We start from the raw sequence: 56,321 nt of genomic DNA, 5'->3' as shown, positions 1-56,321 counted from the left end.
CGCAGGGCTCGCCTCGGGTCGATGTTCCTGTTGAGCGGTATACCCGTGAGTCATATTTATGACTCACGGGTATACCGCTCAACGCGGCCGTGCCGCTCGCGGCTCGGCCGGGCGTCGACCGGGTGGCCGGCGGATCGTGATTCGTCCGGCGGGTGGGCGCTCGCGCAGCGACGGCCGTGGAGTTGCCTGCGGCGAGGCGCGACGGAGGACGGGAGGCAGCCGAAGGTCGTCGTGGGCGGCGGTCGAGCCCACCAGTGCGACAGCGGGCGGAGCGGCGTGGGCGGGCGTGGGAGTGGGGCGGGGCGTGGCCGGAGGTTCCTGGCGGGGCCGCTAGGCTGGCTTACCGTGCTCGTACTCGTGGTGGACAGCTCGACTCCTGCGGTGACCGCGGCGCTCGTGGAGGTGTCGGCGGACGGTGTCACGTCCCGCGCGCACCGGTGCACTGTCGATGCCCGCGCGCACGGTGAACTCCTGGCGCCCCAGGTCGACGCGGTCCTCGCCGACGCCGGTGCGCGTCCTCGTGACCTGACCGCAATCGTCGCCGGGCTCGGCCCGGGGCCGTTCACCGGGCTGCGGGTCGGCCTGGTCACAGCCGCCACGATGGGCCAGGTGCTCGGCATCCCCACGTACGGTGTCTGCTCGCTTGACGCCATCGGCTACCCGGCGGCGGCCGGCGAGCCGGTGCTGGCCGCCAGCGACGCCCGCCGCAAGGAGCTCTACTGGGCCGTCTACGACGGTGCCGGCCAGCGCGTCGTCGGACCCGAGGTCTCCACGCCCGCCGTGGCCGCCGCCCGGGCCCGCGAGCTGGGTGCGCTTGTCGCGGTCGGCGACGGCGCGCACCGGTACGCCGAGGTTCTGGATCTTCCGGTCCGGGTCGAGCCGCGCTACCCGGACGCCACAGTCCTGGCGTCGCTCGCCGCCGAGCGGATCCGGGCCGGCGCCCCCGGCGAGCGGCTCACCCCGCTCTACCTGCGCCGCCCGGACGCCGTGGCGGCCACCGGCCGCAAACCGGTACTCCCGTGACGGCGGTGCGGCTCGAACCGTTCCGCTGGTGGCACATCGACGAGGTGATGCCGACCGAGGCGGACCTGTTCGGGCCCGGGAAGTGGTCCCCGGCCATGTTCTGGAACGAGCTGGCCAACGGGCACCACTACCGGGTCGCCACCGACGACGACGGCACTGTCCTCGGTTACGCCGGGCTGGCCGGAGCCCCACCGGACGAGGTGTGGGTACAGGTCATCGCCGTCCGGCGGGACGTCCAGCGGCGCGGCATCGGGCGCGTCCTGCTGGAGGACCTGCTCGCCGAGGCGGACCGACGCGGCGCCCGCAGGACCCTGCTGGAGGTCGCCGTGGACAACGTCGCCGCCCAACGGCTCTACGCGACCTACGGGTTCGAGCCGATCGGGGTACGACGCGGCTACTACCAAGCGACAAACACCGACGCGCTCGTCATGCAGCGCGACGCCGAGCCGACCGGGGACGGACCACACGACCATGGCTGACGAACCGCTGATCCTGGGCATCGAGACCTCCTGCGACGAGACCGGCGTCGGCATCGTGCGGGGGCACACCCTGCTGGCCGACGCGCTCGCCTCCAGCGTCGAGGAGCACGCCCGGTTCGGGGGCGTGGTGCCCGAGGTGGCCAGCCGCGCACACCTGGAAGCCATCGTGCCGACCATGCAGCGGGCGCTTACCGAGGCAGGCGTCACCCTGGCCGACATCGACGCGATCGCGGTCACCTCCGGGCCGGGGTTGGCCGGCGCGCTGCTGGTAGGCGTCGCCGCCGCCAAGGGGTACGCGCTCGCCGCCGAGAAGCCCGTGTACGGCGTCAACCACCTGGCCGCCCACGTCGCCGTGGACACCCTGGAACACGGCCCGCTGCCGGAGCCCGCCATCGCGTTGCTGGTCTCCGGCGGGCACTCCTCGCTCCTGCTCGTCGACGACCTGGCCCGGGGCGTCACCCCGCTGGGCGCCACCATCGACGACGCGGCCGGTGAGGCGTTCGACAAGGTCGCCCGGCTGCTCGGGCTGCCGTTCCCCGGTGGCCCGCCCATCGACCGGGAGGCCCGCGCCGGCGACGCCGCCTCGATCGCCTTCCCGCGCGGTCTGACCGCCGCCAAGGACCTCGCGGCGCACCGGTACGACTTCTCCTTCTCCGGGCTCAAGACGGCGGTGGCCCGCTGGGTCGAGGCGCGACAGCGCGCCGGCGAGCCGGTCCCGGTGGCCGACGTGGCCGCGTCCTTCCAGGAGGCGGTCTGTGACGTGCTGACCAGCAAGGCGCTCGCCGCCTGCCGTGCGCAGGGCATCGAAACCCTGGTGATCGGCGGGGGAGTGGCCGCGAACTCACGGCTGCGGGCGCTTGCGGAGCAGCGGGCCGAGAAGTACGGCATCCGGGTCCGGGTGCCCCGGCCGAAGCTGTGCACCGACAACGGGGCGATGGTCGCCGCGCTCGGTTCGCACCTGGTCGCCGCGGGCGTCGCGCCGAGCCGGCTGGACCTGCCGGCCGACTCGGCGCTGCCGCTGACAACGGTAAGCGTGTGACGGGGGCGACGGACATGATCGTGCGGATGTGGGAGGCGCGGGCCGAGGCGTACGGGGTTGCCGACCTGATCACCTGGGTGTGCGACACCGCGCTGCCCGAGGTGGAACACGACCCGCTGCACGTGTCCAGTGAGGTCTTCTCCTCCACCGACCACCGGGTCGTGGTCATCTCCAAGTGGCGCAGCAACCCGCGCCCGCTGCCCGATCCGCCCGCCCTGCTGGTGGCCCGCGCCCCGCACTCCTGGGACTTCACCCAGGTCGACCGTTGACCCGGGCCACCGACACCGCCGACGGTCAGCGGCGGCGCAGCATCCGGTAGGTGGCGATCCCGCCGGTGCCCAGCGCGGCGAGGAACACCAGCCAGACGACCGTGCTGCTGACCCCGACCTGAGGGCCGGTGTTCGCCGCCGCGGCGGCCAGCAGCCCGTCGTTACCGGGGGCGGGCAGCGCCGCCGGCGGCAGTTCCGGCCAGCGGACCAGCCCGGTGCTCTCCAGCATCTGCATGTGGTGCATCACGAAGCCGTTGGCGTCGTCGCACAGCTTGCGGACTGTCGCGTCCCGGGTGCTGGCCCGCACCGCGCCGATCACCGGGAAGATCTTGCCGTGGGCCACCCGCAGCCGGGTCACGAAGATCTGGTCGAACCGGGCGCCGGAGGCCTTCTGCATCTCCGCCAGCCAGCCCTTCTGCTCGGCCGTCGGCTCGGAGGGAATCGTCGCGCCGAGTTTGTTGGCCGCCTCGACGACGAGCTCGTCGAGCTTCTGGTGCTCGCTGGCGATGCCGGCACCGATCTCCCGGACCTTCGCCGACTGCCCCTTCTCGGCGGCCATCTGCCCGGCCGGCATCTCCCACAGCCCGGCCAGCCGCACACCGTTGAGCAGGGTCATGTCGGCGGCGTTGAGCTGCTGCCGGGCGGGGGCGGCGACAGCCACGCCGGGCAGGACGCCGACCCCGGCGATGATCGCGATGAGCAGCATCGCCGTCCGGTGGGTCCGGTTGCCCAGCCAGCGACGGGCGGATCTGAGCGGTGCCATGTCTGCGGTGCCTCCTCGGTCCGGACCGAAACGCGTCGGATCGGGGCAGCCGTACGTGCCGGCCGCCCGTCCGGCAAGTGGTACGGACCGATCGCGTGATCAGTTCACCGTCGGCGACGCGGATCAGCGGGTGACGGCGAGGAATCCGCCGAGCAGCAGCAGCGTGAGCGCGGCGACGGCGAAGAGCACCAGCAGCTCCCGGCGACCCTGCCCGGCGGCTGGAGCGCCGGTTGCCCGGTCGTCGGGCAGGGCCGGCAGGTCACGCGTCAGCGCCGCCAGGTCACCGAGGGTACGGGCCGTCCACACCGCACCGACGCGCTCGGAGAACTCGTCGAGGGTGAGCCGGCCGGCGGTGGTGTGCCGGTGCAGATCGGCGACCACCCGGTGACGGTCGTCGTCGGAGGCGCGCAGCTCGACATCCACGCCGGACAGGGTACGCGGATCAGCCCACGTCGAGGGGGTCGGCGAGGAGCCGTTCGAAGGCCAGTTCGGCGGCGCCGATCAGGGGCGCGTCCCCACCCAGTTGGGGGGTACGCAGCCGGACGTGTTCCAGGCAGGCGCCGAGCGCGTTGGAGTTGAGCCGGCTACGGATCTGGGCGGCGGCCGCCAGGTAGAGGTCGCGCATGGTGCCGCCGAAGATGACCATCTCCGGGTTGAAGACGTTCACCAGGTTGGCCACCCCGAAACCGAGCCAGTCACCGGCCTGACGCACCGCCGTCTGGGCTCGGGCGTCACCCCGGTCGGCGGCGTCGAAGACGGCAAGCAGCGCGTCACGTCCCCGCGCGTCGGAGCGCCCCGCCGCGCGGAGCAGCCCGTGCTCGCCGATCTCGGTCTCCCAGCAGCCCCGTGCGCCGCACTCGCAGGGCATACCGTCGCGGACCACCTTCATGTGGCCGACCTCGCCGCCGTACCCGCCGTGCCCGGTGAGCCGGCGGCCACCGGCGATGATGCCGGCACCGACACCGACATCGCCGTACAGGTAGATGACGTTGTCGCAGCCGGCGGCCACCCCTCGGGCGTGTTCGGCGAAAGCGGCCATGTCGGCCACGTTGCCGACCGTGACCGGCACGTCGAGGCCGAGTTCGGCGCCGAGGGCCGCGCCGATCGGTTCGTCCACCCAGCCGGTGGTGGGGCCGAGCCGGACGAGGCCGTCCTCGCGGCGGACCATGCCGCAGACCGCTACGCCGGCGCCCACGCAGATCGCGTCGGCGGGTACCGCCTGCTGCATCTCCTTGACCGCGCCGGCCAGCAGCGGCGCGGCCTCGGCGGCCACCAGACCACGCGGCCGGTCCAGGTCCCGGCGGTCCAGGACCGCTCCACCCAGCCCGATCCGGGCCGCGCGCAGCCGGTCCACCTCGACGGAGTACGCGTACGCGTAGACCCGGGCGGACTCGGGCCGGACGACGAGTGACGGTCGTCCGGCCCGCCCGGTCTCCTTCGGTGCCCCCTCGCTGACCAGTCCCACCGCGGACAGGTCGGCGGTGAGCGCTCCGATGGTGCTGCGGTTGAGGCCCAGCGTGGTGGTCAGTTCGGCACGTGTGGTCGCACCGTGGACGTGTACGTGCCGTAGCAGGGCACCGAGGTTCTGTCGTCGGACGTCGTCCTGGCTCGGTCCTGCGCGCATGGTGGTGCTACCTCCCGCGCGGTCAACGGGTGCCGGTTGCTGCCGCGCGGCGGCGGGACAGGGCGTCGACGCTGGCGGCGAGCAGCAGTACGACGCCGGTGACCACGTACTTGACTCCCGCGCTGTACCCCATGAGGCCCATTCCGTTTTCGATGACCGCGACCACCGCGCCGCCGAGCACGGCGTCGAGGACGCGGCCCTTTCCTCCGAAGAGGCTGGTGCCGCCGATGACTGCCGCGCCGACCGCGTAGAGCAGTACGTTACTGCCCCCCGTGTTCGGGTCGACCGAGTTGGCCCGGCTGGCCGCCACGATGCCGCCGACGGCGGCCATGGACGAGCAGATCATGAAGACCGAGATCCGGATCCTGTCGACTCCGATGCCGGCCCGGCGGGCGGCCTCCCGGTTGCCGCCCACGGCGTAGATGTGCCGGCCGTAGCTGGTGCGCTGGAGCACGAAGGTCCAGATGACCAGCAGCACCGCGATGATCGGTACCACGATCGGCACGCCCTTGAGCGAGCTGATCAGGACGTTGCGGCTGCGTTCCAGGTTGAGGACGTACACGGCCGTGCCGAGGATGACGGCGAGCCCGATGATCCGGAGCGCGACCACGGCGATCGGGTCGGAGATGAGACCGCGGGCCACCCGCTTGCGGTGGCGCAGCAGTTGCACAGCCGCGTAGCCGACGACCGCGAGGGCGGCGAGCGCCCAGCCCAGGGCGGGGCTGAGGTTGCGGTTGGAGATGGCGACAAGCATGTCGTCGCGGACGGAGATGTTGGTGCCCTCCTTCACCAGCAGCAGCACGATGCCCTGGAAGGCGAGGAAGCCGGCGAGGGTGACCACGAAGGACGGGATGCCGATCTTCGCGACGAGCAGCCCGAGGGTGGTGCCGATGACCAGGCCGGTGGCGATCGCGGCGAGCACGGCGACCCACCAGGGGTAGCCGAGCACGGTGACCACATTGGCCAGTACCGCGGCGCAGACGCCGCTGGCGAAGCCGGCGGAGAGGTCGATCTCGCCGAGCAGCAGCACGAAGACCAGGCCCATCGCGATGAGCGTGACCGCCGCGCCCTGGGTGAAGAGGTTGGCGAAGTTGCCTGCCGACAGGAACGACGACGGCCGCATGACCGCGAAGACGGTGCAGAGCACGATCAGACCGAGCACGGCCGGTAGCGCGCCGACGTCGCCACCGCGTACCCGGCTCAGGTAGGTGCGGGCATGGCTTCCGACGGTCGGTGGCGGTGTGACGGCCGCCGGGCCGTCCTTGCGCACGGCGGTGGTGGTCATCGGAGGCCTCCTGGGATCGAGTCGGCCGGCTGCGTGCCGTCGCCGTTGCTGCCAGTCTCGGTCGCGAGGCCGAGCGCGCCCGAGCGCCCGGCGGTGATCAGCTCGACCACCTGGGCGTGGGTGATGTCGGTGGTCTTCACCTGGGCGACCATCTGGCCGAGGTACAGGGCGGCGATCCGGTCGGAGACGGCGAAGACGTCGTTCATGTTGTGCGAGATGAGCACCACTGCCAGACCGTTGTCGGCGAGGCGGCGGACCAGTTCGAGCACCTGCGCGGTCTGTGCCACGCCGAGCGCCGCGGTCGGCTCGTCGAGGATGACCAGCTTGCTGTTCCACAGCACCGCCTTGGCGATGGCCACGGTCTGGCGCTGGCCGCCGGAGAGGCTGGACACGTGCTGGCGCAGCGAGGTGACGGTACGGATGGAGAGCCCGGCCAGCGTCTCGGCGGCGAGTTGTTCCATTGTGGGCTCGTCGAGGACGATGCCGCTGCGCTTCTCCCGACCGAGGAACATGTTCTGCACGATGTCCAGGTTGTCGCAGAGCGCGAGGTCCTGGTAGACGACCTCGATGCCGAGCGTGGCGGCGTCGCGGGGGCTGCCGATGTGCACCTGTTCACCGTTGAACAGGAACTCGCCGGCGTCGGTGGGGTGGATGCCGCTGATGCACTTCACCAGGGTCGACTTGCCGGCGCCGTTGTCGCCGACCAGTGCGGTCACTTCACCCGGGTGCACGGTCAGGGCGACGTCGCGGAGCACCTGGACGGGACCGAAGCTCTTGTCGATCCCGCGGAGCTCCAGCAGGGGGGTCGCGGACACGGGGTTCTCCTTCTCAAGGGAGTGTCGGGGCCCGTCCGGCGGGCGCCGCCCGGCACGGGAGGTGTCCTCCCGTGCCGGGCGGCGATGGTCGTCCCGGCGGGTACTGCGGCGTCGGTCAGCTGATGCCGGCGTCGGCGCAGGCCTTGGCGAACGCCGCGGTGCAGACCTTGTCCTTGGTCACGTAGCCGTCCGCGATGACGTCCTTGATGTTGTCCTTGTAGATGGCCTTCGGGGTGAGCAGCACCGAGGGGACGTCGCGACCGCCCTCGGGGTCCTTCACCGTCTGGCCGGTGTCCTTCCGCTCGCCCTTGGCCAGAGCGACGGCCAGGTCGGAGGCGGCCTTCGCCTCTTCCCGCACGGCCTTGTAGACGGTCATGCACTGGTCGCCCGCGAGGATGTTCTGCAGTCCCTCGGTGCTGGCGTCCTGCCCGGTCACCGGCACCTTGCCGTTGAGGTTGTTCTTCTTCAGGATCGAGATGGCCGCGTTGCCGAGGCCGTCGTTGGCGGCCAGCACGCCGTCGATCTTGCCCTTGGCCGTGGTGAGCTGCTGCTCGAAGATCGTCGTGGCCTGCGCGTTGTCCCACGCGGGCACGGAGTCCTCAGGGCCCTTGGTGTATTCCTTGCTCTCAAACTTCGGCTTGAGCACCGAGTCGTAGCCGGCCTTGAACAGGGTGGCGTTGTTGTCGGTGGGGGAACCGTTCAGGTACGCCACGACGGGGTTCTTGACGCCCTTCTCGGTCAGGCACTTCGACAGACCCTCGCCCTGGAGCTTGCCGACGGTCTCGTTGTCGAAGCTGACGTAGTACTGGGCCGAGCCGCCCAGCGTGAGGCGGTCGTAGTCGATGGTCGCGACGCCCTGCGACTTGGCCTTGTCGAGCACGGCCTTGCCGGTGCCGGAGTCCAGGTTGACGATCATGAGAGCGGTGACGCCGCTGGTGATCATCTGGTCGGCGATGGTCTGGAAGGCGGTCTTGTCGTTCTGGGCGTTCTGGATGTCGTACTGCACACCGGCGGACTTGAACGCCTCCTCCAGAAAGCGTCGGTCCGCGGTCTCCCAGCGGGCCGAGGACTTGCTGTCCGGAAGGATCACGCCGATCTTGGGGGTCTTGGCGGAGCTGCCCGCTTCCGGGCTGGAGTCGTCGTTGCAAGCAGTCAGGCCGCCGGTCGCGAGCAGGCCCACGGCGGCGATGGTGAGGATCCCCTTACGCATGTGCAGGGTCCTTTCGGAGGTGGGGGAGGTGTTGTTTTGTTGTGTCCGGCAACGTATTTCGCGTCACACCGGATCCACAAGACCGCGTAGGTGCCAAGTTTGTTGGGAGCGATAACAATTCAGCAACGCAACTGTTACTCCCCGAACATCCCGCGGAAGGCCGATGTAACGGCAGCCGTCAGCGGGCCTGCAACGGCGCGGTACGGGCGTCGGTCAGCGCCACCAGATCGGCCGCCGACAGTTCGAGTTGAAGACCGCGCCGGCCTGCGGAGACGTAGATCGTCGGCAGGTCCAGTGCGGAGTCGTCGAGCACAGTGGGCAGTCGCCGCCGCTGCCCGAGCGGGCTGATCCCGCCCCGTACATAGCCGGTGGCCCGCTCGGCGACCGTCCGGTCGGCCAGCGCCGCGCGCTTGCCGCCGACCGCCGCGGCGAGCGCCTTGAGGTCCAGTTCGCCGCTGACCGGTACGACCGCCACGGTGAGCGCGCCGTCCACGTCCGTCACCAGCGACTTGAACACCCGCTCCGGGGCCACGTCGAGCGCCGCCGCCACCAGCGCGCCGTAGTTCGGCGCGTCAGGGGCCACCCGGTAGGGGTGGGTGCGATGCGTGATCCCACGCTTGACCAGTAGTGCCGTTGCCGGAGTGCCAGGTCCCGCCACACCCCGAACCTAACCGACAGGTCGGCCGATCAGCACCGTCGGTGCCCCGGCGATCCGGGTGAGCACCAGACTCGCCGCCTGGTCGCCGGCCAGCCGCAGGTCCCGCCGCAGCTGCTCCGGGGTGAGTGCCGAACCCCGCTTGAGGATCTCCACCCGACCCACCCGGCGATCCCGCAGCAGTGCGCGCAGTCGCTTGAGCGAGAACGGCAGCACGTCGGTGATCTCCAGGCAGCGGGCGTACGGGGTGCGGATCGGGTGGTCGGCGTAGAGGTAGGCGATGCTCGGGTCGGCCAGGGTGGCGTCCAGCTCGCCGGCCAGCTCGGCGACGAGGTGCGCGCGGACCACGGCCGGGTCCGGGTCGTACAGGTACCGGCGCGGCGGCCCGACCGGCGCCTCGCTGGCGCCCGAGCCGGTGAGCTGGTGACGGCGGATCTCGTCACCCTCCCGGCGGTACAGGGTGGCGCGGCGCGGCACCTCGGCCAGTTCACCGCACCAGAGCGCGGCCTCGACCAGGTCGCCGTCCACGCCTACCCACTCCGCCTCCGCGCCGGCGGGGATGAGCGCGTGGTCCAGGCCCGGAGCCACCTTCACCACGGTGCGCGGCACCCGCTGCGCCAGCCCCGTGACGAAGTCCCACGGCGGCGAGTAGGCGCGCGGGTCGAAGATCCGACGGCCGGTCCCGGTGGCGCGCCGGGCCGGGTCGCAGAAGACGCCGTCGACCCGGGAGACGTCGAACGCGGTGGCGTCGCCGCACTCGACTGTGAACAGGTCGGCCAGTCCGGCCGCCTCGGCGTTCGCGGCGGCCATCGCGGCGGTCACCGGGTCGGCCTCCACCCCGTACACCCGGATGCCGGCGCGGGCGGCGGCAAGCGCGTCCGCGCCGAGGCCGCAGCCGAGGTCGGCCAGGGCGTGGACGCCGCCGGCGGCCAGCCGGGCGGCCCGGCGGTCGGCGACCACCAGGCGGGTGGCCTGCTCCAGCCCGGCGCGGGTGAGGAACATCCCCGCGGCGGCGGGACCGAACTTGCCTACCGCCCGGTGGCGCAGCTCGGCCTGGGTGAGCGCCGCCGCGGCCAGCGCCGGAGGCACCCCGGCCGCGCGCAGCGCCGACGCCGCGGCCAGCGGGTCGCCGCCGGCCAGCCTGGCCGCCGCCGTGAGCGCGGCCGACCCCTCGGGGGTACGCAGCGCCGCCAGCTGGTCGAGATCCACCTCGACATTCTCCCGGTCGAGGGGAAAATCCGGGCTGGCGGGGCGCGACTCGCTGGCACTCTCCTTGACGGAGTGCTAGCCACGGAATAACCTGCGATTAGCACTCTCACCCTGAGGGTGCCAGCTTCCGGGTCTCGCGACCCGGGTGCGCACGCCAGGCGGACCGGCACCCGCGACGACGGCCCCGCCCGGTGGCATGAGGCAGATTGACGCTGGTCAGCCCCGCTGGCCAGCAACGAAACCAGTACCCCAGGAGGGTATGCCCGTGACTACCGCGACCAAGGTTGCGATCAAGCCGCTCGAGGACCGCATCGTGGTCCAGGCGAACGAGGCTGAGACCACCACGGCGTCGGGCATCGTGATCCCCGACACCGCCAAGGAGAAGCCGCAGGAGGGCACCGTCCTCGCTGTGGGCCCGGGGCGCGTCGACGACAACGGCAACCGGGTTCCGGTTGACGTCCAGGTCGGCGACACCGTCCTCTACTCGAAGTACGGCGGCACCGAGGTCAAGTACGCCGGCGAGGAGTACCTGGTGCTCTCCGCCCGCGACGTCCTCGCGGTCATCGAGAAGTAAGCAACCGATCAGTGCCACTGCCCCGGTCCGGCTCGCCGGGCCGGGGCAATGGCGCTTCGAAGGGACATTCATGGCGAAGATCCTGAGCTTCTCGGACGACGCCCGGCACCTGCTGGAGCACGGTGTCAACGCCCTCGCGGACGCGGTCAAGGTCACCCTCGGCCCGCGCGGGCGCAACGTCGTCCTGGACAAGAAATTCGGTGCGCCGACGATCACCAACGATGGTGTGACCATCGCCAAGGAGATCGAGCTCACCAACCCCTACGAGAACCTCGGCGCGCAGCTGGTCAAGGAGGTGGCGACCAAGACCAACGACGTCGCCGGCGACGGGACCACCACCGCCACCGTGCTGGCCCAGGCGATGGTTCGCGAGGGTCTGCGCAACGTGACCGCCGGGACCAACCCGGCCGGCCTCAAGCGGGGCATCGACGCGGCGGCCGCCAAGGTCTCCGAGGCGCTGCTCGGCCGGGCTGTGGAGGTCGCCGACAAGGACTCGATCTCGAACGTGGCGACGATCTCCGCGCAGGACGCCACCATCGGCGACCTGATCGCCGAGGCGATGGAGCGGGTCGGCCGCGACGGTGTCATCACCGTCGAGGAGGGCTCGATGCTCACCACCGAACTGGACGTGACCGAGGGTCTCCAGTTCGACAAGGGCTTCATCTCGCCGAACTTCGTCACCGACCTGGAGGGTCAGGAGTCCGTCCTGGAGGACGCGTACATCCTGGTCACCACCCAGAAGATCTCGGCGATCGAGGAGCTGCTGCCGCTGCTGGAGAAGGTCCTGCAGAACAGCAAGCCGCTGCTGATCATCGCCGAGGACGTGGACGGCCAGGCGCTGTCCACCCTGGTGGTCAACTCGCTGCGCAAGACCCTCAAGGTCTGCGCGGTCAAGGCCCCGGGCTTCGGTGACCGCCGCAAGGCCATGCTCCAGGACATCGCGATCTCCACGGGTGCCGAGCTGGTCGCCCCGGAGCTGGGCTACAAGCTCGACCAGGTCGGCCTGGAGGTGCTCGGCACCGCCCGGCGCGTCGTGGTCGACAAGGAGAACACCACGATCGTCGACGGCGGTGGCCAGAAGGCCGACGTCGCCGACCGGGTGGCCCAGATCCGCAAGGAGATCGAGGCCTCCGACTCCGACTGGGACCGGGAGAAGCTGGCCGAGCGGCTGGCGAAGCTCTCCGGCGGCATCGCCGTGATCAAGGTGGGTGCGGCGACCGAGGTCGAGATGAAGGAGCGCAAGCACCGCATCGAGGACGCCATCGCGGCGACCAAGGCCGCGGTCGAGGAGGGCACCGTGCCCGGCGGTGGCGCCGCCCTGGTGCAGATCCTCCCGGTGCTCGACGACGACCTGGGCTTCACCGGTGACGAGAAGGTCGGTGTCTCGATCGTGCGCAAGTCGCTCGTCGAGCCGCTGCGCTGGATCGCGCAGAACGCCGGTCACGACGGGTACGTCGTGACCCAGAAGGTCGCCGACATGCAGTGGGGCAACGGCCTCGACGCCGCCACCGGCGAGTACGTCGACCTGGTCAAGGCCGGCATCATCGACCCGGTGAAGGTGACCCGCAACGCGGTCACCAACGCCGCCTCGATCGCCGGCCTGCTGCTCACCACGGAGAGCCTCGTGGTGGAGAAGCCGGAGCAGGCCGAACCGGCCGCCGCCGGCGGGCACGGCCACGGTCACGGCCACCAGCACGGCCCGGGCTTCTGACCCGGTAGCGACACCCGTCCCGGGGCACACCGTCGTACGACGGTGTGCCCCGGTTCGTCGTACGAGGTCATTACCGAGCGCTGACGTGGTTGGCGACGCGGCGGAATGATCGCGCACACTGGGCCGATGAGCACCACGTCACGGCGGTACGCCGCGCTGGCCGGAGTGACCGCTGCCGCCGTCGCGATCGGGATCGCCGAGCCGGTGGCGGTGCTGACCGGCCCCCGGTCGGCGCCGCTCGTCGCGGTCGGCGGGGTGGTCGTCGACGCCGTCCCCGAGTCGGTGAAGCAGTTCGCCATCGACCTCTTCGGCACCGCCGACAAGATCGCCCTGCTGGTCGGTACGGCGGTGCTGCTCGGCGCGTTCGCCGCGCTGTTCGGGATGCTTGCGGTACGCCGGTTGGCTCTCGGCCTGGCCGGGATCGCGGCGTTCGCCGCCGTCGGCGTGGCCGCCGCGGTGACCCGTCCCGGCGCGGACGTCTTCGACGCGCTGCCGTCGCTTGTCGGCGGTGGTCTGGGTGCCGTGGTGCTCTGGCTGTTCATCGCCGGCCCGCTGGAGCTGAACCCCTGGCCCTGGTCCCCGCCGGCACCGACCACGTCGCAGGCGCCGGTGTCGGAGGCCGGCCCGGCGACGTCCGACGACCTGCCGGTGCCGGTTACCCCGGCCGCGCCTTTGGAGCCGGACGTGTCGAGCGGGCGGGCGCCGGGCGAGGTAGCCGACCCGGAGTCGCGTCGGCGGTTCCTCACCGGCGCAGGGGTGCTTCTCGGCACCGCTACGGTGGCCGGTCTCGGCGGTCGTTGGCTGGCCGGGCGGCGCGGCGTGTCGGCCGCCCGGGACGCGATCCGGCTGCCCGCTCCGGTCGCCCCCGCACCTGCCGTTCCGGCGGGCGCGGACCTCTCGCTGGCCCAGCTCGCGCCGTACGTCACCCCGAACTTCGGGTTCTACCGGATCGACACCGCCCTGGTGGTGCCGCAGGTGGACCCGGACACCTGGCGGTTGCGGATCCACGGGCGGGTCCGTACCGAGCGCACCTACAGCTACGCCGACCTGCTGGCCCGGCCGCTGGTCGAGCGGTACGTCACGCTGGCCTGCGTCTCCAACGAGGTGGGTGGGGACCTGATCGGAAACGCCCGCTGGCTCGGCGTACCCCTGCGGGAGCTGCTCGACGAGGTCGGCCCGGAGGACGACGCCGACCAGGTCGTCGGCCGGTCGGTCGACGGCTGGACCTGCGGCACTCCCACGGCCGCCCTGCGCGACGGCCGGGACGCCCTGCTGGCGATCGGCATGAACGGCGAGCCGCTGCCGGTCGAGCACGGCTTCCCGGTCCGGATGGTGGTGCCCGGCCTCTACGGCTACGTGTCGGCCTGCAAGTGGGTCACCGAGCTGGAGCTGACCCGGTTCGCCGACTTCGACGCGTACTGGGTGCCGCGGGGCTGGTCCGTCGAGGGGCCGATCAAGACCCAGTCGCGGATCGACGCTCCCCGGGCGCGCAACCGGCTGACCACCGGCCCGGTCACCGTGGCCGGGGTGGCGTGGGCGCAGCACCGGGGCATCCGCCGGGTCGAGGTACGCGTCGACGGCGGGCCCTGGCAGGAGGCGGAACTGGCCCCGACGGTGTCGGTGGACACCTGGGTGCAGTGGTCGTGGCGCTGGGACGCCACGCCGGGCGAGCACCGCCTCCAGGTCCGGGCGACCGACGCGACTGGTGAGACGCAGACCGAGCGGAGGCAGGGCGTCGTCCCGGACGGCGCCACCGGCTGGCACACGGTCACGGTCACGGTTCGCTGACCCCCACGTCCCGGGTGGCAGGGGACGCGAAACCGCGCCCCGAGATCGGGGCGCGGTTTCGTGGGTGTTGCGGGAGTGCCGGTCAGGCGACGTTGCGCTGGGCCGGGACCGTGGACTTGTGCGGGCGGCCGAGTCGGGCCTCAAGCCGGGCCACGTCCACCCGGGCCTGCCGGCGGTCGGCGAGGTCCTCCCAGCCGACGGCGAGCAGCCGCAGCCGCTCCGACTCGCTGAAACCGCCCCACACGCCGTACGGCTCGCGCACCGACAGCGCGTGCGCGGCGCACTCGGCGCGGACCGGGCAGGCCCGGCAGACGGCCTTGGCGGAGGATTCGCGACGGAGTCGGGAGGAGCCTCGCTCACCGTCGGGGTGGAAGAACTGGGCGCTGTCGCGCCCTCGACAGGCACCGAGCCGCTGCCAGTCCCAGAGATCGACGATGGGTCCGGGCAGTCTACGTACGTTCGACATCAGCACCCCTCCTCCCGCGCGGCACCGCGAGGTCCTTGTGGCCGGCTTCCGGGCGGCGGGCCGCGCAGGCGCACCGTTCCCGGCCTGGACTTCCCGGTACCCGGGCCGCCACCGACTCACACGTGTGTGATCGAGAACGTCCCGGAACTTGCGGCTTTTGCCCTATCTGTCGGAAAAGTTCGAAGGATTGCCGGGAACCCCCTCCCCAGCCGACCTCGTCATGGTCTGCTCGTGGGCGGAGAGGAGACCACAGTGCGTACCGTTCTTGTGTGCGTTCGGACACCGCTCGCGGCCCAGCATCTGACATCTGCTGCCGCGCGGCTGGGGTTGTCCGCGATTGTCCGTACCGCCGTCTCCGATCCCGAGGTGATGCTGCGGCTCGCCGAGCGACCGGCCGACGTGGTGCTCGCCGACACGGCCCTCACCCGGCCGGACAGCGCGGGGTTCGTCCGTCGGGTGCTGGCCCGCGCGCCGCAGGCCGCGGTGGTGCTGCTCGGGACCGAGGAGTCGGAGGCCGCGGCGGCCACCATCAGCGCGGGCGCCCGGGGCCTGATCCAGAACGCCGACCACGATCTGACAAGCGCGGTGGCCAAGGCCCTGCTGCTGCTCACCGCCCCCGGTCGGGCGAACCGGCAACGGATCACCGATCCGGCCCGGGACACCGCGGCGGTCGGCGGCCCGGGCCGTTCCACGCCGTCGCTGCGCGGCTCGGGCGAACCCGGCCGGCCCTCCACGGCGACCGGCGAAGGGTCGGCGGGTGTGCCGTCGGTACCCGTGCAGCGCGGTGACGACGAAGCCGAGCCGGCGAACGGCGAGACGCCGACCGAGCAGGCCGACCCGGCCCGCCCCGCACCGGGCGCCCGCCCCGCGCGGGCGTCGATCGGGCTCACCGAACGGGAACTTCAGGTGCTGCTGGGGATGGCCGAGGGCAAGAGCAACGCGGAGATCGGCCGGGAGCTGTTCGTGTCGGAGGACACCGTCAAGACGCACGCCCGCAGGCTGTTCCGCAAGCTCGGTGCCAGGGACCGCGCGCACGCGGTAGCCGCCGGGTTCCGCGCCGGCCTGGTCGCCTGACACCGCCCGCGCCCGGAGCCGTCAGAGAGCGGCGACCACACAGGGTCGCGGAGAGCGCCGGCGGTGCTCAGTCCGTCGCGGTGGGGGTGCCCGACTCGTCCTCGGTGCCCTCGGTCAGGGTGTCGTGCACCCCGTCGGCGTACCCGCGTGCGTAGTCCCACGTCACGTAGTGGTCCGGGTCCGGGTCGTACGCGGGCTCGTGCACGCGCGGCCGGCCCGAGTTGAGCAGGTGGCGCAGGTTGCCCCGCAGCAGGTCCCAGTCGAAGTAGTGCGGCTCCCGGCAGTCCTCGCATTCGATCACCAGCCCGCGCACCCCGATCGGCGCCAGCAGGGCCTGGTAGATCTCCAGGTCGGCGAGGTCCTCCAGCACATCCTGCCGCTCGACGTCGGTCAGCGGATCCGGCGTCGCGTCGTCGCCCGGGTCGTCCAGCCCCGCAGTCGGGTCGGCCGGGTCGCCGTTGAACGGGTCGATGGGCTCGTCGTGCACCCCCTCACCGTAGACCCAACGCGGCGGGGACGTCCGCCCCCGGGCGCGCGACGGGCCGGCCCGCCACCGGAGGAGTCGCCCAGCTCACTGGGTACGATGGGACGACGTGCCGGCACCGTGGCGTGCTCCGGTGCCCGCCCGCGCCACCTCGCTGAAGCCCATCCGAGCAGCTCAGGGGAGCAATCGTGGAAAATTCGCCCAGCACTGATCTTCCGGCCGGCGCCGAGCGCGCCGACCTGGGCGGCCACCTGCCCGAGCTGCCGGCCGGCTCGGCCCGGGTCGTTCCGCTCGGGCTCACCTTCGACGACGTGCTGTTGCAGCCGGGCGAGTCGGACGTGGTGCCCAGCCGGGTCAACACCCGTACGAAGCTCACCCGCAACATCGAACTGACCATCCCGCTGCTGTCCAGCGCGATGGACACCGTCACCGAGGCGCGGATGGCGATCGCCATGGCCCGTCAGGGTGGCATCGGCGTGCTGCACCGAAACCTCTCGGTGGATGATCAGGCGCTCCAGGTCGACCTGGTCAAGCGCTCCGAGTCCGGCATGATCACCAATCCGGTGACGGCCAGCCCCGACGACACGCTGCGCGAGGTCGACGAGCTGTGCGGCAGGTACCGGATCTCCGGTGTGCCGGTGGTGGACGGCGACGGCCAACTGGTCGGCATCGTCACCAACCGGGACATGCGGTTCGTCTCCGAGCCGGACACTCCGGTCCGCGAGATCATGACCCGTACCCCGCTGATCACCGCCCGGGTCGGGGTGAGCAAGGACGACGCGCTCGCGCTGCTGCGCCAGCACAAGGTCGAGAAGCTGCCGATCGTTGACGACTCGGGTCGGCTGCGTGGGCTGATCACCGTCAAGGACTTCACCAAGAGCGAGCAGTACCCGGAGGCCACCAAGGACGGCGCCGGTCGGCTCCGGGTGGCCGCCGCGATCGGCGTCGGCGAGGACTCGTACAAGCGGGCCCGCACGCTCGTCGACGCGGGCGTGGACGTGCTGATCGTGGACACCGCGCACGGCCACCAGCGGGCCGTGCTGGACATGGTCCGCCGGCTCAAGAAGGACGTGAGCATCGACATCGTGGGCGGCAACGTGGCCACGTACGCCGGTGCGAAGGCGCTTGTCGACGCCGGCGCCGACGGGGTCAAGGTGGGTGTCGGCCCGGGCGCGATCTGCACCACCCGGATCGTCGCAGGGGTCGGCGTCCCGCAGATCACCGCGATCATGGAGGCCGCCCGGGCCGCCCGTCCGGCCGGCGTGCCGGTGATCGGCGACGGCGGCATCCAGTATTCCGGCGACATCGCCAAGGCGCTTGTCGCCGGCGCCGACACGGTGATGCTCGGCAGCCTGCTGGCCGGCTGCGAGGAGAGCCCCGGCGAGCTGATCTTCGTCAACGGCAAGCAGTTCAAGGCGTACCGGGGCATGGGGTCGCTCGGCGCGATGCAGTCCCGGGGCCAGGCCAAGTCGTACTCGAAGGACCGCTACTTCCAGCAGGACGTGCTCAGCGACGACAAGCTGGTCCCCGAGGGCGTCGAGGGTCAGGTGCCCTACCGGGGGCCGCTGTCCCGGGTGGCCCACCAGCTGGTCGGCGGGCTGCGGCTGGCGATGGGGTACGCCGGTGCGGAGAACATCCCCGACCTGCACGACAGGGGCCAGCTCATCCGGATCACGGCGGCCGGTCTCAAGGAGAGCCACCCGCACGACATCCAGATGACAGTCGAGGCGCCCAACTACCACACCCGCTGACCCCACCACCCCCAACCACCTGGAGTCCCCCATGCGTGACGTGGTCGAGATCGGGCTGGGCAAGACCGCGCAGCGCGGCTACCACCTGGACGACATCGCCATCGTGCCGAGCCGCCGGACCCGGGACGTCGACGACGTCTCCACCGCCTGGCAGCTCGACGCGTACCCGTTCGGCATCCCCTGCGTCGGGCACCCCTCGGACGCCACGATGAGCCCGTCGTCGGCGGTGCGGCTCGGTCAGCTCGGCGGCCTCGGCGTGCTCAACGTCGAGGGGCTGTGGACCCGCTACGAGAACCCGGCGAAGGTGCTGGAGGAGTTGGCCGGCCTCGACGAGGACGCCCGCGCCACCAAGCGGCTCCAGGAGGTGTACGCGGAGCCGATCCGCCCCGACCTGATCGCCGAGCGGGTGAGTGAGCTGCGCGCCGGTGGCGGCACGGTGGCGGTGCGGGTCTCCCCGCAGCACACCCTCGCGCTGGCGCCGGTGATCCTGGACGCCGGGGTGGACATCCTGGTCATCCAGGGCACCATCGTGTCGGCCGAGCACGTGTCGACGACCGACGAGCCGTTGAACCTCAAGGAGTTCATCGCCGACCTGGACCTGCCGGTGATCGTGGGCGGCTGCACCGACTACAAGACGGCGCTGCACCTGATGCGTACCGGCGCGGCAGGTGTGATCGTGGGCATCGGCGGCGACGGGTGGTCGACCACCGAGTCGGTGCTGGGGATCCGGGTGCCGATGGCCACCGCGATCGCCGACGCTGCGGCGGCCCGTCGGGACTACCTGGACGAGACCGGCGGCCGGTACGTGCACCTGATCGCCGACGGTGACATCCAGACCTCCGGTGACATCGCCAAGGCGCTCGGCTGCGGCGCGGACGCGGTGATGCTCGGCGAGCCGTTGTCGCTCTGCGACGAGGCGCCCGCCGGTGGCGCGTGGTGGCACTCGGCGGCGAGTCACCCGTCGCTGCCCCGGGGCACGTTCGAGGTGGCCGGTGAGCCGCTCGGGTCGATGGAGGAGTTGCTCTTCGGGCCGGCCGACGAGGCCGACGGCCAGCTCAACCTGTTCGGTGGGCTGCGCCGGGCGATGGCCAAGTGCGGCTACCGCGACCTCAAGGAGTTCCAGAAGGTGGGCCTGGTCCTGGACCGCTGACCTGCCCGATCAGACGCCGGAAGGCCGGCCCCGCCCCCGTGGCGGGGCCGGCCTTCCCGCTTACTTCTTGAGGTAGATGGTCAGGTCGGACATGTTGCGGTAGCTGAGCGCCGCGAAGTCCAGCGACTGTGCCCGGTTGGCGGTGCCGCCGGGCGCTGTGTCCATCTCCCAGTTGGCGTGGTGGAAGTCCCGCTCGCCGATGGTCTGGAAGAACTGCTGGAAGTTGATGTCGCCCTCGCCGAGCGGCGTCATCTGGTGGCCGTTGGGCACGCTGGGGTCCCGGTCGCCGTCCTTGGCGTGGAAGAGCGGGAACCTGGTGGTCCGGTCGGCCACGTTGAGGATCGGGTCGAACAGGTCGGTCTGTTCCCGGCCGGCCGGGTCGACGTACTTCTGGTGCTTGTACCGCGCGACGTAACCCCAGTAGATGTCGAACTCGAAGAAGACGTACCGGGGGTCGGTCCTGCCGAAGAAGTACTCAAGCCGGCGGATGCCCGACGAACGGGTGGGGCGGCCCTGGGCGTCGAGGGGCCCGGAGTCGAGCAGGAAGCTGTACGCGACGTCGTGGTTGTGCGTGTAGAGGCGCATGCCCCGGGCCCGGGCCTGCCGGCCCAGTTCGTTCCAGGTGTCGGCGGCGGCGTCCCAGTCGGCCTTGTACGCGCTGTTGGTCGGGTCGCTGCCGGTGCCGATGTTCTTCATGCCGAGTTCCTCGGCGATGTCGAGCTGCTCCTGGAAGGTGGCCGCCTGGATCGAGGCGTGCGTGCCGTTTGCGACCAGTCCGTTGTCGTCGAGGATCTTGCGGATCTCGCGAGGGGTGATCTGCCGGCCCAGGATCTCGGTGCTCTGGGTGTAGCCGGCGAACTCGATCTCCTTGTAGCCGATCTCGGCGAGCCGGGCGAGGACGCGTTCGAAGCCGTACGGCACGCCGCTGTCGTCGGGTGCGGCGGTGATCCGGTCCCGGACGCTGTAGAGGATGATGCCGCGGTTCTTCGCCGGGATCAGCGGCTCGACCCGCAGCCTGCTGCCGCCCTTGTCCTTGGGGTGGGCGAGTGCGGGGGTGCCGGTGGCGAGGACGGGGAGCCCGGCCGCGCCGATCGCGGCGGCGGCGCCGGCGGAGGCGGCGAGCAGGGACCGGCGGCTGAGCCGGCCGGCGGGGGAGGCGTCGGGTGCGGTCTGGTCTGGCATCGTTCCACCTTTCGCGACGGTGGTTGCCGTCGATGACGATCAGCAGAGGTGCGACGAGAGTCCGGTCGCGGGGCGCCGCCGAGCGCCCGTCCGCGTCCGATTGTTCCGAACGCGTTACATCTTGGAGTCAGACACTAACGACGGTCGAAGCCAAAAGAAAGTATTGATCAGCACCAACTTTTGTTTGATTCAACGAAAGTAACTGATGATCGTCGATACGGGCCGCACGCCGCATGGCGCTGACTACGCTCGTCCTGACCGTGGTTCACGGCAGGAGGAGTGCGCATGGTCCGCACCGGACGGATACCTACCGGCCGCCGCCTGGCCGCCGGCGTCATCGCGTTGACAGGTGCAGTGGCACTTCTGGCGTCCGGCTGCACGGGCGCCGGCACCGACGGGTTCCGGCCGGGCGCCGCCGATGCCGGCGACCCGTACGTGCCCGGGCGCGGCAACGGCGGCTACGACGTCACGCACTACGGCCTCGACGTCCGCTACGACCCGGCGAGCGACAGGCTGACCGGCCGCGCCGTCATCACCGCCACCGCCACCCAGGACCTGTCCCGGTTCAACCTGGACCTGCACGGCCTGACCGTCGACGCGGTCACCGTCGCCGACGCATCCGCCGACCACCGCCGGAGAGACGACGAACTGGTGGTGACCCCACGCGACGGGCTGCCCCGCGGCCGGCAGTTCACGGTGACCGTCGACTACGCGGGCGTTCCCGACGCCATCGCCGACGGTGAACTCGGCAGCGGCGGTTTCCTGCACACCGCCGACGGGGCGATCGCGCTCGGCCAACCCGACTCCGCCGCGACCTGGTTCCCGGTCAACGACCACCCGTCCGACAAGGCCACCTACGACGTCGCGGTGACCGTCCCGGACGGACTGTCGGCGCTGAGCAACGGGGTGCCCGGCCCGACGAACAGCGCCGACGGCTGGACCACCTGGCGCTGGGCCGAGCGCGCCCCGATGGCCAGCTACCTGAGCACCCTGGTGATCGGGAACTACCGGGTGACGACAGGCACCCACGCCGGTCGGCCGATGGTCACCGCCGTGGCGGCGAGCCTGCCGGCGACCGGCGGCGCCGCCAGCTCGGTGGCCCGCACTGGGGAGATCGTCGACTTCCTGGCCAGCCGCTTCGGCCCGTACCCCTTCGACTCGTACGGCGGGATCGTCGTCGCCGACGACCGGATCGGCTACGCCCTGGAGACCCAGTCCCGGCCGGTCTACGGACCCGCCTTCTTCACCGGCGACCGACCCCACCCGGGAGTCGTCGCGCACGAGCTGGCCCACCAGTGGTTCGGCGACAGCGTGTCGCTGACCCGCTGGGGTGACATCTGGCTGAACGAGGGCTTCGCCAGCTACGCCGAGTGGCTGTGGGAGGAGCACGACGGCGGGCGTACCGCGCAGCGCAACTTCGAGATCCAGTACGCGGCGACGGACTGGACGCAGCCGTCGGTCGAGCCGGGCCGGGAGCGCATGTTCGGCACCGCCGTCTACAAGCGCGGCGCGCTGACCGTGCACGCGCTGCGCCGCACCGTCGGCGACGACGTGTTCTTCCGCATCCTGCGTACCTGGACCGCCGAGCGGGCGGGCGGCAACGCCACCACGTCCGACTTCGTCGCACTCGCCGAGCGGGTGTCGGGTCGGCAGCTGCGACCGCTTCTCGACGCCTGGCTGGTGGGCGGTTCGGCCCCCACCCTGCCGTGACGGTGACGTGATCACCTGTCGATAGGCTGCCGCCTGCGATCGGTGGGAGACGCCCGTCGCGCGGGGCGGCCCGGCCGCCACCGCATCCGTACGGGAGGACTCGTGATGACTGTGACGCGGCGCAGGCTGCGGGTCGGTGCCGGTCTGCTGGTGACCGGGGCGCTCCTGCTGTCCGGATGTGACTCGACCACACCAACGGCGGAGCCGTCGCCGAGCGCGTCCCCCACGCAGGGGCGGACGTTCACCCCCGGCGCCGCGGGGGTCGGCGACGACTACTTCCCGAGCTACGGCAACGGCGGGTACGACGTCGGTCGGTACACAGTCAAGGTGCGTTACGACCCGGCGAAGGACCGGCTGGACGGCACGGTCACGGTGCAGGCCACCGCGACGGCCGACCTGTCGTCGTTCAACCTCGACCTCGCCGGCCTGACCGTCGAGCGGGTGACAGTGGACGGCGTCCCGGCCACCCACCGCAGGGACAAGAACGAACTGGTCATCAAGCCGGCGACCGGCCTGATCAACGGCAACGGGTTCGTCGCGGAGATCACCTACGCGGGGGTGCCGAAGCCGCTGCGCAACGAGGTGCTCGGCGACGGCGGATTCCTGCACACCTCCGACGGCGCCATCGCGCTGGGGCAGCCCGAGTCGGCGAGCACCTGGTTCCCGGTCAACGACCACCCCTCCGACAAGGCCTCGTACGACTTCGAGATCACCGTCCCGGACGGGCTCACCGCGGTCAGCAACGGCGTACCCGGCGGCCGGACCAACAAGGACGGGTGGACCACCTGGAAGTGGTCCGAGAAGTCGCCGATGGCCAGCTACCTGAGCACGCTTGTGATCGGCAAGTTCCGGGTCACCACAGGTGAGCACAAGGGCCGACCGGTGTACAGCGCGGTCACCACCAAACTGCCAAAGGGTGCCGCGGACGCGTCGATCGCCCAGACCGTCACGGTCGCCGACTACCTGGAGAGCGTGTTCGGGCCGTACCCGTTCGACGCGTACGGCGGTGTGGTCGTCTCCGACAGCCGCATCGGGTACGCGCTGGAGACGCAGAGCCGCCCGGTCTACTCCGGCGGGTTCTTCCGCCAGGGCGAGAACACCGAGGTGGTGGCGCACGAGCTGGCCCACCAGTGGTTCGGCGACAGCGTGGCGCTTGCCAGGTGGGAGGACATCTGGCTCAACGAGGGCTTCGCGACGTACGCGGAGTGGCTGTGGGCCGAGCACACCGGGGAGTACACCGCCAAGGAGGCGTTCGACAACAGGTACGCCCAGATGTCCGCCTCGGTGTGGAAGACGCCACCGGGCCGGCCGGGTGTGGAGAAGCTGTTCAGCGAGTCGGTTTACCAGCGCGGCGGGATGACCCTGCACGCGTTGCGGGTGGCCGTCGGCGACAAGGCGTTCTTCGAGATCGTCAAGGCCTGGGCGGCGGACAAGCGCAACGGCACCGCCACGACTGCCGAGTTCGTGGCCCTGGCCGAACGGGTCTCCGGAAAGCAGCTCGACCCACTCTTCGACGCGTGGCTCTACGGCACCAAAAGACCCGTCCAGCCCAAGCGGCTCTGACCGGGGTCAGTTCCTGACCACCAGCTTGGGGTGGGCGGCCAGGTACTGGTCGGCGCGGCCGGCGCGCAGCTCGGTGATGAACGTGCGGCCCTCGGTGGTGAGCTGTTCGCCGCGGTAGGCGCTGCCCTTGCCGACCCCGGAGCCGGGCAACCCGACAAGCACGAAGCGGTCCTCGGGCACCCCGCTCAGCGCGTACGCCAGGTCGACGATCCGGTTGCCGCCCACGTACACGAGGGTGTCGCCGAGCGCCGCGACCACCTGGTCGACCCGCTCGGGTTGCCGGGCCAGACCCTCGTCGAGGATCTTGCGGGTCAGCGCGCGGATGAGCTGCTGCTGGTGGCGCTGCCGGGCGTAGTCGCCGCCGGTGATGTAGCGCTGCCGCGCGTAGTCCAGCGCCTGCCAGCCGTTGAGGTGCCGCTCACCCTTCTCGTAGACCTGCTGCGGCCCGGTGTACCCGCCGGGTGCGCTCTCCCGGTACTTGCCGTCCGGCCGGCGGTGCAGGGAGGCGACCCGCTGGTCGACGTAGATGTCCACGCCGCCGAGGGCGTTCACGAGCCTGTCGAACCCGGTGAAGGTGAGCACCGCGCCCGCGTCGATGCGCAGCCCGGTGTAGCCGCTTACCGTGCTGCGCAGCAGCTCGTACCCCTGGGCGGTGCTCGGCTGTTTGGGTTTGCCCGGCACCCGGCTGCCGTAGCTCATCGCGTGGGTGAGCTTGGTCTTGGCGCCCTTGTAACCGGCCTTGGGGAACGCCGGGATGTCCACCAGCAGGTCGCGGGGGAGCGAGAAGAGGTACGCCCGGCCCAACCCCTTTGGCACGTGCAGCACCAGCACGGCGTCGGAGTGCGGCTCCCAGCCGGGCACGCTGACCCGGGTGTCCACGCCTACCAGCAGCAGGGTCAGCGGGCCGGTGATGTTCGCGCCCGGCGGAGGGCCGCTGGGGCTGGGGGTGGGCGTGTCGATGGGCGACGGGCTCGGCGAGCCGGCCACCGGAGCGCCACCCGGCCTGCTGTCGCCGGTCAGCCGGGTGACCACCACCGTCCCGGCGACGATCAGCGCGACGGCGGCGAGGGCCGCCAGGCCCAGCAGTAACCACCGTCGGCGCGGTGCCATCGACCCGAGGACCATGTTGGAATCCTTCCACCCGTCTGCTGAACAACGCTCCGACAGGTGCCCCGGGTTGCGGCCGGGCGCCGTCGGGTCGGTCGGCCGGTGCATGATCGCGCGAAAACGGGCGCTGGCGCGAGCGCTACTGACGAGTAATGATGCGTCCATGCGGTATGACGTGGTCGTCATCGGGTCCGGCTTCGGCGGCAGCGTCACCGCGCTGCGACTCGCGGAGAAGGGATGGTCGGTCGGCGTCCTGGAGGCCGGCCGGCGGTTCGCCGACGACGAGTTCCCGCAGACGTCCTGGCGGGCGCGGCGGTTCCTGTGGGCGCCGAAGCTGGGGTGCTACGGCATCCAGCGGCTCACCCTCCTGCGCCCGGCCGACCGGGGATCCGGCAGCGGGGTGCTCGTGCTGTCCGGGGCCGGGGTGGGCGGCGGTTCGCTGGTCTACGCGAACACGCTCTACGAACCGCTTCCGGCCTTCTACGCCGACCCGCAGTGGCGGGACATCACCGACTGGCGTGACGAGTTGGCCCGCCACTACGACCAGGCGAAGCGGATGCTCGGCGTCACCACGTACCCGATGGACACCGGCGCGGACCGGGCCATGCGGGCGGTGGCCGAGCGGATGGGGGTGGGCCACACCTTCCACGCCACCCCGGTGGGCGTGCACATCGGTCGGCCCGGTCAGCGCGTCGCCGACCCGTACTTCGGCGGCGCCGGCCCGGAGCGCACCGGCTGCCTGCACTGCGGCTCGTGCATGACGGGCTGCCGGCACGGGGCCAAGAACACGCTTGTCAAGAACTACCTCTGGCTCGCCGAGCGGCAGGGCGCGGAGGTGCACCCGTTGACCACTGTGACCGCCGTCCGGCCCGCCTCCGAGGGCGGGTACGAGGTGCACACCGTCCGCACCGGCGCGTGGATGCGGGGGCGCCGGCAGGTGATCCACGCCGACCAGGTCGTCTTCGCCGCCGGCGCGCTCGGCACCCAGCGACTGCTGCACGCGATGAAGGCCGACGGGGCGTTGCCGGCGCTGTCGCCCCGCCTCGGCGAGCTGACCCGCACCAACTCGGAGGCCATCCTGGGCGCCTCGGTGGAGCGCCAGCGGGCCCGGGCCGAGCGACTGGACTTCAGCGAGGGTGTGGCGATCACCAGTTCGTTCCACCCCGACGCGCAGACCCACATCGAGCCGGTCCGCTACGGGCGCGGCTCCAACGCGATGGGGCTGCTCCAGTCGCTGCTCGTCGACGGCGGTCCGCGCCGGGTGCGGCGCTGGCTGGGCAGCATCGTGCGGCAGCCGGGGCTCGCCGCCCGGATGCTCTCGGTCCGTGGCTGGTCCGAGCGGACGGTCATCGCCCTGGTGATGCAGTCGGTGGACAACTCGCTGACCACCCGGTGGCGGCGCGGCGTGTTCGGTCGCCGACTGGTCACCGGCCCGGGGCACGGCACGCCGAGCCCTACCTGGATCCCGGCCGGCAACGCCGCGGCCCGGCTGCTCGCCGAGGAGATCGGCGGCACCCCCGGTGGCTCGGTCACCGAGCCGTTCGACATCCCGATGACCGCGCACATCCTGGGCGGGGCGGTGATCGGCGCCACCCCGGCCGACGGGGTGATCGACCCCTGGCACCGGGTGTACGGCCATCCGGGGCTGCACGTGGTGGACGGCGCGGCGGTCTCGGCCAACCTCGGGGTCAACCCGTCGCTGACGATCACCGCGCAGGCGGAGCGGGCGATGTCGTTCTGGCCCAACCGGGGCGAGGAGGACCCGCGCCCACCCCTGGGCGCCCCGTACCGCCGTGTGTCACCCGTCCCCCCGCAAAACCCCACGGTCCCGCCAGGCGCCCCCGGCGCCCTGCGCCCCTAACCCCGCCGATCTTGCAGTTTTAGTCGTCGTTACGCGGGATTTGTGAACTTTTGTCGCCGCAGGAAGTGCAAGATCGCCGGGAAGGTGGACGGGAGACGGGGCGGGACAGGGGGCGTGCCGGTGGCGGGGGTGCCGGTGACTGTCGGTAGGCTTTGTGCACATGAGCCTGCCTCGCCCCGTCCTCGTGGTGGACTTCGGAGCCCAGTACGCCCAGCTCATCGCGCGCCGGGTCCGCGAGGCGAAGGTCTACTCCGAGATCGTGCCCCACTCGATGCCTGTCGCCGAGATGCTTGCGAAGAACCCGGCCGCGATCATCCTCTCCGGCGGCCCGGCCAGCGTCTACGCGCCGAACGCCCCGCAGATCGACGCCGACGTGTTCACGTCGGATGTGCCGGTCTTCGGCATCTGCTACGGCTTCCAGGCGATGGCCCAGGCGCTCGGTGGCACCGTCGCGAAGACGGGCAACCGCGAGTACGGCGGCACGCCACTGCGCCCCCGTCTGACCGAGCCGGGCGTGCTGCTGCGCGACCTGCCGGCCGACCTGCCGGTCTGGATGAGCCACGGCGACTGCGTCACCGAGGCGCCCGAGGGCTTCACTGTGACCGCCGAGTCGGCGGGCGCACCGGTGGCGGCGTTCGAGGACGTGGCCGGGCGTCGTGCCGGCGTGCAGTTCCACCCGGAGGTCGGGCACACCGCGCACGGTCAGGAGATGCTGACCCGCTTCCTGTACGACATCGCAGGCATCGAGCCCACCTGGACGCCCGCGAACATCATCGACGAACAGGTGGCCCGGATCCGCGCCCAGGTCGGCGACAAGGAGGTCATCTGCGGCCTGTCCGGCGGGGTGGACTCGGCGGTCGCCGCCGCGCTCGTGCACAAGGCGGTAGGTGACCAGCTCACCTGCGTCTTCGTCGACCACGGCCTGCTGCGCGCCGGTGAGGCCGAGCAGGTGGAGAAGGACTACGTGGCGGCCACCGGCATCAAGCTCAAGGTCGTCGACGCCGAGGAGCGGTTCCTCGGCGCGCTGGCCGGGGTGACCGACCCGGAGCAGAAGCGCAAGATCATTGGCCGGGAGTTCATCCGGGTCTTCGAGGCCGCCGCGCGTGAGGTCGCCGCACACGGCGACGTGGAGTACCTGGTGCAGGGCACCCTCTACCCGGACGTGGTGGAGTCCGGCGGCGGCACCGGCACCGCCAACATCAAGAGCCACCACAACGTCGGCGGCCTACCGGAGGACCTGAAGTTCGCCCTTGTCGAGCCGCTGCGCACCCTGTTCAAGGACGAGGTCCGGGCGCTCGGCCTGGAGCTTGGCCTGCCCGAGGCGATGGTCTGGCGGCACCCGTTCCCCGGCCCCGGCCTGGCCATCCGGATCATCGGCGCGGTCGACCGGGAGCGGCTCGACCTGCTGCGCCGGGCCGACCTGATCGCCCGCGAGGAGTTGACCGCCGCCGGCCTGGACCGGGGCGTCTGGCAGTTCCCGGTGGTGCTGCTTGCCGACGTGCGCAGCGTCGGAGTGCAGGGCGACGGGCGCAGCTACGGGCATCCCGTGGTGCTGCGCCCGGTCTCCAGCGAGGACGCCATGACCGCCGACTGGTCGCGGCTGCCCTACGAGGTGGTGGCCCGGATCTCCACCCGGATCACCAACGAGGTGGCCGAGGTCAACCGGGTGGTGCTTGACGTCACCAGCAAGCCCCCGGGCACCATCGAGTGGGAGTGAGCGCCGCTCAGGCTGCCGGCGGCGTGCTGGACGGGGTCGTCGGCGGGTAGGGCGGCGTCGGGGCGTACCCAGGCGTCTGTTGGCCGGGCGCGGGCCCGGCGGTGGGCTGCGGCGCGGCGCCCGCCGGGTGCGGCCAGGCCGGCGCGCCGGTGGGCTCCTCGGGCATCAGGAACCACATGATCGGGTACGCGAACAGCGCGAGCCCGCCGGTGAGCAGGCCGGTGACCGCGAAGACCACCCGGACCAGTGTGGGGTCTACGTCGAAGTAGCGGCCGAGGCCGCTGGCGACCCCCGCCACCATGCGGTCGGTGGTCGGTCGGCGGAGCTGCTTGTACGGGGCGCGGGGAGCGGTGGTTGATGTCATGCCTCCACGGTCCGCGCTGGTGCCGGGCCCGCCCTCGGTGACCGCCCGGATCCTTACCCTGACCGATCCCTGATTGGGGCCAGACAGTCAGGAATCCGACTCTTTTCCGTTCCGGTAACCCGGCCCGGGGAGAATTTGGACCCGTGACCACCATGTTGGAGCCGCTCCGCAGGATCGCGGCATACGCAGTTTGTGCTGATTCAGACGGCCGAGTGTTGCTGGTCCGCGCATCGGAGCGCTCCGGCACCCCCGGCACCTGGTCGTTGCCCGGCGGGGCGGTCGACCACGGCGAGGACCCGAACCACACGGTGGTCCGGGAGACCGCCGCCGAGACGGGCCTCTCCGTCGCGGTCTCGGGGCTGGACGACGTGCTCGCCGACATGCGGGCACTTCCCGAACGCGGCATCACCATCCACACCGACCGGCTGATCTACCGGGTGGCGGTGCGCGGCGGCACCCTCGCCGACCGGGCCGGCGAGCGCCCCACCGACCTGGCCCGGTGGTACACGCTCGACGAGGCGCGCCAGTTGCCGCTGCGCTCGTTCACCGCGCGTGCCCTCGGTCTGCCCGCCTCCTCGGCCGACGTGGTGCCCGACGAGGTGCCCGAGTTCCCCTCCTTCTACGCGGTGCCCGGCCCGGACGGGCTGCACCGGGCGCAGCGCTTCGCCGCGTACGCGGTGTGCACCGATCCGGCCGGTCGGGTGCTGCTCACCCGGGTCTCGGACGGCTACCCGGGCGCCGGCTGCTGGCACCTGCCGGGCGGCGGCACCGACTACGGCGAGCAGCCCGGCGCGGCGCTGATCCGGGAGCTGGTCGAGGAGACCGGGCAGACCGGCCGCCTCGTCGAGCTGCTCGGGGTGGCGAGCCACCGCGACGCCGCGTCGCTGGGCCCGGAGGGTTACCCGATCGACTGGCACGGCGTACGCGCCTTCTACCGGGTGGTGGTCGACCAGCCCAACCCGCTGACGATCGCCGACGTCGGCGGCTCGACGTGCGAGGCCCGCTGGTTCGCCCGCGAGGAGCTGGGCGCCCTCCCCACCGACCGCCTCACCGAGGTGACCGCCGAAGCAGTCCAAGCCGCCCAACTAACCTGACCCACCCCCGGCTCCCTCCCTCCCACCTCCCCTCGCCGCGTCGATCATGAAGTTATTGTCAGGACACGCCGGGATGGACGGCGACAACTTCATGATCGACGAGCGCTGTGGGCGGTAGGCGGGGGAGCGGGGCGGGATGGAACTGGCGCGACGGGTTGGGGTCTACGGGGTTCTGCGGGATGCCGGGCGGGTTCTGGTTGTCCGGGAGGGCCGGGAGCCGGAGGTGTGGTCGCTGCCCGGAGGGTTGGTGGCGCACGCCGAGCACCCCGAGCGGGCCGTCGTCCGCGCCGTTTCCGGGCAGACCGGTTCGACGGTGGCGGTGGGCCGGCTGCTCGCCGTCGTGGCCGACGTGACAGTCCTCGCGCAGGAGGACATCTCGCTGCACACCGATCGGCTGCTCTTCGAGGTGGCCGCCCGGGGCGGCGCGTCGGGCAGCGCCGGAGGTGGCGAGGTGGAGACCCTTTGGGTCACCCCCGAAGAGGCAGCCCGGCTGCCGCTGACGCCGTTCAGCGCCGAACTGCTCGGCCTCCCGGTCACCCCGCTCCCGGCCGGTACGCACCGGTCCGCCGAGCCGATCCCGCCGCCGCACCCCGATCGCCGGCTGCGCTTCGGGGCGTACGGGCTGGTCACCGATCCGGCCGGGCGGATCCTGCTCACCCAGATCGCGGACGGCTACCCGGGTGCCGGCAAGTGGCACCTGCCCGGTGGTGGCACCGACCACGGCGAACAGCCGACCACCGGGCTGCTGCGGGAGCTGGTCGAGGAGGGTGGGCAACTGGGTCGGGTGGTGGAGCTGCTCGGCGTGGACAACCTGCACAACCCCGCCGCGCTGGGCCCCGAGGGCCGTCCGCTGGACTGGCACGGCGTACGGGTGATCTATCGGGTGCTGGTGGACGTACCGACGGATGCGGTGGTCACCGAGTCCGCGGGCGGTTCCACGGCCCGGGCCGGCTGGTTCACCCGGGCGCAGGCCGCTGACCTGCCGTTGACGGGCATCGCTGCCTCGGCAATCGGACAACGGGGTCGATAACACCCCGCTCACTGAGCCGCGATGGTGACCCTCCGGTACAGTCAGGAGAGGGATGACGGAGGAAACGGGCGTTGATGCCCGGGATGGGAATAAGAGAGCGGTTCGCGCGGTTTAAGCCAGATGGAAGTACCGCCGGCAGCTATCGCCAAGTCCTGTTCCCCTATGCGATGGTGTACTCCGCAAAACGGCTGCCGGGCCATGAAGGTCCGGCACGAGACAGCCGGACACCCCGCCCACGGCGGGCCAGCCGATCCGGTGATGGAGGAAACGTGCCGAGAGCCCCATGGCGCCGGCGTCGTACGACTGACAGTCCGCGCCCCGCAGGGCGTCGCTGGGCGGGCCCGTTGCGCCGCAGCAGCACGTTCGCCCGCCAGGTGCTGCTGGTCCGAGTGGGTCGCCGTGACGACGACCTGCGGACCACCGACCTGGCGCTGCCCGAGCACCGGTACGTCGACAGGCAGCGCCGCCGCTACGGTCTGGACCGGCTCAGCCGGCCGCCGATCGACGCCACCCGCGCGGAGATCGAGGCGGTCATGCCGGTCAGCCCGGCGTTGCCGATGATGCACACCGACGAGGCCACGGCCGGGTCGATCCCTCTGCTCCCCGGTGAGCGCACGATGGCCCGCCGGATGAAGTTCGGCGTCGTCAACGCCTGCACGCTGGCGAGCCTCATGCTCGGCATGCTCGCCATCTTCCTGGCCATGCAGGGTGAGGTGCGCATCGCCGCCCTGTGCCTGATCGCCTGCGTCATCTTCGACGGGCTCGACGGCGCTCTGGCCCGGCGGCTCGGCGTTGCCAGCCCGTTCGGCGCACAGATGGACTCGCTGGCCGACATGTGCTCGTTCGGCCTCGCCGCGCCCGTCGTGGTGTACGCCTCGCTCGCCGGCTCCGTGTCGACGGCCGCCGCCGCGGTGGCGTGTGCGCTTGTCGCGGCGTGTGCCGCGATCCGCCTGGCCCGCTTCAACGTCTCACCGAAGGACGGCCGCTTCTTCTGCGGTGTGCCCACCACCATGGCCGCCGCGGTGCTCGCGGTGACTGTGGCGATCGGCCTGCCGGTGCCCGGTCCGATGCTTGTCGCAGGGGTGGCGCTGCTCGCCTTCGCGATGGTCTCCAGCTTCCCGTACGCCAAGCTCGCCCGCCTGGTCAAGATGCCGCCGTGGCTGTGGCTGGCCCCGGTGATCGGTGCCCTCGTCGACGTCCGGCTCACGTTCGCCCTGATCGTGGTCGGCTACCTGGTCAGTGGGCCGGTGCTCTGGCTGCGGCAGCGTCGTACCGCCTGATCGAGCCACGCAGAACGGGGCGCCGCGAACAGCGGCGCCCCGTTTCTCGTTCTGTCCGGTCAGCGCCAGCGGGCGATGACGCTGGCGCCCCCGACGACCTTGTCGCCCGGACCGACAAGCGGGTCGGCGGCGTCGGCCGGCAGGTAGACATCGGTACGCGAGCCGAACCGGATGAGACCGAAACGCTCACCCTTCGCCAGCAACGCGCCGATCGGCGCGCGCTGCACGATCCGGCGGGCGATCAGCCCGGTCCGCTGTGCGACAACCACGGTGCCGCGCGCGGTGTCCAGCACCGTGTACGCCGCCACGTTGTGCTCGGCGTCCGGCTTCATGGCGTTGACGAAGCCACCGTCGGCGACGAAGTAGTCCACCACCTTGCCGGCGACGGGCGCCCGGTTGACGTGCACGTCCAACACCGACAGGAAGACGGCGATCCGCAGCCACTCGCCGTCGCCGAAGCGCTCGTCGTGCAGCCGCTGCACCGACAGGACCTGCCCGTCGGCGCTGGCGACCACGGCGCTCGGGTCCTCCGGCACGTCCCGCTCCGGGTCCCGGAAGAACGCGGCGACCGGGCCGGCGGCCAGCGCGGGCAGCAGCCACAGCTTCGACGACGGGCGCGCCACCCGGGCCAACGCGGCCAGGCCCAGCGTGATGCCCGCAGCCGCCACACCGTTGGAGTCGATGTGCATCCCGCGGGTCAGCGGCACGCTCGACGGCCGGTACGCCGGGGTCAGCCGGGCCGCCGTGGCCGGGTCGGCCGGGGTGAACCGCAGCCGGTAGATCCGCAGCGGAGGTGAGTTGCGCAGCACCAGGTCGGCGCCGACCCCGTGCAGGGCGTCCTGCCGGGCCAGCTCGGCGGCGGCGCCGGCCGTGCGGCCGGGAGTGGCGGTCGTCGCCACGCTCAGCACCGCACCGTCGGCGAGGTACTTGGCCAGCCCTTCGACGCCGCCGCGGGTCTCCTCCACGGTGCCGGCGAAAGCCTCGCCGGCGATGACCACCGCAGCGGCCTCCGCCTCGGCGAGCGAGTCGACAACGCGCACCCGCTCGGACACCCAACGGCCCTGCGCGGTGACGTGCTCGCGGAGCAGGCTGGCGTCGGACGACTCGGCGGGCACCACGGTGAGCCGGTCGCCGGGGAGCAGCGCCTCGATCGCGGCGGCCAGCACCGCGGACTCCGGGCTCGCCCCGACCAGCAGGGCGGCCTTGGGATCGTTGATCCGGGCCAGCTCGGTGACGAGCGTTCGGGCGGCTCGCTCGCCGATACGGACCGGACCGGACCGACCGGTGGTACGCACGGCGGGGGACTGGGTCATGTCGGACGGGCTCCTGACGGGGTAGCGACGGGAATCGCGGCGGGACCGCCATGGCGGGTCGGGCCGGCCGGCGGAGGCGGGATCTCCATTGGTCAGCATATGCGCCCGTCCGCGCCGGCCACACCGCCGAGGCGGTCGAGCGGCCGGCGCGGACGCCCCCGTCGCGTCACGGCTCGGTGCGCCGTGCCCCCCGCTCGTCCACCGGCCGGTCGTCGGCGGCCGGCACCTGATGGTCGACCCGGGTCGGCTCGTCACCCGTCGGGCCGGCCTGATCGGGAACGGGTGTGGTGTCCGGCTCCGGCGGCGAATGGGCCAGCCACGCCGGGTGGATCACGTCGCCGGGCGGTGCCTCCGCTGTACGGAACTCCGCCGTCGGCGCCTCCGGTGTGCGGAACTCCGCGGTCGGCGCCTCCGGTGCCGGGGGAGCGTCCCAGGTGGAGCGTTCGGCTTCCCAACTGGGCAGGGGCGCACCGGAGGTCGGAACGTCGACCGCGGTGAGCGGCGTGGTCGCCCCGGAGACGGGCGCGTTCGCTTCGGAGACCGGCTGCGTGGCGGCGGTCTCGACTGTCGACTCCGGCTGGGCCGGCCGGCCGGAGCGCAGCGCGCCGACCAACCCGAAGACGCCGATCAGGATCAGCGCGCCGGCCAGGAACCAGCCGACAGGCGGTAGCGCGAGCCCGAGCAGTTGGGCGAGCAGCCACCAGGCGGACAGCGCCAGGAACACCAGCCCGAAGGCGAACGACACCAGGTCGGTGCGGTGAGCCTTCATCGGGTCACCTCCAGGTTTCCGGCATTGACGTGGATGTACAGGCGTAGCGTCCCGCCACCGGCACCGTCCGCGCCGAGGTCGGTGGATTCCCGCAGGCGGCCGTCCAGCCCGCCGGAGTGGTTGCCGAAGATGGTGGCGTCGCCCGCGTTGACGTCGGCCACCGTGGTGACGTCCACGTTCGGCGGGACGACCACAGTCGCCTGGCCGAAGTTGATCGCCACGGTCACCTGGGTGTCCCGTTTCGCGAAGTCGATTCCGCGCAGGTCGAGCACGGCGTCACCGAAGCTGTTCTCGTACCTGTCGGCGAGGTCGCGGTAGTCGGTGGGCGCCCAGGTGACAGCGCCGTCGACACCCCGGATCCGGTCGTACGACTCGGCGACGGTAGCCGTGCCCAGCGCGGCGGCCGTCACCAGACCGAGCGCGATCAGCCAGCGGGCCCTACCGAACCAGGTGCCGACCAGCAGACCCAGCCCGATGGTGGCGAGCGCGGCCGCGAAGTACGCCGACGCGCCGATGTTGAAGACGTCGAGCAGGTCGAGCAGGGCGACCAGACCGAGGGCCAGGAAGATCAGGGAGAAGGTCACCGCGCCGAGCGGCGAGCGCTCCTTGGGCCGCTTCGGCGGCTTCGGCGGCTTGCGCGGGGGGTACGCGGGCGGTGCCGGCGACGCGTACGGGCCGTGCGGGGCGAACGGGGGCCGGTAGCCGCCAGGTGCCGTCGGGGTGCCGGGGGCGGGTGCCCCGGTCACCGGTGCCGCAGGCCAGCCGGAGCTGGGAGCCCCGGTGGTCGGCCAGGCGGGCGGGGGCGCCGGCCAGCCCGCCTGCGGCGAGGACGTCGTGCCGGACGGCTGCCCGGCTGTCGCTCCCACCCCGGAGACCGGTTGCGTGGCGGCCACCGGCGGGGCGTCGTACGCCTGGGTGGGGGTGGTGGCTGGCGGCGTCGCGTACGCCGGGTCGGCGCCGGCCAGGGGCACCGTGGCCGACGGGCCGGTGGGAGGCGCCGCGCTGTACGCCGGAGCCGGCCAGCTGACCGGCGGGACCGGGCCGGGTGGCGTGCCGACAGGTGACGGTCCGACAGGCGCGCCCGGCTGTGGCCCCCGGCTGTCCCGGTTGAGCAGCAGCGCCCCGCCGATCAGGATGGCCGCGCCGAGCAGCACGGCACGGAAGGCGTCGGTGACGATGTAACCGAAGCTCGCCGCGACCAGGATGCCCAGGATGATCACGGTCACCGGCGACATGCTGGACCGGCCGCGCCCGAGCATGGACTCGACAGGGGATGCCGTGTCGCCCTCGTTCGGGATGATCAGCCACGCGGCGACGTACACCAGGATGCCGATGCCGCCGAAGAACCCGAGGACGGCGAGCAGCACCCGCCAGAGCACCGGATCGGTGTTGGTGGCCCGGCCGATCGCCGCGCAGACCCCGGCGAGGTAGCGCCCCTCACGCGGTCGGACCAGGCCGTACCGCGAGGTGAAGCCGGCGCCGCCAAGCGGCGGTGGAGGCGCGGACGGACCGGGACCGCCCGGACCGGGTGGTGTGCCCCCGGCCGCGCCGTAGCCGGTGTCCGGCCCGTAGCCGGTGCCGGGCGGGTAGCCCGTGCCGCCGCCGCCCGCGAAGGCCGCGGTGGGGTCGGCGCCGGGCGGGCCGAACGTGGTGGGCTCGGCCCAGCCGGACGGCGTGGCGGCTGGTGGGGGCGGTGATGAACCGCCCGGCTGTGCCGACCCCGGGCGGGCCGGCTGGGCAGCTTCCTCGGTCATGCCTCGATCCTGCTGCGCGGTCCGCCCGAGCGACCTCAGGACCCGACCCTGACCCCACCCTGAGATCTGGACGGCCGGAATGTCGGGGGCGTCCCCGTGGTCGCGGGCGCCGCAGCGTGTGACGATCGGATTCACCGATCCCGACCGACCCGCCACCGTGACCAGGGAGCCCGCGATCAGCACCGTCATCCCGCCCCCGCGCCTCTACCGCGCCCCCGAGCATCGGATGGCCGCCGGTGTCGCCGCCGGCATCGCCGACCACCTCGGCATCTCGGTGCTGCGCGTCCGGGTCGCGTTCATGGTGCTGCTCGGCCTGAGCGGGCTGGGCCTGCTGCTGTACGCGGCCTTCTGGGCGGTGGTGCCGCTGCGTCCCGGAGACACCGCCGTCCCGCCCCGACGGGACGTGGCCCAGCTCCTGCCGTTCGTGGGGATCGGGCTGGGTGTCCTGCTGATCCAGGTGATGGTGTTCGACTCGGTAGGCGCGGCGGGCACCGCCGGCTGGCTGGTGGCCATCATCGCGGTGGGCGCCGGTGTCATCTGGCACCAGTCCGCACCCGAGCGGCGCCGACGGTGGGGCGACACGCCGGTGCCCTGGCTCGGTGCGGTGGTCGAGGAGAGCGACAGGCGGGCCTTCGTGCTCCGCTTCATCGGCGGGGGGATCCTCGTCGCCGTCGGCATCATCGGTGTGGCGGCCGTCTACTCGCCGGCACAGAACTTCGACGCGGTGATCAACGGCGTGATCTTCGCGCTGGTGGGGCTGGCCGGGGTCGGCGTGGTCGCCGCGCCGGTGCTCTGGCGGACGTACAACCAGCTCCGCTCGGAGCGCGAGGGGCGCATCCGCGAGCAGGAGCGGGCCGAGCTGGCCGCGATGGTGCACGACCAGGTGCTGCACACGTTGGCCCTGATCCAGCGCAACGCGGGGGACGTCAAGACGGTCCAGCGGTTGGCGCGGGGGCAGGAACGGTCGCTGCGCAACTGGCTCTACAAGCCCACCGCGTCGCCGCACGAGCGTTTCGCCGCCGCCCTGGAGCAGGCGGCCGCCGAGGTCGAGGACACGTTCGCGATCACCGTGGAGGCGGTAGTGGTGGGGGACCGGGAGACCGACGAGAAGGTGGGCGCGCTGGTGGCGGCCGCGCGCGAGGCCCTGGTGAACGCGGCCCGGCACGCCGGGGTGCAGACCGTCTCGCTCTACGCCGAGGTGGAGCCGGACCAGGTGAGCGTCTTCGTCCGGGACCGGGGGAAGGGCTTCGATCCGGATACCGTGGAGGACCACCGGCACGGCGTCAGCGGCTCGATCATCGGGCGGATGAAGCGGCACGGCGGACGGGCCGAGATCCGGTCCGGACCGGGGGAGGGGACCGAGGTCCGGTTGATCCTGCCGATCTCCCGGGACTCGTCCGCAGCGGAGAGGAACAGATGACCATGGCCGAGCAGCCGACCGAGCACCTCGACCCGGCGCAGGCCCGCCCCGAGCGGCTGCGGGTGTTCCTGGTGGACGACCACGCCATGTTCCGGGCCGGCGTACGCGCGGAGTTGGGCGTCCACGTCGAGGTGGTGGGCGAGGCGAGCACCGTGGCCGAGGCGATCACCAGGATCGCCGCTACCGGGCCGGACGTGGTGCTGCTCGACGTGCACATGCCCGACGGTGGTGGACGCGCGGTGCTGGAGGCGATGCGGCGGGGCCACCCGCAGGTCAAGTTCCTGGCGCTGAGCGTCTCCGACGCGGCCGAGGACGTGATCGGTCTGATCCGGGCCGGTGCTCGGGGGTACGTGACCAAGACGATCTCGCCGGACGAGTTGGCGGCGGCGATCCGTCGGGTCGCCGACGGTGACGCGGTGTTCAGTCCGCGGCTGGCCGGGTTCGTGCTGGACGCCTTCGCGGCCCGGCCGGACGCCCCGGTCGCCGATCCGGAGTTGGACCAGCTCACCAACCGTGAGCGGGAGGTGCTGCGGCTGCTCGCCCGGGGGTACGCGTACAAGGAGATCGCGAAGGAGCTGTTCATCTCCATCAAGACGGTGGAGACGCACGTGTCGAACGTGCTGCGCAAGCTTCAGATGTCCAACCGCTACGAGCTTTCCCGCTGGGCGGCGGACCGAAGGCTCGTGTGATCCATTCCTCTTCCCCGACATTTGGGGCAGATGCCACGGATGCCGCTGCCGGGGGCTGACAAACGAACAACCCTCACTCCATACTGCCCCGGTCCCGTCTCCGCGCGTGGGTGCTGAGCATCCCGCGGAGGCTGCGGCTCACGTGTGCCCGCGCGAGCGGGTCACCCCTGGGGGAGAGGTACGCGAATCTTGATGTTCGGACAACGAGGACGACGTTGGGCTCGGGTCGCGTTGGCGGCCGTGGCCGGTGGCGCGCTGGCGTTCGGCGTGGCGGGTGCCGCCTCCGCGGCCCCGGCCACCGGTGTGGCCAAGGCGGTCGAGGGCACCGAGGTGGCCCTGAAGCTCGACGGTAAGCCGCGCACCACGTCGGCGCTGGCGCTCAAGATCGACGGCAAGCTGGTGCCGGCGTTCTGCATCGACTACCGCACCGCGGTGAAGCTGGACGGCAAGTACGAGGAGGGCACCTGGGACGAGTCCCAGGTGAAGAACCTCGGCAAGGTGCAGTGGGTGCTCACCCACGGCTACCCGAACGCCGACTCCGCGAAGCTGCTCGCCGCCGCCGGCGTCGACACGAAGGTCGGCAAGAAGCGGCTGGAGACCCTGCTCTACTTCGGCACCCAGACCGCCGTCTGGCACTTCAGCGACGGCATCGAGCTGGGCGCCTGGGAGAAGGGGCTGCTGGCCCGCGACCAGTACGAGGTGATCACGAAGGTCCGTGACTACCTGGTCAAGAACGCCACCGACCAGCCGGAGCCGCGGGCCGAGCTGTCCGTCGACCCGGCCAACGCCACCGCCACGGTCGGCGCGAAGGCCGGCCCGTTCACGGTGAAGGGCCCGGCGGGCGCCATCACCGTCGCCGCCACCGGCGGCGCGGCCGTCGACGCCGAGGGCAAGCCGGTCACCACGATCGCCAACGGCGGGCAGTTCTGGCTGACTGCCGAGGGCGCCGGCACGGTGAACGTGACGCTCACCGCGCAGGACTCGGTCTCCTTCGGCCGGGTGTTCCTGTTCACCGGCACCAAGAAGGCGCAGAAGCTGATCCTCGGCGGTAGCACCGGCGCGACGGTCACCGCCAAGGCCGCGGCGTCGTTCACGGCGGCCCCGTCGAGCCCGACCCCCACCCCGACCGTGTCGGCGTCGCCGACTCCGTCCGGCACCCCGACGGCCACCACCCCGCCGGCCAGCCCGGCGCCGTCCACCTCGCCGGCCAGCGGTGGCGGCGCCCTGCCGCTCACCGGTTCGCCGATCGCGGCGGCGGCGACCGCTGGCGTGCTGCTGCTCGCCGCGGGTGCGGTGACCGTGCTGATGGTCCGCCGTCGCAAGGTCCGCTTCACCGCCTGATCCACTCCGGCTCCACCCGGCCCCGGCTCCGCCTCGCGCGGTGTCGGGGCCGGTGCCGTTCGTGCCCCGGCGGCGGCGCGATGCCGTTCCGCGCGCCGCCGCCGAGGATCAGACGAGCAGCCCGGACGCCCTCGGCCACCCAGCCGACGATCTTGGCCGCGCGGACGAAGCCCAGGTCAGCCGGACGGACAGATAACGAGAGCGTGTTTCAGGCCGGACGAAGCGCGGGAAACCTCACAGGACGCCCGCCCCCTTACCGCCGTCCTGGCCGGTTCGTCGACGTATTTCCTGCTCAGGGCTGCCCGACCCGACCCCTTTATGATCATTTTTCAAGTATCGGCAACGTGGCGGGCAACTAACGGCTTGATAACGGCACCTTCACGGAAGCGGCCGGTGGGTGTCACAGTGGCAGCACCTCACCCTCGGTGTGTGGCACCCCGTACGGTCCACGACCACGACCCTCGCTGTTTCCACGGCGGATCGTGGCCGTGTCGCCTGCGTAGGGCCACGCCTCGGCGGTGGGCAGCCCGGCGGATCGGAACATCAGGGGTGTCTCCAACTTCCCTGTGATCCCGACGACCCGCGCCCCCGGGGTGGTCGGGCGGTGTCACCCCCAAAACGTGCGTGAAACCCACGACGGAACCAGGTTAGAAAGAGGAGGCCCCTCGGAATGAGAGTCTCGAAGCGGGCGACGAGCGCGATCGCGCTCAGCGCGGCTGCCGCGCTTGTCGCGAGCGGTTGCTCGAGCGGTGACGGCGACGGCGACGCCGCCGCCAGCAAGGACGGCTCGATCGTTATCCACGGCGTCCAGCCGGAGAACCCGATGGTCCCGTCGAACACCACGGAGACCGGCGGCGGCAAGATCGTCGACTGGCTGTGGACCGGCCTGGTCGAGTACCCGAACGACGGTGGGGCCCCGCGCAACGCGCTGGCCGAGTCCATCGACACCAAGGACTCCAAGGTCTTCACGATCAAGATCAAGAAGGGTACCAAGTTCCACGACGGTACCGAGGTGAAGGCGAAGAACTTCGTCGACGCCTGGAACTGGGCCGCCTACTCGCCGAACGGTGCGCAGAACGGCACCTTCTTCTCGGACATCGCGGGCTTCGACAAGACCTACACCGAGGACCCGGACGGTCCGGACGGCCCGAAGAAGGCCCCGGAGCCGTCGGCCAAGGAGATGTCCGGCCTGAAGGTCATCGACGAGCAGACGTTCGAGGTCACCCTGGCGGCCCCGACCGCGGTCTTCCCGACCAAGCTCGGCTACGCCGCCTTCATGCCGCTTCCGGACGCCTTCTTCACCATGAAGCCCGAGGACTTCGGCAAGAAGCCGATCGGTAACGGTCCGGTGAAGTTCGTGTCGTGGGAGGACAACGTCCTCATCAAGCTGACGCGCTTCGACGACTACAACCTGCGCGACAAGATGAAGATCAAGGACGTCGACGTCAAGCTGTACCAGGACGAGAACGCCGCGTACAACGACGTGCTCGCCAACAACCTCGACTTCCTCGAGACCATCCCCACCTCGGCTCTCGCCGGTGACAAGTGGAAGACCGACCTCGGTGACCGGGGCCTGTCGACCACCACGCCGTCGACCGCGTTCATCGCGTTCCCGATCTACGACAAGCGCTTCCAGGACCCCAAGCTGCGTCGCGCGGTGTCGCTGTCGATCAACCGGCAGGAGATCTCGGACAAGATCTTCTTCGGTACCCGCAAGCCGGCCGACAGCTGGGCGAACCCGCTGACCCCGGGCGCCAAGCCGGGTAACTGCACCGCCTGCAAGTTCGACCCGACGACGGCCAAGCAGCTGCTGACCGAGGCCGGTGGCTTCACCGGCGAGATGGTCCTCTACTACAACGCCGACTCCAGCCACAAGGACTGGATGGACGCCGTTGCGCAGCAGATCAAGACCAACCTCGGCATCGAGGCTCGGGCTGAGGGCGTGCCGACCTTCGCGGTCTTCCGCCAGAACGTCAACGCCCACAAGATGACCGGTCTGTACCGCGCTGCCTGGCAGCAGGACTACCCGGACGTGGAGAACTGGGTCAACCCGCTCTTCGTGACCGGTGGCTCCTCGAACGACGGCCTCTACAGCAACAAGGAGGTCGACGCGCTCGCCAAGCAGGCCAGCGCCGCACCGAGCCTGGAGGCCTCGCACGAGGCGTTCGCCAAGGCTGTCGAGCTGGTCGACAAGGACGTTCCGACCATCCCGATCTACTTCTACGGCCAGCAGTCCGGCCACTCGGAGAAGATCAAGAAGCTCGAGCTGAACAACGTCGGTGAACTCGACATCACCTCGGTCGAGCTCTGATCCGAACGGTCTGACCCCGGGTCGGGCTCGCCACATCCGGTGAGCCCGACCCGGGGCCGTTCCGCGAGTGGGTGTTACAACACTCCACTCGCCACGTTGTCACCACCGTGTCGGCCGTCCGACGCGCCCCCTGTCTGGAGGACCACCCCATGGGCCGTTATCTGTTGAGACGGCTGCTCCAACTCGTGCCGGTCTTCATCGGTACGACGTTCCTGATCTACGCCCTCGTCTGGGCCGTCCCGGGCGATCCGTTCGCCGGCAAGTGCGGTGAGCGTCGCTGCCCGGATCAGTACATCGCGTTCATGACCGAGAAGTACCACCTCGACCAGAACGTCTTCGTGCAGTACGCCAACTACATGAAGAATCTGCTCCAGGGCGACTTCGGTCAGACGTTCTCGCAGCGCGAGATCAGCGACATCATCCTGACGTCGTACCCCAACACCCTGAAGCTGGCCCTGGTGGCGCTCGCCATCGAGGCCGTCATCGGCCTCGGCGCCGGCGTACTGACAGGTCTTCGGCGCAACGGCTTCCTGGACAACCTCGTTCTGGTCTCGACCCTCTTCCTGATCGCGCTGCCGGTCTTCGTCATCGGCTTCCTGCTCCAGTGGCTGCTGGGCGTTCAGTGGGGCATCATCAAGCCGACCGTCTCCTCGGAGATGCGGTTCTCCGAACTGATCGTGCCGGGCTTCGTGCTGGGCAGCGCGTCAGTGGCGTACATAGCCCGGGTCGCACGAACGAGCATCGCGGAGAACCGCCGTGCCGACTACGTGCGTACCGCCATCGCCAAGGGCCTCCCGATGCGCCGGGTGGTGGGCGTGCACCTGCTGCGCAACTCGCTCATCCCGGTGGTCACCCTGCTCGGCACCGACCTCGGTGCCCTGATGGGCGGCGCGATCGTCACCGAAGGCATCTTCGGGATCAACGGAATCGGCCGCCAGGTCTTCCGCGCGATCGTCACCAAGGAGAGCGCTACCGTGGTAGGGATCGTGGTCGTCCTGGTGCTGGTCTATCTCCTGATGAACCTGCTGGTTGACCTGCTCTACGCCGCCCTGGACCCGAGGATCCGCTATGAGTGACCCGAGTACCGCATCGATCGTCAGCACCCCCGCCGCGCACCCGACCGACTCTCCCGCCCCCGCCACCCAGGGGCCGCAGAGCAAAGAGAAGCCGCGCGGCCTGCTCGGTGACGCCTGGCGGGACCTTCGGCGCAAGCCGCTGTTCTGGATCTCGGCCACGCTGATCGTCGTCTTCCTGCTGATGGCGGCCTTCCCGGCGCTGTTCGCTCCGGGCGACGCGGTCAACGGCTCCCTGTCCCGCAGCCTCGACAAGCCGTCGGCGAACGGCTGGTTCGGCTACGACGTGCAGGGCCGGGACGTCTACGCCCGGGTCATCTACGGCGCGCGGGCCTCCATCGTGGTGGCGGTGCTCTCCGTACTTGGCACCCTGCTGGTCGGTGGCACGATGGGCATCATCGCCGGCTACCGCGGTGGCTGGGTCGACGGTCTGCTCAGCCGGATCGCCGACGTGTTCTTCGGCCTGCCGTTCGTGCTCGGCGCGATCGTCATCCTGACCACGTTCAACGGTTCGGGCACGAGCAACAGCAAGGCCGAGATCATGGGCCTCGTCATCGTCTCCCTGACCGTGCTGAGCTGGCCGGTCGTGATGCGGCTGATGCGTTCCTCGGTGCTCGCCACCAAGGAGGCCGACTACATCGTCGCGGCTCGGGCGCTGGGTGCCGGCACCGGCCGGATCATCCTCAAGCACCTGCTGCCGAACTGCCTGGCCCCGTTGCTGGTCTACGGCACGATCATGGTCGGCTCGTTCATCGGCGCCGAGGCGACGCTGTCCTTCCTCGGTGTCGGCCTGAAGTCGCCTGTGGTGTCCTGGGGCATCATGATCAGTGACGGGCAGCAGTTCATCCGGGTCGCGCCGGGGCTGGTGTTCTTCCCCGCCGCGTTCCTCGTCACCGCAGTGCTGAGCTTCGTGATGCTCGGTGAGGCGGTCCGCGAGGCCCTCGATCCGAAACTCCGCTAGGGGAGATCCAGTTGTCCGACATTCTCGTGTCCGAGCAGTCCGCGCCGGGATCCGGCGGGTCCGGACGTCCCTCCGGCCGGCTGCTCGAGGTCGACGACCTGCGGGTGGAGTTCCGCACCCGGGACGGCGTCGCAAAGGTCATCAACGGGGTCACGTACCACGTCGACGCGGGGGAGACCCTCGCCGTGCTCGGCGAGTCCGGCTCCGGTAAGAGCGTCACGGCGCAGACCATCATGGGCATCCTGGACACGCCCCCGGGGTTCGTCACCGGTGGGCAGGTCCGCTTCCACGGCAAGGACATGCTCCGCATGTCCAGCGAGGAACGCCGCCGCATCCGCGGCGAGGGCATCGCGATGATCTTCCAGGACGCGCTCTCCGCGCTGAACCCGGTCTTCACCGTCGGGTTCCAGATCGCCGAGCAGTTCCGCGTCCGGCGGGGCCTGGGCCGCGCCGAGGCCAAGAAGCGCGCGATCGAGATGCTCGACCAGGTCAAGATCCCGAACGCCAAGGGCCGGTTCAACAACTATCCGCACCAGTTCTCCGGTGGTATGCGGCAGCGCGCGATGATCGCGATGTCGCTGGCGCTCGACCCGGAGGTGCTGATCGCGGACGAGCCGACCACCGCGCTCGACGTGACCGTGCAGGCCCAGATCATGGACCTGCTCGCCGAGCTCCAGCGTGAGCGGCACATGGGCATGATCCTGATCACCCACGACCTCGGCGTGGTCGCCGACGTCGCGGACCGGATCGCGGTCATGTACGCGGGCCGGATCGTCGAGGAAGCCGACGTGTACGACCTGTACGCCAAGCCGGCGCACCCGTACACGATGGGTCTGATCGACTCGATCCCGCGGATGGACGAGAAGGGGCAGCAGCTCCGGACGATCAAGGGCCTCCCGCCGAACCTGATGAACATCCCGCCGGGCTGCCCGTTCAACCCGCGCTGCCCCATGGTCCAGCCGGTGTGTCGGGAGAAGGTCCCGCCGCTGCTGCAGGTGGGGAACGCCCGGGCCAGCGCCTGCCACTTCGCCGAGGAGCTGGTGAACCGTGACTGAGAACATCATCGAGGTCCGTGACCTGGTCAAGCACTACCCCGTCACCCAGGGTGTGGTGTTCAGGAAGACCGTCGGCCAGGTCAAGGCGGTGGACGGGGTCTCGTTCGGCCTGCGTGCCGGTGAGACGCTCGGAGTGGTCGGCGAGTCCGGCTGCGGCAAGTCGACACTCGCCCGGGTTCTGATGAACCTGGAGAAGCCGACCGCCGGCAGCGTGGTCTACAAGGGCCAGGACATCTCCAAGCTGTCCGGTGGCGCGCTGCGGCGTCTGCGTCGGCAGATCCAGCTGGTCATGCAGGATCCGTACACCTCGCTGAACCCGCGGATGACCGTCGGCGACCTGATCGGTGAGCCCTTCGAGATCCACCCGGAGGTGGCACCGAGGGGCAGCCGGCGAAGCAAGGTCAAGGAGCTGCTCGACCTGGTCGGGCTCAACCCGGAGCACATCAACAGGTACCCGCACCAGTTCTCCGGCGGTCAGCGTCAGCGCATCGGCATCGCCCGCGCCCTGGCGCTGCGCCCGGAGGTCATCGTCTGCGACGAGCCGGTGTCGGCGCTCGACGTCTCCATCCAGGCCCAGGTCATGAACCTGCTGGAGCAGTTGCAGTCCGAGTTCGGGCTGTCGTACGTCTTCATCGCGCACGACCTGTCGGTGGTCCGGCACCTGTCGGACCGGGTCGCGGTCATGTACCTCGGCAAGATCGTCGAGATCGGCACCGAGGACGAGATCTACGAGCGGCCGACGCACCCGTACACCCAGGCGCTGCTCTCCGCCGTGCCGGTGCCGGACCCGACGCAGCGGCACAACAAGACGATCATCCGGCTCACGGGTGACGTGCCGTCGCCGATCAGCCCGCCCTCGGGCTGCCGGTTCCGGACCCGCTGCTGGAAGGCGCAGGATGTCTGCGCCGAGAAGGTCCCGCTGCTGGAGGTCCGGCAGGGCTCGGACCACCCGAGCGCCTGCCACTTCGCCGAGAAGCGCGAGATCGTCGCCACGCACGAGGTGTGAGGTCCCCGGAACCGCCTGCCGACGTCAGTACGACGACGGCAGGCGGTTCCGTCTGTACGGCGCCGTGCGCGACCGGTCCCCCCGGGGCAACCCGACGGGCTGGGTCGGACGCCCACGACGCCGTCGGGCCCCTCACAGCGGGCCGCGACCCGCCCGCAGCAGCAGCAGTGCCAGTTGGGTGCCGTCCGCGCCGAGCGCGGTCCGGAAGCGTTCCAGGATCTCCCGCTCCCGGGAGAGCACGAGCCGCGTCCCGCCGGAGGCCATCCGGGTGACCCCTACCTCCTGGGACAGCGTCGCCCGCTCCTGCCAGAGCGAGATGAGCGCGTGGTCGATTTCGTCGATCCGTTCCCTGATCTGCACGATCCGGGCGGCGGCCGTCGGCTCCGCCGTGCCGGTGCGTGCCTCGGCCGGCCCGCCGTCCCCGCTCGGCGACACCACCGCCGGCTCGCTCCCGTTCGCCGGGGACTGCTCGGCCACCGGTCGGCTCGGGTTGCCGCTCTGCTCCACCACGTCTGTCATCATCGGGTACCTCTCGCACTGTGGTGCCCGGAACCCGGGACGAAAAAGCCCCGGACTCCAGGAGCCCGGGGCTGTTCGCAGGTCTGATCGATCAGGCGCGACCTACGGCAGCCGGACTCCCGGTGCCGTAGTAAAAGTAGTAGCGCGCAGCGATCACGCCGTCGAGTATGCCCACGACTGTGGTCGGTGCGCAAGGATTCGGCGCCAACAGAGGGCATCGGACGCGGGACCGGCGGGCGGGAAGTGTCCGGCCGGCGGCATAGACTTGCTGCGCGATGCATCCTCTCTTCGACATTCCCGCGTCCCCGCCTGCGCCGGAGTCCGCGCCGGCCCGCCCGGACCGGCCCCGGCCGTCCGCCGTCCGCCTCGATCCGCAGCAGCTGCTCGCCGGGCTGAACGGCCCGCAGCGCGACGCGGTCAGTCACGCCGGTTCGCCGCTGCTGATCGTCGCCGGCGCCGGTTCCGGCAAGACCCGGGTGCTCACCCACCGGATCGCCTACCTGCTCGCAGCCCGGGACGTCCACCCCGGGGAGATCATCGCGATCACCTTCACCAACAAGGCGGCGGGCGAGATGAAGGAGCGCGTCGCCGCGCTCGTCGGCCCGCGGGCCCGCCTGATGTGGGTGTCGACGTTCCACTCCGCCTGTGTCCGGATCCTGCGCGCCGAGCACGAGCACGCAGGCCTCAAGTCGACCTTCTCGATCTACGACGCGGACGACTCCCGGCGGCTTATGCAGTTGGTCGCCCGCGAGCTGGACCTCGACCCGAAGCGTTACCCGGCGCGCGGGTTGGCCGCCCAGGTCTCCAACCTGAAGAACGAGCTGGTCGACCCGGAGCAGTTCGCCGCGCGGGCCACCGGCCCCAACGAGCGGGCCCTCGCCGAGGCGTACACGCTCTACCAGCGCCGGCTGCGCGAGGCGCACGCGCTGGACTTCGACGACCTGATCATGACGACGGTGCACCTGCTCCAGTCCCACCCGCACGTCGCGGAGAGCTACCGGCGGCGGTTCCGGCACGTGCTCGTGGACGAGTACCAGGACACCAACCACGCCCAGTACGTCCTGATCAAGGAGCTGGTGTCCGGCACCGACGGCCTGGAGCCGGCCGAGCTGTGCGTGGTCGGTGACGCCGACCAGTCGATCTACGCGTTCCGGGGCGCGACGATCCGCAACATCCTGGAGTTCGAACGGGACTTCACCGACGCGCGGACGATCCTGCTGGAACAGAACTATCGCTCCACCCAGACGATCCTCAACGCCGCCAACGCGGTGATCGACCGGAACACCTCCCGCAAGCCGAAGCGGCTGTGGAGCGAGGCCGGTGCCGGCGAGCGGATCGTCGGGTACGTCGCCGACACCGAGCACGCCGAGGCCGACTGGGTGGCCCGCGAGATCGACCGACTCGTCGACGCCGACGAGACCCGACCGGGCGACGTCGCGGTCTTCTACCGCACCAACGCCCAGTCCCGCGTCTTCGAGGAGGTGTTCATCCGCGTCGGCCTTCCGTACAAGGTGGTCGGTGGGGTGCGCTTCTACGAGCGCAAGGAGGTCCGCGACGCCCTGGCGTACCTGCGGTCGGTGGTCAACGACGACGACACGGTGAGCCTGCGGCGGGTGCTGAACACCCCTCGCCGGGGCATCGGCGACCGCGCCGAGGCGTGCGTGGAAGCGCTCTCCAGCCGCGACCGGATCTCGTTCGGCGCGGCGCTGCGCCGCGCCCGGGAGGCGCCGGGCATCTCCACCCGGGCGGCCAACGGCATCGCCGACTTCGTGGCGCTGCTCGACGGCGCCCGTGAGCTGGCCGAGACCGGCACCCCGGAGGAGGTGCTGGAGGCGCTGCTGACCCGCTCGGGCTACCTCACCGAGCTGGAGGAGAGCCTGGACCCGCAGGACGCCGGCCGGGTCGACAACCTCCAGGAGCTGGTGAGCGTCGCCCGGGAGTACACCGAGCGCATCGAGGCGACAGGCGACGACGGCGAGCGGGCCACCCTGGCCGGCTTCCTGGAGCAGGTCGCGTTGGTGGCGGACGCCGACCAGATCCCGTCGGACGACCCCGACCACCAGGGTGTGGTCACCCTGATGACGTTGCACACCGCCAAGGGCCTGGAGTTCCCTGTGGTGTTCCTGACCGGGCTGGAGGACGGCGTCTTCCCGCACCTGCGTTCGCTTGGCGACACCCGCGAGCTGGAGGAGGAGCGCCGTCTGGCGTACGTGGGCATCACCCGTGCCCGGCAGCGGCTCTACCTCTCCCGGGCGGTGACCCGCTCGGCCTGGGGGCAGCCGGCCTACAACCCGCCGTCGCGTTTCCTGGAGGAGCTGCCGACGGAGTTGGTGCACTGGGAGCGCACCGAGGGCTCGTACACCTCGTGGGCTGGCGGGGGCGGCGGCGTCGGCGGTCGCGCGGACCGCGCGCCAGGCGTGCGTGGCACCTTCACCGGGGGTACGCCGAAGGCGGCGCAGCTGGCCCAGCGGCTCGGCGTAGACGCCAGCCGGCTGACCACGGCCAGTGAGCTGCCGCAGGGGCCGAAGGTGTCCGCCGGTGACCGGGTCAACCACCAGCGGTACGGGTTGGGCCGCGTGCTCGCCGTCGAGGGCCATGGCCCGGGTGCCCGCGCGCAGATCGACTTCGGCGACCAGACCATGTGGCTGGTGCTGCGCCACGCCCCGATCGACAAGCTCTAACCCCCAGAACCGCGCCGATCTTGCACTTTCGGTGGGTGACAGGGGTGGGTATGCCCCTTGTGTCACGGCAGAAAGTGCAAGATCGGCGCAGGAGTGGCGGGGGTCAGCAGCCCAGGTTGACGCCCCGGGTGCGCATGAAGGGGGCCGGGTCGATCTGGTTCCACATTCCCTGGTGCACCTCGAAGTGCAGGTGCGGGCCGGTCGCGTCGCCGGTGGCGCCCTCGTAGCCGATGACCTGGCCGGCCTTGACCTTCTGGCCGACGGTGACCGCGATGCGGCTCTGGTGGGCGTAGTGGGTGAGGTATCCGTTGCCGTGGTCGACGAAGACGGAGTTGCCGTACCCGTCGGCTGCGTCGCCGGCCTGGGTGACGGTGCCGGCCGCGGCGGCGCGGATCGGCGTGCCGGAGGGCAGTGCCAGGTCGATGCCGGCGTGCAGGGTGCCCCAGCGCTGTCCGTAGCAGGACGTGACCGAGGCGCCCGGCATCGGGTCGACCCAGGCGGGAGTCGGCTTGGTGGTCTTCTTCGGCTTCGGCTTCGGCTTCGCGGTGACCGTCTTCGTCGGGGTCGGGCTGGCACTGGCCGTGGACGGGCTCACGCTCGGGCTGGCCGACGAGGGCGCGCTCGACTCGCGGGCCGAGCGGTCCGCGCGGCTGGCGGCCTCGGCGCGGGACTGTGCGTCGGCGGAGACGGCGGTGGGTGCCGGGCGGTCCGGGCCGGTCGTGGCGACGGCGACGCCGCCCACGCCGAGCGCGACAGCGGCGGCCGCGCCGAGCACGATGAGGCGGTTCCGCCGGCCGGGGCGCTGCGGCTGCTCGACAGTGGTGTCGGGGGTGTTCTCGTTCTGGACGGGGCTGTCTTCCTGCACGGCGGACCTTCACAGTCGAGGGGCACTTGACCTCGAAATACTGGTGTCGGGTCGGCTCGGGCCGGGTACCGGGACCGGACCACCGTCCAGCGGATCGGCAGCGCGCTGTCCTGATACGTCCCGCCCTGCGGTCTTCCGTCCGTAATTGTGATCATGTGGCGTGGTGCCGTCGGTCACAGCCGGCCGTGTGACCCAGCAGACATGCGTCAAAGAAAACCGCCCGGATCGACAGATCCGGGCGGTCAACGGTCGATACGCAGCGTCAGGACGCGGCTACCTCGCTGTAGATTGCCTCGACTTGCAGCTTGATGTCCACTCCGCGCTCCTGGAGGAACGGCACCGGGTCGATCGGCTGGCCCTTGACATGAAGCTCGAGGTGCAGGTGGACGCCGTAGGCGTGGCCCGTCTGACCCACCAGACCGAGCTGGTCGCCCGCCTTGACCTGCTGCCCCTCCTTCACGGTGACCGCCGAGGAGTGGCCGTAGATCGCTTCGGTGCCGTCGGCGTGCTGGACGATCACCGCGTTGCCGTACCCGCCGAACCAGCCGGCCTTGGTGACCAGGCCGTCGTGCACCGCCACGTACGGCGTGCCCTCCGGGACGACCAGGTCGACGCCGGTGTGCATCTTGCCCCAGCGCAGCCCGTACGGGGAGTTGAAGTCGTAGCCCTGCAGCGGCAGCAGCCAGACCTCGCGCTCGGCCGCCTCCTTGCCCCGGCTGTCCCGGGAGGCGCGGTCGGCGTTGTCGGCGCGGGCTGCGGCGTCCTGACTGGTGACCGACGCCTGCTTGAGCTCGTCGAGGACCGACGGGCTGACGTCCTTGGCGTCCGGCAGGGCGCTCGCGCCGAGCGCGACGATGCCGGCTCCGACGAACGCCGTGGTGACGACCGCGGCGTAGCGGCTGCGGGGTGGGGTGGGTACGCGGCGGCGACCGCGATATCGATCGGGCTCAGACGACAGGCGCTGGCGCACGCACACCCTCCGTTGTCGGGGTTCCGAAGCGGCCGGTGGGCGTTCGTGAAGCTTCGTTGAACGTCCGCTGACCGCGTCGTCACCCGTCCATGGACCTGATGACAACCGTGGACACGTTAGCCAACCACCAGGCGAGTCACAAGCCAGAGCGAATAATTGGCGTGTCGATCTGTCCGTTTGCGTCCCTGATTGTCATGCATCGCACCGTCGAACGGTGCCCCTGTTACTGCCCGTTCGTCGCCGAGCGTGACCGGTCCGGCGGAGTCGTCCGGCTTGACGGCGAGGGCCGCCGGGCCTCGCCCCGGCTGAGTCGCGCCCGGCGGGTTTCCCGGCCCGGATTTCCCGGGCCCGGTCGGCCGGGTTACCGTTCGTTCAGGTGAAGGCCGTGGAGCCGGTGAAAGGTGTGCGTTGATGAGCTCTCGTATTCGGGTCGTCGTCGCGAAGCCAGGCCTGGACGGCCACGACCGGGGCGCCAAGGTCGTCGCGCGCGCCCTTCGTGACGCCGGCATGGAGGTCGTCTACACCGGTCTGCACCAGACTCCGGAGCAGATCGTGGAGACAGCCATCCAGGAGGACGCCGACGCGGTAGGCCTCTCCGTGCTGTCCGGCGCGCACATGACGCTCTTCCGTCGCGTCCTGGAGCTGCTCGGCGAGCGGGACGCGCGGGACATCGTCGTGTTCGGCGGCGGCATCATCCCCAACGGCGACATCCCCGAGCTGGAGAAGCTGGGCGTCGCCAAGATCTTCACGCCGGGGGCCACCACTCAGGCGATCGTCGAGTGGGTCCGGGAGAACGTGGCGCAGCCGGTCGCCTGACACGTACCGGCGCGGGTCGACGGGCGGGTCCGGGCACGGGGGAGGGGCCGGACGCACCCCTCACACGTCCGGCCCCTCTATGCACGATGCCCCGCCGCCACCCCTCGACCGACAGGGCATCGGCCGTCTCCCGTCATCGCGCTGTGCAGCGCTCCGACACCTGACTCAACGACGCCCCGTCAGGCGGGTTACGCACCCCCGGCAACATCGCCCGGACGGCTGACACCCTGCGTGTCGGGCACCGAAACCCGCCCCGCGTACGGCCGGGTTGTGCATTACCGCACACCGTGCACCCGCTCGGTTGCCGGCCGTGCCCACCTCGCTAGGCTGCGGCCAATGGCCTGTGTCAAGTGATGACAGGCGTCAAACTGTTTTCTGAACGCTGGTGGCGGCGCGACGGCGCGCCGCGGAGACGGGACGGGACGCGCAATCGTGGACCTGTACGAGTACCAGGGGCGGGACCTGTTCGAGCGGCACGGCTTGCCCGTGCTGGCCGGCGGCGTCGCCACTACCCCTCAGGAGGCCCGCGCGATCGCCGAACGCCTCGGCGGTCGTGTGGTCGTCAAGGCGCAGGTGAAGGTCGGCGGACGAGGCAAGGCCGGCGGCGTCAAGCTGGCCGAGGGTCCGGATGAGGCGGTGGCCAGGGCCACCGACATCCTCGGCATGGACATCAAGGGTCACACCGTCCACAAGGTCATGATCACCGTGACGGCGGACGTGGCCGAGGAGTACTACTTCTCGTACCTGCTCGATCGGGCGAACCGCACCTTCCTCTGCATCGCCAGCGTCGCCGGCGGTATGGACATCGAGCAGGTCGCGGCCGAGACCCCGGATCGCGTGGTCAAGGCGCCGATCGACGCGAACACCGGCGTGGACGAGGCCAAGGCGCGGGAGATCGTTTCCGCCGCCGGCTTCCCGGCCGAGGTCGCCGACCAGGTCGTCGAGGTGGCCGTCGGCCTGTGGCAGGCGTTCGTCGCCGAGGACGCCACGCTCGTCGAGGTGAACCCCCTCGCGAAGAACGGCGACGGTCGGCTGCTGCTACTCGACGCCAAGATCACCTTGGACGAGAACGCCGCGTTCCGGCACCCGGACCACGAGGCCCTGGTCGACCAGGCCGCCGTGGACCCGCTGGAGCAGGCCGCCAAGGAGAAGGACCTCAACTACGTCAAGCTCGACGGCGAGGTCGGCATCATCGGCAACGGCGCGGGTCTGGTCATGTCGACCCTCGACGTGGTCGCGTACGCCGGTGAGCGGCACGGCAACGTCAAGCCCGCCAACTTCCTCGACATCGGCGGCGGCGCGAGCGCCGCGGTGATGGCGAACGGGCTGGAGATCGTGCTCTCCGACCCGGCGGTGAAGAGCGTCTTCGTCAACGTCTTCGGCGGCATCACCGCCTGCGACGAGGTCGCCAACGGCATCATCCAGGCGCTGGCCCTGTTGGAGCAGCGCGGCGAGCAGGTCACCAAGCCGCTCGTCGTCCGCCTCGACGGCAACAACGCCGAAGCCGGCCGGGCGATCCTGGACGGCGCGAACAACCCGCTCGTACAGCGGGTGGACACCATGGACGGCGCGGCCGAGCGGGCCGCCGAGCTGGCAGCTGCGGGGGTCTGATCATGGCTATCTGGCTGACCAAGGACTCGAAGGTCATCGTCCAGGGGATGACCGGTTCCGAGGGCTCCAAGCACACCCGGCGGATGCTCGCCGCCGGCACCAACGTGGTGGGCGGCGTCAACCCGCGCAAGGCGGGTCAGACTGTCGACTTCGACGGCACCGAGCTGCCGGTCTTCGCGTCCGTGGCGGACGCCATGGCCGAGACCGGGGCCGACGTCACAGTCATCTTCGTGCCGCCGCAGTTCACCAAGGCCGCCGTCGTCGAGGCGATCGACGCCGCGATCCCGCTTGCCGTGGTGATCACCGAGGGCGTGCCGGTGCACGACACCGCCGCGTTCTGGGCGTACAACCTGGCGCAGGGCGAGCGGACCCGCATCATCGGGCCGAACTGCCCCGGCATCGCCTCGCCCGGCGCGTCCAACGCCGGCATCATCCCGGCCGACATCACCGGCTCCGGCCGGATCGGCCTGGTCAGCAAGAGCGGCACGCTGACCTACCAGATGATGTACGAGCTGCGCGACATCGGGTTCTCCACCTGCGTCGGCATCGGCGGCGACCCGATCATCGGCACCACCCACATCGACGCCCTCAAGGCGTTCGAGGCCGACCCGGAGACCGACGCCATCGTGATGATCGGTGAGATCGGCGGCGACGCCGAGGAGCGGGCCGCCGAGTTCATCAAGGCCAACGTCACCAAGCCGGTGGTCGGCTACATCGCCGGCTTCACCGCGCCCCCCGGCAAGACCATGGGCCACGCCGGGGCCATCATCTCCGGCTCGGCCGGCACCGCCGAGGCGAAGCAGGCGGCGCTGGAGGCCGTCGGCGTCAAGGTCGGCAAGACGCCCACCGAGACCGCGAAGCTGATGCGGGAGATCATGTCCGGCAACTGAGCCGGCAGGGCACCAGCGAAGGGGTCGACCGGAACCGGTCGGCCCCTTCGTCGTACCACCCGCTCAGTCGTTGTTCCAGAACGGGTAGTTGCCGGTGAGACGCAGGATCGAGCCGCCGATGATGTTGATCACGCCGAACACGATGGCAAGGTATCCGAGCACCGGCGACTGGCCGTAGCGCCGGGCGTCCCGGATGGACAGATAGCCGAAGATGATGCCGAGGATGCCGCAGCAGATCAGGCCCAGCACGATGCCCAGCACGCCCCAGAGGGTCGTCCGGTCCCGTCCCCGCGCCGGTGGCGGCGGGGGCGGCGGGTATGCGGTCGTCACGGCTACCTCCGGGCGGTCGTGGGCGGCGACCGCCCCGGACCGTGCCCTGTCGACCCGACCCGGGGTACCGGCGACGCGCGCCCCCTCTGGGCCGAGGCTAGACCCGACCGGGCGCCCCGGACCGGGGTTCGGTCAACTCGCCGCCCTTCGGGGCGGGTTAACGGACTGCTCCCGCCCGCGCGACGTGCCAGAGTAGAGCGGATGTCCCCCGTCACCCCTGACCGTCCCAGCCGTCCCGGCGGTGTGCGCGCCGACGACCGGCCGGTCGACCGCGCCACGCCGGCCCGACGGGTGCCCGCGCCCCGCACCGGTGGGTCGCCGCGCGGGCGGGCGCCGCTACCCGTCGCCGCCGGGGTCGCCGCCGGCTGGGCCGCCCTCACGTCGTACCTGCCGGTCGCCATCGTGCTCGCGCTCGTGCAGCTCGGCGCGGACGGCGCCACGCTCGGCGGCGCCCTGCGCACCGCTCTCGCCGGCTGGCTGGTCGGGCACGGGGTGCCGCTGCACACCGAGGCCGGCCCGTTCGGGCTTGCCCCGCTGGCGCTCACAGTGCTCGCGACCTGGCGACTCACCCGGGCCGGCGTGCACGTCAGCCGCGCCATCGGCGCCCGGGACACCCGCTCACCGCGCCGGGCGCTACTCGCCGCGGCCGCGGTCGGCGTCGCGTACGCGCTGCTCGGCACGCTCGCCGCGGTGCTCGTCGGCGTCGGTGGCCCGGATGCCTCCCCGGTCCGGGCGGCAGCCACCTTCGCGGCGGTAGGCACGCTCGCCGCGCTCGTCGGCGCGACCCGGATCACCGCCGTCACCCGGCTGCTCGTCGACCGGATGCCGGCCCGGCTGCGGGACGGCGTCCGCACCGGCCTGGTGGCGGGGCTCCTGCTGCTCGGCGCGGGCGCCGGCGCGGCCGGACTGGCCGTGGCCACCGGCGGCGGGGACGCGGCGGACATGATCGGGGCGTACCGCACCGGGGTGGCCGGGCAGGCCGGGATCACCCTGGTCAGCGTGGCGTACGCGCCGAACGCGGCGATCTGGTCGACGAGCTACCTGCTCGGGCCGGGCTTCGCCGTCGGCACCGACACCGCGATCCGGACGAGTGAGGTCTCGGTGGGCGCGCTGCCGGCCGTACCGTTGCTCGCCGGCCTGCCGCGCGGCCCGGTGGACGGCTTCGGCGCTCTGCTGCTCGCGGTGCCGGTGCTGGCCGGGATGGTGGCCGGCTGGCTGCTCGCCCGGCGCACGGCCCGGCACGCCGGGCCCGAGCGGGCCAGGATCGGCGGCGTGGACGCCGAGGCGCAGCACGGCCGCGAACGGACCTCGCGGCGCTGGGCCGACCTGCTGGTGCCGGCGGCACTGGCCGGGCCGGTTGCCGGCGTGCTGCTCGGCGTGGCCGCGAAGGTCTCCGCCGGGCCGCTGGGTGCCGGCCGGCTCACCCAGCTCGGGCCGGTGGCCTGGCAGGTCGCCGCGGTGGCCACCGGCGTCATCGCGGTCGGTGCGCTGCTCGGTGCCGCCGCGACCCGGGCGCTCACCAGGCCCTCCGCGCCGTAGACGAGCGCGGGGCGCCCCGGAGAAGTCCGGAGCGCCCCGTCGAGACCCGACCGGTCAGGGCTGGGTCGGCAGCGCGACGTTCGCCACGATGCTCAGGATGATCAGCAGGATGCCGAGCCCGACGCCGACCG

The 56,321-nt window shown here is 71.4% G+C and carries 51 protein-coding genes and 1 pseudogene (1 of these 52 cut by a window edge); 30 read left to right on the top strand and 22 right to left on the bottom strand.

The window, feature by feature from the left end; genetic code table 11:
- The first annotated feature begins 345 nt into the window (after positions 1-345).
- Genes tsaB through AB0N27_RS26880 form a run of 4 tightly spaced genes read left to right on the top strand, consistent with a single transcriptional unit; the run spans position 346 to position 2,810 of the window.
- The gene (gene tsaB, locus AB0N27_RS26895) at positions 346-1,023 is read left to right on the top strand and encodes a tRNA (adenosine(37)-N6)-threonylcarbamoyltransferase complex dimerization subunit type 1 TsaB (protein ID WP_364375455.1); all 678 of its coding nucleotides are present in this window, start codon (positions 346-348) and stop codon (positions 1,021-1,023) included.
- The gene (rimI, locus tag AB0N27_RS26890) at positions 1,020-1,502 is read left to right on the top strand and encodes a ribosomal protein S18-alanine N-acetyltransferase (RefSeq protein WP_244295232.1); all 483 of its coding nucleotides are present in this window, start codon (positions 1,020-1,022) and stop codon (positions 1,500-1,502) included. The genes tsaB and rimI overlap by 4 nt, the downstream gene beginning before the upstream one ends.
- Complete coding sequence (tsaD, locus tag AB0N27_RS26885) at positions 1,495-2,541, top strand: tRNA (adenosine(37)-N6)-threonylcarbamoyltransferase complex transferase subunit TsaD (protein ID WP_007465128.1); 1,047 nt, start codon at positions 1,495-1,497, stop codon at positions 2,539-2,541. The genes rimI and tsaD overlap by 8 nt, the downstream gene beginning before the upstream one ends.
- Before the next feature lie 14 nt (positions 2,542-2,555).
- A complete protein-coding gene (locus AB0N27_RS26880) occupies positions 2,556-2,810 on the top strand; it encodes a hypothetical protein (protein WP_030330028.1) in 255 nt (84 codons plus the stop codon).
- 25 nt (positions 2,811-2,835) lie between these two features.
- On the opposite strand, the gene AB0N27_RS26875 is transcribed toward AB0N27_RS26880, so the two are convergent.
- The 8 genes from AB0N27_RS26875 to AB0N27_RS26840 form a co-directional block, all read right to left on the bottom strand.
- Complete coding sequence (locus tag AB0N27_RS26875; protein ID WP_364375450.1) at positions 2,836-3,573, bottom strand: DUF4142 domain-containing protein; 738 nt, start codon at positions 3,571-3,573, stop codon at positions 2,836-2,838.
- Positions 3,574-3,696: 123 nt separating this feature from the next.
- Entirely contained in the window at positions 3,697-3,996 is a 300-nt protein-coding gene (locus AB0N27_RS26870; RefSeq protein ID WP_364375447.1) for a DUF1707 domain-containing protein, read from the bottom strand.
- A gap of 19 nt (positions 3,997-4,015) precedes the next feature.
- Positions 4,016-5,197: an ROK family protein gene (locus AB0N27_RS26865; protein WP_364375445.1), complete on the bottom strand. Its 1,182-nt coding sequence runs from the start codon at positions 5,195-5,197 to the stop codon at positions 4,016-4,018.
- Positions 5,198-5,219: 22 nt separating this feature from the next.
- Positions 5,220-6,482, bottom strand: a complete 1,263-nt coding sequence (locus tag AB0N27_RS26860) for an ABC transporter permease (RefSeq protein ID WP_364375442.1) — start codon at positions 6,480-6,482, stop codon at positions 5,220-5,222.
- Positions 6,479-7,297, bottom strand: a complete 819-nt coding sequence (locus AB0N27_RS26855) for an ATP-binding cassette domain-containing protein (protein WP_364375439.1) — start codon at positions 7,295-7,297, stop codon at positions 6,479-6,481. The genes AB0N27_RS26860 and AB0N27_RS26855 overlap by 4 nt, the downstream gene beginning before the upstream one ends.
- A 115-nt stretch (positions 7,298-7,412) precedes the next feature.
- Positions 7,413-8,507 carry a substrate-binding domain-containing protein gene (locus AB0N27_RS26850; protein WP_364375437.1) on the bottom strand — a complete coding sequence of 365 codons (1,095 nt, stop codon included), beginning with the start codon at positions 8,505-8,507 and terminating at the stop codon, positions 7,413-7,415.
- 178 nt (positions 8,508-8,685) lie between these two features.
- On the bottom strand, positions 8,686-9,165 hold the full coding sequence (gene ybaK / locus AB0N27_RS26845; RefSeq protein WP_364375434.1) for a Cys-tRNA(Pro) deacylase: 480 nt from the start codon (positions 9,163-9,165) through the stop codon (positions 8,686-8,688).
- Between the two features lie 9 nt (positions 9,166-9,174).
- Entirely contained in the window at positions 9,175-10,371 is a 1,197-nt protein-coding gene (locus tag AB0N27_RS26840; protein ID WP_364375431.1) for a methyltransferase domain-containing protein, read from the bottom strand.
- A 259-nt stretch (positions 10,372-10,630) separates the two neighbouring features.
- Here AB0N27_RS26840 and groES point away from each other — a divergent pair, with 259 nt between their 5' ends.
- The 3 genes from groES to AB0N27_RS26825 all read left to right on the top strand — a co-directional run bounded on the left by groES (position 10,631) and on the right by AB0N27_RS26825 (position 14,444).
- The gene (gene groES / locus AB0N27_RS26835) at positions 10,631-10,945 is read left to right on the top strand and encodes a co-chaperone GroES (protein ID WP_030330046.1); all 315 of its coding nucleotides are present in this window, start codon (positions 10,631-10,633) and stop codon (positions 10,943-10,945) included.
- Between the two features lie 70 nt (positions 10,946-11,015).
- Complete coding sequence (gene groL, locus AB0N27_RS26830) at positions 11,016-12,656, top strand: chaperonin GroEL (RefSeq protein ID WP_364375427.1); 1,641 nt, start codon at positions 11,016-11,018, stop codon at positions 12,654-12,656.
- Between the two features lie 126 nt (positions 12,657-12,782).
- Positions 12,783-14,444, top strand: coding sequence for a molybdopterin-dependent oxidoreductase (locus tag AB0N27_RS26825; RefSeq protein WP_364375424.1), 1,662 nt, complete (start codon positions 12,783-12,785; stop codon positions 14,442-14,444).
- A gap of 82 nt (positions 14,445-14,526) precedes the next feature.
- Here AB0N27_RS26825 and AB0N27_RS26820 read toward each other — a convergent pair whose 3' ends face one another.
- On the bottom strand, positions 14,527-14,910 hold the full coding sequence (locus AB0N27_RS26820; RefSeq protein ID WP_357993583.1) for a WhiB family transcriptional regulator: 384 nt from the start codon (positions 14,908-14,910) through the stop codon (positions 14,527-14,529).
- 252 nt (positions 14,911-15,162) lie between these two features.
- On the opposite strand from AB0N27_RS26820, the gene AB0N27_RS26815 reads away from it, so the two are divergent.
- The gene (locus AB0N27_RS26815; protein ID WP_364375420.1) at positions 15,163-15,984 is read left to right on the top strand and encodes a response regulator transcription factor; all 822 of its coding nucleotides are present in this window, start codon (positions 15,163-15,165) and stop codon (positions 15,982-15,984) included.
- A gap of 67 nt (positions 15,985-16,051) precedes the next feature.
- Here AB0N27_RS26815 and AB0N27_RS26810 read toward each other — a convergent pair whose 3' ends face one another.
- Positions 16,052-16,471 (bottom strand): DUF5319 domain-containing protein, encoded by a 420-nt coding sequence (locus AB0N27_RS26810; protein WP_364375417.1) that lies wholly within the window; start codon positions 16,469-16,471, stop codon positions 16,052-16,054.
- A 185-nt stretch (positions 16,472-16,656) separates the two neighbouring features.
- Between AB0N27_RS26810 and guaB the strand changes: the two genes are divergently transcribed.
- Together guaB and AB0N27_RS26800 are read left to right on the top strand one after the other, a co-directional pair.
- Positions 16,657-18,219 carry an IMP dehydrogenase gene (gene guaB, locus AB0N27_RS26805; protein ID WP_364375414.1) on the top strand — a complete coding sequence of 521 codons (1,563 nt, stop codon included), beginning with the start codon at positions 16,657-16,659 and terminating at the stop codon, positions 18,217-18,219.
- A 31-nt stretch (positions 18,220-18,250) separates the two neighbouring features.
- Complete coding sequence (locus tag AB0N27_RS26800; RefSeq protein ID WP_364375411.1) at positions 18,251-19,369, top strand: GuaB3 family IMP dehydrogenase-related protein; 1,119 nt, start codon at positions 18,251-18,253, stop codon at positions 19,367-19,369.
- Positions 19,370-19,429: 60 nt separating this feature from the next.
- On the opposite strand, the gene AB0N27_RS26795 is transcribed toward AB0N27_RS26800, so the two are convergent.
- Complete coding sequence (locus AB0N27_RS26795; protein ID WP_364375408.1) at positions 19,430-20,551, bottom strand: sugar phosphate isomerase/epimerase; 1,122 nt, start codon at positions 20,549-20,551, stop codon at positions 19,430-19,432.
- Between the two features lie 285 nt (positions 20,552-20,836).
- Between AB0N27_RS26795 and AB0N27_RS26790 the strand changes: the two genes are divergently transcribed.
- The gene (locus AB0N27_RS26790; protein ID WP_364375405.1) at positions 20,837-22,261 is read left to right on the top strand and encodes a M1 family metallopeptidase; all 1,425 of its coding nucleotides are present in this window, start codon (positions 20,837-20,839) and stop codon (positions 22,259-22,261) included.
- Between the two features lie 105 nt (positions 22,262-22,366).
- Complete coding sequence (locus AB0N27_RS26785; protein ID WP_364375402.1) at positions 22,367-23,824, top strand: M1 family metallopeptidase; 1,458 nt, start codon at positions 22,367-22,369, stop codon at positions 23,822-23,824.
- A 6-nt stretch (positions 23,825-23,830) separates the two neighbouring features.
- On the opposite strand, the gene AB0N27_RS26780 is transcribed toward AB0N27_RS26785, so the two are convergent.
- On the bottom strand, positions 23,831-24,949 hold the full coding sequence (locus AB0N27_RS26780; protein ID WP_364375399.1) for an LCP family protein: 1,119 nt from the start codon (positions 24,947-24,949) through the stop codon (positions 23,831-23,833).
- 145 nt (positions 24,950-25,094) lie between these two features.
- On the opposite strand from AB0N27_RS26780, the gene AB0N27_RS26775 reads away from it, so the two are divergent.
- Both AB0N27_RS26775 and guaA read left to right on the top strand, forming a co-directional pair.
- Positions 25,095-26,792, top strand: coding sequence for a GMC family oxidoreductase (locus tag AB0N27_RS26775; protein WP_364375396.1), 1,698 nt, complete (start codon positions 25,095-25,097; stop codon positions 26,790-26,792).
- A gap of 160 nt (positions 26,793-26,952) precedes the next feature.
- On the top strand, positions 26,953-28,509 hold the full coding sequence (gene guaA, locus AB0N27_RS26770; RefSeq protein WP_364375393.1) for a glutamine-hydrolyzing GMP synthase: 1,557 nt from the start codon (positions 26,953-26,955) through the stop codon (positions 28,507-28,509).
- A 7-nt stretch (positions 28,510-28,516) separates the two neighbouring features.
- Here guaA and AB0N27_RS26765 read toward each other — a convergent pair whose 3' ends face one another.
- Complete coding sequence (locus AB0N27_RS26765) at positions 28,517-28,873, bottom strand: PspC domain-containing protein (protein WP_364375390.1); 357 nt, start codon at positions 28,871-28,873, stop codon at positions 28,517-28,519.
- A 143-nt stretch (positions 28,874-29,016) separates the two neighbouring features.
- On the opposite strand from AB0N27_RS26765, the gene AB0N27_RS26760 reads away from it, so the two are divergent.
- From AB0N27_RS26760 to AB0N27_RS26750, 3 genes are all read left to right on the top strand, one after another.
- Complete coding sequence (locus tag AB0N27_RS26760; RefSeq protein WP_364375387.1) at positions 29,017-29,967, top strand: NUDIX domain-containing protein; 951 nt, start codon at positions 29,017-29,019, stop codon at positions 29,965-29,967.
- A gap of 136 nt (positions 29,968-30,103) precedes the next feature.
- A complete protein-coding gene (locus AB0N27_RS26755) occupies positions 30,104-30,997 on the top strand; it encodes an NUDIX domain-containing protein (RefSeq protein WP_364375384.1) in 894 nt (297 codons plus the stop codon).
- A 344-nt stretch (positions 30,998-31,341) separates the two neighbouring features.
- A complete protein-coding gene (locus AB0N27_RS26750) occupies positions 31,342-32,277 on the top strand; it encodes a CDP-alcohol phosphatidyltransferase family protein (protein WP_364375662.1) in 936 nt (311 codons plus the stop codon).
- A gap of 59 nt (positions 32,278-32,336) precedes the next feature.
- Here the strand turns inward: AB0N27_RS26750 and AB0N27_RS26745 are convergent, their stop codons facing one another.
- From AB0N27_RS26745 to AB0N27_RS26735, 3 genes and pseudogenes are all read right to left on the bottom strand, one after another.
- Entirely contained in the window at positions 32,337-33,590 is a 1,254-nt protein-coding gene (locus tag AB0N27_RS26745) for a phosphatidylserine decarboxylase (protein WP_364375382.1), read from the bottom strand.
- 586 nt (positions 33,591-34,176) lie between these two features.
- Positions 34,177-34,359 (bottom strand): annotated as a pseudogene (locus tag AB0N27_RS26740) (hypothetical protein); the annotation flags it as partial.
- Complete coding sequence (locus tag AB0N27_RS26735; protein WP_364375379.1) at positions 34,356-36,113, bottom strand: PspC domain-containing protein; 1,758 nt, start codon at positions 36,111-36,113, stop codon at positions 34,356-34,358. The gene AB0N27_RS26735 and the pseudogene AB0N27_RS26740, both read right to left, overlap by 4 nt.
- 157 nt (positions 36,114-36,270) lie before the next feature.
- On the opposite strand from AB0N27_RS26735, the gene AB0N27_RS26730 reads away from it, so the two are divergent.
- The 3 genes from AB0N27_RS26730 (at position 36,271) to AB0N27_RS26720 (ending at position 39,563) form a co-directional block, all read left to right on the top strand.
- Positions 36,271-37,533 (top strand): PspC domain-containing protein, encoded by a 1,263-nt coding sequence (locus tag AB0N27_RS26730; RefSeq protein WP_364375376.1) that lies wholly within the window; start codon positions 36,271-36,273, stop codon positions 37,531-37,533.
- Between the two features lie 2 nt (positions 37,534-37,535).
- Positions 37,536-38,222, top strand: a complete 687-nt coding sequence (locus AB0N27_RS26725; RefSeq protein ID WP_364375659.1) for a response regulator transcription factor — start codon at positions 37,536-37,538, stop codon at positions 38,220-38,222.
- A gap of 192 nt (positions 38,223-38,414) precedes the next feature.
- Positions 38,415-39,563 carry a Cys-Gln thioester bond-forming surface protein gene (locus AB0N27_RS26720; RefSeq protein WP_364375373.1) on the top strand — a complete coding sequence of 383 codons (1,149 nt, stop codon included), beginning with the start codon at positions 38,415-38,417 and terminating at the stop codon, positions 39,561-39,563.
- A 400-nt stretch (positions 39,564-39,963) separates the two neighbouring features.
- Here AB0N27_RS26720 and AB0N27_RS26715 read toward each other — a convergent pair whose 3' ends face one another.
- Positions 39,964-40,107, bottom strand: coding sequence for a hypothetical protein (locus tag AB0N27_RS26715; RefSeq protein ID WP_364375370.1), 144 nt, complete (start codon positions 40,105-40,107; stop codon positions 39,964-39,966).
- A 126-nt stretch (positions 40,108-40,233) separates the two neighbouring features.
- Between AB0N27_RS26715 and AB0N27_RS26710 the strand changes: the two genes are divergently transcribed.
- The 5 genes from AB0N27_RS26710 to AB0N27_RS26690 all read left to right on the top strand — a co-directional run bounded on the left by AB0N27_RS26710 (position 40,234) and on the right by AB0N27_RS26690 (position 45,969).
- The gene (locus AB0N27_RS26710; protein WP_364375367.1) at positions 40,234-41,874 is read left to right on the top strand and encodes an ABC transporter substrate-binding protein; all 1,641 of its coding nucleotides are present in this window, start codon (positions 40,234-40,236) and stop codon (positions 41,872-41,874) included.
- Between the two features lie 149 nt (positions 41,875-42,023).
- Entirely contained in the window at positions 42,024-42,950 is a 927-nt protein-coding gene (locus AB0N27_RS26705; protein WP_364375364.1) for an ABC transporter permease, read from the top strand.
- Complete coding sequence (locus tag AB0N27_RS26700) at positions 42,943-43,908, top strand: ABC transporter permease (RefSeq protein WP_364375361.1); 966 nt, start codon at positions 42,943-42,945, stop codon at positions 43,906-43,908. Before AB0N27_RS26705 ends, AB0N27_RS26700 begins: the two co-directional genes overlap by 8 nt.
- Positions 43,909-43,934: 26 nt before the next feature.
- Entirely contained in the window at positions 43,935-44,963 is a 1,029-nt protein-coding gene (locus AB0N27_RS26695) for an ABC transporter ATP-binding protein (RefSeq protein WP_364375656.1), read from the top strand.
- The gene (locus tag AB0N27_RS26690; protein ID WP_364375358.1) at positions 44,956-45,969 is read left to right on the top strand and encodes a dipeptide ABC transporter ATP-binding protein; all 1,014 of its coding nucleotides are present in this window, start codon (positions 44,956-44,958) and stop codon (positions 45,967-45,969) included. The genes AB0N27_RS26695 and AB0N27_RS26690 overlap by 8 nt, the downstream gene beginning before the upstream one ends.
- A 132-nt stretch (positions 45,970-46,101) precedes the next feature.
- On the opposite strand, the gene AB0N27_RS26685 is transcribed toward AB0N27_RS26690, so the two are convergent.
- Positions 46,102-46,491, bottom strand: coding sequence for a chorismate mutase (locus tag AB0N27_RS26685; protein ID WP_364375356.1), 390 nt, complete (start codon positions 46,489-46,491; stop codon positions 46,102-46,104).
- A 272-nt stretch (positions 46,492-46,763) separates the two neighbouring features.
- On the opposite strand from AB0N27_RS26685, the gene pcrA reads away from it, so the two are divergent.
- Positions 46,764-49,169 carry a DNA helicase PcrA gene (pcrA, locus tag AB0N27_RS26680; RefSeq protein WP_139584687.1) on the top strand — a complete coding sequence of 802 codons (2,406 nt, stop codon included), beginning with the start codon at positions 46,764-46,766 and terminating at the stop codon, positions 49,167-49,169.
- A 103-nt stretch (positions 49,170-49,272) separates the two neighbouring features.
- On the opposite strand, the gene AB0N27_RS26675 is transcribed toward pcrA, so the two are convergent.
- Both AB0N27_RS26675 and AB0N27_RS26670 read right to left on the bottom strand, forming a co-directional pair.
- Positions 49,273-50,034, bottom strand: coding sequence for a M23 family metallopeptidase (locus tag AB0N27_RS26675; RefSeq protein ID WP_364375353.1), 762 nt, complete (start codon positions 50,032-50,034; stop codon positions 49,273-49,275).
- 262 nt (positions 50,035-50,296) lie between these two features.
- Complete coding sequence (locus AB0N27_RS26670) at positions 50,297-51,004, bottom strand: M23 family metallopeptidase (RefSeq protein ID WP_354824075.1); 708 nt, start codon at positions 51,002-51,004, stop codon at positions 50,297-50,299.
- A gap of 411 nt (positions 51,005-51,415) precedes the next feature.
- On the opposite strand from AB0N27_RS26670, the gene AB0N27_RS26665 reads away from it, so the two are divergent.
- From AB0N27_RS26665 to sucD, 3 genes are all read left to right on the top strand, one after another.
- Positions 51,416-51,820, top strand: coding sequence for a cobalamin B12-binding domain-containing protein (locus tag AB0N27_RS26665; protein ID WP_139584684.1), 405 nt, complete (start codon positions 51,416-51,418; stop codon positions 51,818-51,820).
- Between the two features lie 432 nt (positions 51,821-52,252).
- Positions 52,253-53,431 (top strand): ADP-forming succinate--CoA ligase subunit beta, encoded by a 1,179-nt coding sequence (sucC, locus tag AB0N27_RS26660; RefSeq protein ID WP_364375348.1) that lies wholly within the window; start codon positions 52,253-52,255, stop codon positions 53,429-53,431.
- Positions 53,432-53,433: 2 nt separating this feature from the next.
- Entirely contained in the window at positions 53,434-54,321 is an 888-nt protein-coding gene (gene sucD, locus AB0N27_RS26655) for a succinate--CoA ligase subunit alpha (RefSeq protein ID WP_364375345.1), read from the top strand.
- Positions 54,322-54,384: 63 nt separating this feature from the next.
- On the opposite strand, the gene AB0N27_RS26650 is transcribed toward sucD, so the two are convergent.
- Positions 54,385-54,651, bottom strand: coding sequence for a DUF4190 domain-containing protein (locus AB0N27_RS26650; RefSeq protein WP_354888888.1), 267 nt, complete (start codon positions 54,649-54,651; stop codon positions 54,385-54,387).
- A gap of 201 nt (positions 54,652-54,852) precedes the next feature.
- Between AB0N27_RS26650 and AB0N27_RS26645 the strand changes: the two genes are divergently transcribed.
- The gene (locus tag AB0N27_RS26645) at positions 54,853-56,190 is read left to right on the top strand and encodes a DUF6350 family protein (protein ID WP_364375341.1); all 1,338 of its coding nucleotides are present in this window, start codon (positions 54,853-54,855) and stop codon (positions 56,188-56,190) included.
- Positions 56,191-56,244: 54 nt separating this feature from the next.
- Here AB0N27_RS26645 and AB0N27_RS26640 read toward each other — a convergent pair whose 3' ends face one another.
- A protein-coding gene (locus AB0N27_RS26640; protein WP_364375338.1) for a DUF4190 domain-containing protein crosses the window boundary here: on the bottom strand, positions 56,245-56,321 show its 3' portion. 487 nt of this gene lie beyond the right edge of the window; the window shows 77 of its 564 coding nt (coding positions 488-564); its start codon lies off the right edge, out of view — the gene reads right to left on this strand; the stop codon is at positions 56,245-56,247.

It is taken from the genome of Micromonospora sp. NPDC093244 (genome assembly GCF_040683695.1).
Classification (GTDB): Bacteria; Actinomycetota; Actinomycetes; order Mycobacteriales; family Micromonosporaceae; genus Micromonospora.
This window is presented reverse-complemented; position numbering and strand designations above follow the sequence as displayed.

What these genes read in the sequence shown, in the direction of transcription:
- tsaD (WP_007465128.1), top strand. Translation starts at nt 1,495, where the DNA reads ATGGCTGACGAACCGCTGATCCTGGGCATCGAGACCTCCTGCGACGAG.
- AB0N27_RS26880 (WP_030330028.1), top strand. Translation starts at nt 2,556, where the DNA reads ATGATCGTGCGGATGTGGGAGGCGCGGGCCGAGGCGTACGGGGTTGCC.
- AB0N27_RS26875 (WP_364375450.1), bottom strand. Translation starts at nt 3,573, where the DNA reads ATGGCACCGCTCAGATCCGCCCGTCGCTGGCTGGGCAACCGGACCCAC.
- AB0N27_RS26865 (WP_364375445.1), bottom strand. Translation starts at nt 5,197, where the DNA reads ATGCGCGCAGGACCGAGCCAGGACGACGTCCGACGACAGAACCTCGGT.
- AB0N27_RS26860 (WP_364375442.1), bottom strand. Translation starts at nt 6,482, where the DNA reads ATGACCACCACCGCCGTGCGCAAGGACGGCCCGGCGGCCGTCACACCG.
- AB0N27_RS26850 (WP_364375437.1), bottom strand. Translation starts at nt 8,507, where the DNA reads ATGCGTAAGGGGATCCTCACCATCGCCGCCGTGGGCCTGCTCGCGACC.
- groES (WP_030330046.1), top strand. Translation starts at nt 10,631, where the DNA reads ATGCCCGTGACTACCGCGACCAAGGTTGCGATCAAGCCGCTCGAGGAC.
- groL (WP_364375427.1), top strand. Translation starts at nt 11,016, where the DNA reads ATGGCGAAGATCCTGAGCTTCTCGGACGACGCCCGGCACCTGCTGGAG.
- AB0N27_RS26825 (WP_364375424.1), top strand. Translation starts at nt 12,783, where the DNA reads ATGAGCACCACGTCACGGCGGTACGCCGCGCTGGCCGGAGTGACCGCT.
- AB0N27_RS26820 (WP_357993583.1), bottom strand. Translation starts at nt 14,910, where the DNA reads ATGTCGAACGTACGTAGACTGCCCGGACCCATCGTCGATCTCTGGGAC.
- AB0N27_RS26800 (WP_364375411.1), top strand. Translation starts at nt 18,251, where the DNA reads ATGCGTGACGTGGTCGAGATCGGGCTGGGCAAGACCGCGCAGCGCGGC.
- AB0N27_RS26795 (WP_364375408.1), bottom strand. Translation starts at nt 20,551, where the DNA reads ATGCCAGACCAGACCGCACCCGACGCCTCCCCCGCCGGCCGGCTCAGC.
- AB0N27_RS26790 (WP_364375405.1), top strand. Translation starts at nt 20,837, where the DNA reads ATGGTCCGCACCGGACGGATACCTACCGGCCGCCGCCTGGCCGCCGGC.
- AB0N27_RS26785 (WP_364375402.1), top strand. Translation starts at nt 22,367, where the DNA reads ATGACTGTGACGCGGCGCAGGCTGCGGGTCGGTGCCGGTCTGCTGGTG.
- AB0N27_RS26780 (WP_364375399.1), bottom strand. Translation starts at nt 24,949, where the DNA reads ATGGTCCTCGGGTCGATGGCACCGCGCCGACGGTGGTTACTGCTGGGC.
- AB0N27_RS26775 (WP_364375396.1), top strand. Translation starts at nt 25,095, where the DNA reads ATGCGGTATGACGTGGTCGTCATCGGGTCCGGCTTCGGCGGCAGCGTC.
- guaA (WP_364375393.1), top strand. Translation starts at nt 26,953, where the DNA reads ATGAGCCTGCCTCGCCCCGTCCTCGTGGTGGACTTCGGAGCCCAGTAC.
- AB0N27_RS26765 (WP_364375390.1), bottom strand. Translation starts at nt 28,873, where the DNA reads ATGACATCAACCACCGCTCCCCGCGCCCCGTACAAGCAGCTCCGCCGA.
- AB0N27_RS26755 (WP_364375384.1), top strand. Translation starts at nt 30,104, where the DNA reads ATGGAACTGGCGCGACGGGTTGGGGTCTACGGGGTTCTGCGGGATGCC.
- AB0N27_RS26745 (WP_364375382.1), bottom strand. Translation starts at nt 33,590, where the DNA reads ATGACCCAGTCCCCCGCCGTGCGTACCACCGGTCGGTCCGGTCCGGTC.
- AB0N27_RS26735 (WP_364375379.1), bottom strand. Translation starts at nt 36,113, where the DNA reads ATGACCGAGGAAGCTGCCCAGCCGGCCCGCCCGGGGTCGGCACAGCCG.
- AB0N27_RS26725 (WP_364375659.1), top strand. Translation starts at nt 37,536, where the DNA reads ATGGCCGAGCAGCCGACCGAGCACCTCGACCCGGCGCAGGCCCGCCCC.
- AB0N27_RS26720 (WP_364375373.1), top strand. Translation starts at nt 38,415, where the DNA reads ATGTTCGGACAACGAGGACGACGTTGGGCTCGGGTCGCGTTGGCGGCC.
- AB0N27_RS26715 (WP_364375370.1), bottom strand. Translation starts at nt 40,107, where the DNA reads ATGTTCCGATCCGCCGGGCTGCCCACCGCCGAGGCGTGGCCCTACGCA.
- AB0N27_RS26710 (WP_364375367.1), top strand. Translation starts at nt 40,234, where the DNA reads ATGAGAGTCTCGAAGCGGGCGACGAGCGCGATCGCGCTCAGCGCGGCT.
- AB0N27_RS26705 (WP_364375364.1), top strand. Translation starts at nt 42,024, where the DNA reads ATGGGCCGTTATCTGTTGAGACGGCTGCTCCAACTCGTGCCGGTCTTC.
- AB0N27_RS26700 (WP_364375361.1), top strand. Translation starts at nt 42,943, where the DNA reads ATGAGTGACCCGAGTACCGCATCGATCGTCAGCACCCCCGCCGCGCAC.
- AB0N27_RS26685 (WP_364375356.1), bottom strand. Translation starts at nt 46,491, where the DNA reads ATGATGACAGACGTGGTGGAGCAGAGCGGCAACCCGAGCCGACCGGTG.
- pcrA (WP_139584687.1), top strand. Translation starts at nt 46,764, where the DNA reads ATGCATCCTCTCTTCGACATTCCCGCGTCCCCGCCTGCGCCGGAGTCC.
- AB0N27_RS26665 (WP_139584684.1), top strand. Translation starts at nt 51,416, where the DNA reads ATGAGCTCTCGTATTCGGGTCGTCGTCGCGAAGCCAGGCCTGGACGGC.
- sucD (WP_364375345.1), top strand. Translation starts at nt 53,434, where the DNA reads ATGGCTATCTGGCTGACCAAGGACTCGAAGGTCATCGTCCAGGGGATG.
- AB0N27_RS26645 (WP_364375341.1), top strand. Translation starts at nt 54,853, where the DNA reads ATGTCCCCCGTCACCCCTGACCGTCCCAGCCGTCCCGGCGGTGTGCGC.